This window comes from Kluyvera huaxiensis (assembly GCF_040149365.1).
In the GTDB taxonomy this organism is placed as follows: domain Bacteria; phylum Pseudomonadota; class Gammaproteobacteria; order Enterobacterales; family Enterobacteriaceae; genus Kluyvera; species Kluyvera intermedia_A.
Genome location: NZ_JBEFLV010000024.1, coordinates 1 through 57,671, shown reverse-complemented (window position 1 = coordinate 57,671; position 57,671 = coordinate 1). Strand labels below are relative to the sequence as shown.

Annotated in this window: 47 protein-coding genes and 1 pseudogene (1 of these 48 running past the window's edge); 39 read left to right on the top strand and 9 right to left on the bottom strand. The window is 55.2% G+C overall.

What is annotated here, in order from left to right; all coding sequences use genetic code 11:
• A protein-coding gene (locus ABOC97_RS20355; RefSeq protein ID WP_349601271.1) for an ankyrin repeat domain-containing protein crosses the window boundary here: on the bottom strand, positions 1 to 159 show its start. 447 nt of this gene lie to the left of the window's left edge; the window shows 159 of its 606 coding nt (coding positions 1-159); the start codon lies at positions 157 to 159; its stop codon lies off the left edge, out of view.
• Positions 160 to 400: 241 nt separating this feature from the next.
• On the opposite strand from ABOC97_RS20355, the gene ABOC97_RS20350 reads away from it, so the two are divergent.
• Together ABOC97_RS20350 and ABOC97_RS20345 are read left to right on the top strand one after the other, a co-directional pair.
• A complete protein-coding gene (locus ABOC97_RS20350; protein ID WP_349601269.1) occupies positions 401 to 895 on the top strand; it encodes a DUF1097 domain-containing protein in 495 nt (164 codons plus the stop codon).
• A 90-nt stretch (positions 896 to 985) separates the two neighbouring features.
• Positions 986 to 1,918: a LysR substrate-binding domain-containing protein gene (locus tag ABOC97_RS20345; RefSeq protein WP_349601267.1), complete on the top strand. Its 933-nt coding sequence runs from the start codon at positions 986 to 988 to the stop codon at positions 1,916 to 1,918.
• A gap of 75 nt (positions 1,919 to 1,993) precedes the next feature.
• Here ABOC97_RS20345 and ABOC97_RS20340 read toward each other — a convergent pair whose 3' ends face one another.
• Positions 1,994 to 3,430, bottom strand: coding sequence for a UDP-N-acetylmuramoyl-tripeptide--D-alanyl-D-alanine ligase (locus ABOC97_RS20340; protein WP_349601265.1), 1,437 nt, complete (start codon positions 3,428 to 3,430; stop codon positions 1,994 to 1,996).
• Between the two features lie 344 nt (positions 3,431 to 3,774).
• On the opposite strand from ABOC97_RS20340, the pseudogene ABOC97_RS20335 reads away from it, so the two are divergent.
• From ABOC97_RS20335 to ABOC97_RS20300, 8 genes and pseudogenes are all read left to right on the top strand, one after another.
• A pseudogene (locus tag ABOC97_RS20335) lies at positions 3,775 to 5,409 on the top strand (Mur ligase); the annotation flags it as partial.
• Between the two features lie 55 nt (positions 5,410 to 5,464).
• Complete coding sequence (lapG, locus tag ABOC97_RS20330) at positions 5,465 to 6,160, top strand: cysteine protease LapG (protein ID WP_234506561.1); 696 nt, start codon at positions 5,465 to 5,467, stop codon at positions 6,158 to 6,160.
• Positions 6,161 to 6,169: 9 nt separating this feature from the next.
• On the top strand, positions 6,170 to 8,110 hold the full coding sequence (gene lapD / locus ABOC97_RS20325) for a cyclic di-GMP receptor LapD (RefSeq protein ID WP_349601263.1): 1,941 nt from the start codon (positions 6,170 to 6,172) through the stop codon (positions 8,108 to 8,110).
• 17 nt (positions 8,111 to 8,127) lie between these two features.
• Positions 8,128 to 8,469 carry a tryptophan synthase subunit beta gene (locus tag ABOC97_RS20320; RefSeq protein ID WP_349601261.1) on the top strand — a complete coding sequence of 114 codons (342 nt, stop codon included), beginning with the start codon at positions 8,128 to 8,130 and terminating at the stop codon, positions 8,467 to 8,469.
• A 336-nt stretch (positions 8,470 to 8,805) separates the two neighbouring features.
• Positions 8,806 to 12,999 carry a retention module-containing protein gene (locus ABOC97_RS20315; RefSeq protein WP_349601259.1) on the top strand — a complete coding sequence of 1,398 codons (4,194 nt, stop codon included), beginning with the start codon at positions 8,806 to 8,808 and terminating at the stop codon, positions 12,997 to 12,999.
• Between the two features lie 355 nt (positions 13,000 to 13,354).
• Entirely contained in the window at positions 13,355 to 14,707 is a 1,353-nt protein-coding gene (locus ABOC97_RS20310) for a TolC family outer membrane protein (RefSeq protein ID WP_349601299.1), read from the top strand.
• 97 nt (positions 14,708 to 14,804) lie between these two features.
• On the top strand, positions 14,805 to 16,991 hold the full coding sequence (locus ABOC97_RS20305) for a type I secretion system permease/ATPase (RefSeq protein WP_349601257.1): 2,187 nt from the start codon (positions 14,805 to 14,807) through the stop codon (positions 16,989 to 16,991).
• Positions 16,978 to 18,339 (top strand): HlyD family type I secretion periplasmic adaptor subunit, encoded by a 1,362-nt coding sequence (locus tag ABOC97_RS20300; RefSeq protein ID WP_234505077.1) that lies wholly within the window; start codon positions 16,978 to 16,980, stop codon positions 18,337 to 18,339. Before ABOC97_RS20305 ends, ABOC97_RS20300 begins: the two co-directional genes overlap by 14 nt.
• A gap of 37 nt (positions 18,340 to 18,376) precedes the next feature.
• On the opposite strand, the gene proP is transcribed toward ABOC97_RS20300, so the two are convergent.
• Positions 18,377 to 19,879, bottom strand: coding sequence for a glycine betaine/L-proline transporter ProP (gene proP, locus ABOC97_RS20295; protein ID WP_349601254.1), 1,503 nt, complete (start codon positions 19,877 to 19,879; stop codon positions 18,377 to 18,379).
• 686 nt (positions 19,880 to 20,565) lie between these two features.
• On the opposite strand from proP, the gene kdgT reads away from it, so the two are divergent.
• From kdgT to phnP, 17 genes are all read left to right on the top strand, one after another.
• Entirely contained in the window at positions 20,566 to 21,564 is a 999-nt protein-coding gene (kdgT, locus tag ABOC97_RS20290; RefSeq protein WP_349601252.1) for a 2-keto-3-deoxygluconate transporter, read from the top strand.
• A gap of 175 nt (positions 21,565 to 21,739) precedes the next feature.
• Entirely contained in the window at positions 21,740 to 22,075 is a 336-nt protein-coding gene (locus ABOC97_RS20285; protein WP_035891906.1) for a zinc ribbon domain-containing protein YjdM, read from the top strand.
• Positions 22,076 to 22,252: 177 nt separating this feature from the next.
• Positions 22,253 to 22,699, top strand: a complete 447-nt coding sequence (gene yjdN, locus ABOC97_RS20280; RefSeq protein WP_349601250.1) for a VOC family metalloprotein YjdN — start codon at positions 22,253 to 22,255, stop codon at positions 22,697 to 22,699.
• 132 nt (positions 22,700 to 22,831) lie between these two features.
• The gene (gene phnC / locus ABOC97_RS20275) at positions 22,832 to 23,620 is read left to right on the top strand and encodes a phosphonate ABC transporter ATP-binding protein (RefSeq protein ID WP_349601248.1); all 789 of its coding nucleotides are present in this window, start codon (positions 22,832 to 22,834) and stop codon (positions 23,618 to 23,620) included.
• A 23-nt stretch (positions 23,621 to 23,643) separates the two neighbouring features.
• Positions 23,644 to 24,660, top strand: coding sequence for a phosphonate ABC transporter substrate-binding protein (gene phnD, locus ABOC97_RS20270; protein ID WP_349601246.1), 1,017 nt, complete (start codon positions 23,644 to 23,646; stop codon positions 24,658 to 24,660).
• Positions 24,661 to 24,710: 50 nt separating this feature from the next.
• Complete coding sequence (gene phnE, locus ABOC97_RS20265) at positions 24,711 to 25,493, top strand: phosphonate ABC transporter, permease protein PhnE (RefSeq protein WP_349601244.1); 783 nt, start codon at positions 24,711 to 24,713, stop codon at positions 25,491 to 25,493.
• Between the two features lie 20 nt (positions 25,494 to 25,513).
• Positions 25,514 to 26,239 (top strand): phosphonate metabolism transcriptional regulator PhnF, encoded by a 726-nt coding sequence (phnF, locus tag ABOC97_RS20260; protein ID WP_349601297.1) that lies wholly within the window; start codon positions 25,514 to 25,516, stop codon positions 26,237 to 26,239.
• Entirely contained in the window at positions 26,240 to 26,692 is a 453-nt protein-coding gene (gene phnG, locus ABOC97_RS20255; RefSeq protein WP_349601242.1) for a phosphonate C-P lyase system protein PhnG, read from the top strand.
• Complete coding sequence (phnH, locus tag ABOC97_RS20250; protein ID WP_349601240.1) at positions 26,689 to 27,273, top strand: phosphonate C-P lyase system protein PhnH; 585 nt, start codon at positions 26,689 to 26,691, stop codon at positions 27,271 to 27,273. The genes phnG and phnH overlap by 4 nt, the downstream gene beginning before the upstream one ends.
• Entirely contained in the window at positions 27,273 to 28,337 is a 1,065-nt protein-coding gene (locus ABOC97_RS20245) for a carbon-phosphorus lyase complex subunit (RefSeq protein WP_349601238.1), read from the top strand. Before phnH ends, ABOC97_RS20245 begins: the two co-directional genes overlap by 1 nt.
• Positions 28,330 to 29,175 (top strand): alpha-D-ribose 1-methylphosphonate 5-phosphate C-P-lyase PhnJ, encoded by an 846-nt coding sequence (gene phnJ, locus ABOC97_RS20240; RefSeq protein ID WP_349601236.1) that lies wholly within the window; start codon positions 28,330 to 28,332, stop codon positions 29,173 to 29,175. Before ABOC97_RS20245 ends, phnJ begins: the two co-directional genes overlap by 8 nt.
• Positions 29,172 to 29,930, top strand: a complete 759-nt coding sequence (gene phnK / locus ABOC97_RS20235) for a phosphonate C-P lyase system protein PhnK (protein WP_349601234.1) — start codon at positions 29,172 to 29,174, stop codon at positions 29,928 to 29,930. Before phnJ ends, phnK begins: the two co-directional genes overlap by 4 nt.
• A 161-nt stretch (positions 29,931 to 30,091) precedes the next feature.
• The gene (phnL, locus tag ABOC97_RS20230; protein ID WP_349601232.1) at positions 30,092 to 30,778 is read left to right on the top strand and encodes a phosphonate C-P lyase system protein PhnL; all 687 of its coding nucleotides are present in this window, start codon (positions 30,092 to 30,094) and stop codon (positions 30,776 to 30,778) included.
• On the top strand, positions 30,775 to 31,911 hold the full coding sequence (gene phnM / locus ABOC97_RS20225) for an alpha-D-ribose 1-methylphosphonate 5-triphosphate diphosphatase (protein ID WP_349601230.1): 1,137 nt from the start codon (positions 30,775 to 30,777) through the stop codon (positions 31,909 to 31,911). The genes phnL and phnM overlap by 4 nt, the downstream gene beginning before the upstream one ends.
• Positions 31,911 to 32,462 carry a ribose 1,5-bisphosphokinase gene (gene phnN / locus ABOC97_RS20220; protein WP_349601228.1) on the top strand — a complete coding sequence of 184 codons (552 nt, stop codon included), beginning with the start codon at positions 31,911 to 31,913 and terminating at the stop codon, positions 32,460 to 32,462. The genes phnM and phnN overlap by 1 nt, the downstream gene beginning before the upstream one ends.
• Positions 32,455 to 32,889, top strand: a complete 435-nt coding sequence (gene phnO, locus ABOC97_RS20215; RefSeq protein ID WP_349601226.1) for an aminoalkylphosphonate N-acetyltransferase — start codon at positions 32,455 to 32,457, stop codon at positions 32,887 to 32,889. The genes phnN and phnO overlap by 8 nt, the downstream gene beginning before the upstream one ends.
• Positions 32,886 to 33,644: a phosphonate metabolism protein PhnP gene (phnP, locus tag ABOC97_RS20210; protein ID WP_349601224.1), complete on the top strand. Its 759-nt coding sequence runs from the start codon at positions 32,886 to 32,888 to the stop codon at positions 33,642 to 33,644. The genes phnO and phnP overlap by 4 nt, the downstream gene beginning before the upstream one ends.
• Here phnP and yjdP read toward each other — a convergent pair.
• Positions 33,641 to 33,973, bottom strand: coding sequence for a DDRRRQL repeat protein YjdP (gene yjdP / locus ABOC97_RS20205; RefSeq protein WP_349601222.1), 333 nt, complete (start codon positions 33,971 to 33,973; stop codon positions 33,641 to 33,643). The genes phnP and yjdP overlap by 4 nt on opposite strands.
• 682 nt (positions 33,974 to 34,655) lie before the next feature.
• Here yjdP and ABOC97_RS20200 point away from each other — a divergent pair.
• The 6 genes from ABOC97_RS20200 (at position 34,656) to ABOC97_RS20175 (ending at position 42,664) form a co-directional block, all read left to right on the top strand.
• Entirely contained in the window at positions 34,656 to 34,931 is a 276-nt protein-coding gene (locus tag ABOC97_RS20200) for a YtcA family lipoprotein (protein WP_349601220.1), read from the top strand.
• Between the two features lie 19 nt (positions 34,932 to 34,950).
• Positions 34,951 to 35,982, top strand: a complete 1,032-nt coding sequence (gene mdtN, locus ABOC97_RS20195; protein WP_349601218.1) for a multidrug transporter subunit MdtN — start codon at positions 34,951 to 34,953, stop codon at positions 35,980 to 35,982.
• Positions 35,982 to 37,964 (top strand): multidrug efflux transporter permease subunit MdtO, encoded by a 1,983-nt coding sequence (mdtO, locus tag ABOC97_RS20190; RefSeq protein ID WP_349601216.1) that lies wholly within the window; start codon positions 35,982 to 35,984, stop codon positions 37,962 to 37,964. Before mdtN ends, mdtO begins: the two co-directional genes overlap by 1 nt.
• The gene (locus tag ABOC97_RS20185; RefSeq protein ID WP_349601214.1) at positions 37,961 to 39,418 is read left to right on the top strand and encodes an MdtP family multidrug efflux transporter outer membrane subunit; all 1,458 of its coding nucleotides are present in this window, start codon (positions 37,961 to 37,963) and stop codon (positions 39,416 to 39,418) included. Before mdtO ends, ABOC97_RS20185 begins: the two co-directional genes overlap by 4 nt.
• Positions 39,419 to 39,615: 197 nt before the next feature.
• Complete coding sequence (fdhF, locus tag ABOC97_RS20180; RefSeq protein ID WP_349601212.1) at positions 39,616 to 41,763, top strand: formate dehydrogenase subunit alpha; 2,148 nt, start codon at positions 39,616 to 39,618, stop codon at positions 41,761 to 41,763.
• A 217-nt stretch (positions 41,764 to 41,980) separates the two neighbouring features.
• Positions 41,981 to 42,664 carry a tetratricopeptide repeat protein gene (locus tag ABOC97_RS20175; protein WP_349601210.1) on the top strand — a complete coding sequence of 228 codons (684 nt, stop codon included), beginning with the start codon at positions 41,981 to 41,983 and terminating at the stop codon, positions 42,662 to 42,664.
• A gap of 474 nt (positions 42,665 to 43,138) precedes the next feature.
• Here ABOC97_RS20175 and gltP read toward each other — a convergent pair whose 3' ends face one another.
• The gene (gltP, locus tag ABOC97_RS20170; protein ID WP_234502101.1) at positions 43,139 to 44,452 is read right to left on the bottom strand and encodes a glutamate/aspartate:proton symporter GltP; all 1,314 of its coding nucleotides are present in this window, start codon (positions 44,450 to 44,452) and stop codon (positions 43,139 to 43,141) included.
• Positions 44,453 to 44,866: 414 nt separating this feature from the next.
• Between gltP and acs the strand changes: the two genes are divergently transcribed.
• The 3 genes from acs (at position 44,867) to actP (ending at position 48,950) form a co-directional block, all read left to right on the top strand.
• Positions 44,867 to 46,825, top strand: coding sequence for an acetate--CoA ligase (gene acs, locus ABOC97_RS20165; RefSeq protein ID WP_349601208.1), 1,959 nt, complete (start codon positions 44,867 to 44,869; stop codon positions 46,823 to 46,825).
• A 164-nt stretch (positions 46,826 to 46,989) separates the two neighbouring features.
• A complete protein-coding gene (locus ABOC97_RS20160; RefSeq protein ID WP_349601206.1) occupies positions 46,990 to 47,304 on the top strand; it encodes a DUF485 domain-containing protein in 315 nt (104 codons plus the stop codon).
• On the top strand, positions 47,301 to 48,950 hold the full coding sequence (gene actP / locus ABOC97_RS20155; protein WP_349601204.1) for a cation/acetate symporter ActP: 1,650 nt from the start codon (positions 47,301 to 47,303) through the stop codon (positions 48,948 to 48,950). The genes ABOC97_RS20160 and actP overlap by 4 nt, the downstream gene beginning before the upstream one ends.
• Before the next feature lie 210 nt (positions 48,951 to 49,160).
• On the opposite strand, the gene ABOC97_RS20150 is transcribed toward actP, so the two are convergent.
• Positions 49,161 to 50,738 carry a hypothetical protein gene (locus ABOC97_RS20150; RefSeq protein WP_349601202.1) on the bottom strand — a complete coding sequence of 526 codons (1,578 nt, stop codon included), beginning with the start codon at positions 50,736 to 50,738 and terminating at the stop codon, positions 49,161 to 49,163.
• 47 nt (positions 50,739 to 50,785) lie between these two features.
• Between ABOC97_RS20150 and ABOC97_RS20145 the strand changes: the two genes are divergently transcribed.
• Together ABOC97_RS20145 and ABOC97_RS20140 are read left to right on the top strand one after the other, a co-directional pair.
• Positions 50,786 to 52,081 (top strand): Gfo/Idh/MocA family protein, encoded by a 1,296-nt coding sequence (locus tag ABOC97_RS20145; RefSeq protein ID WP_349601200.1) that lies wholly within the window; start codon positions 50,786 to 50,788, stop codon positions 52,079 to 52,081.
• Positions 52,082 to 52,189: 108 nt separating this feature from the next.
• A complete protein-coding gene (locus tag ABOC97_RS20140) occupies positions 52,190 to 53,467 on the top strand; it encodes an ABC transporter substrate-binding protein (protein WP_349601198.1) in 1,278 nt (425 codons plus the stop codon).
• An 85-nt stretch (positions 53,468 to 53,552) separates the two neighbouring features.
• Here ABOC97_RS20140 and ABOC97_RS20135 read toward each other — a convergent pair whose 3' ends face one another.
• The gene (locus ABOC97_RS20135; RefSeq protein ID WP_349601196.1) at positions 53,553 to 54,242 is read right to left on the bottom strand and encodes an LrgB family protein; all 690 of its coding nucleotides are present in this window, start codon (positions 54,240 to 54,242) and stop codon (positions 53,553 to 53,555) included.
• The gene (locus ABOC97_RS20130; protein ID WP_349601194.1) at positions 54,235 to 54,645 is read right to left on the bottom strand and encodes a CidA/LrgA family protein; all 411 of its coding nucleotides are present in this window, start codon (positions 54,643 to 54,645) and stop codon (positions 54,235 to 54,237) included. The genes ABOC97_RS20135 and ABOC97_RS20130 overlap by 8 nt, the downstream gene beginning before the upstream one ends.
• Positions 54,646 to 54,746: 101 nt before the next feature.
• Between ABOC97_RS20130 and ABOC97_RS20125 the strand changes: the two genes are divergently transcribed.
• Positions 54,747 to 55,628 (top strand): LysR family transcriptional regulator, encoded by an 882-nt coding sequence (locus tag ABOC97_RS20125; RefSeq protein ID WP_349601192.1) that lies wholly within the window; start codon positions 54,747 to 54,749, stop codon positions 55,626 to 55,628.
• Positions 55,629 to 55,773: 145 nt separating this feature from the next.
• Here the strand turns inward: ABOC97_RS20125 and ABOC97_RS20120 are convergent, their stop codons facing one another.
• Complete coding sequence (locus ABOC97_RS20120; RefSeq protein ID WP_234502110.1) at positions 55,774 to 57,420, bottom strand: Na+/H+ antiporter; 1,647 nt, start codon at positions 57,418 to 57,420, stop codon at positions 55,774 to 55,776.
• Positions 57,421 to 57,671 lie beyond the last annotated feature (251 nt).

Below are 57,671 nucleotides of genomic sequence, written 5' to 3'. Positions count from 1 at the left end.
ATCATATTTTTTATTCAGGCTAGCCAACGTAATCGCCGTTTGCCCCTGGCGGTTGCACGCATTAATATCCACGACCTGGCGCAGGCAGGATTTTAATTTTGCCAGTTCGCCTTGTTGTGCAGCCAATAGATAATCAGCAATCAGATTATTGTTAGTCATGTTAATCCCCCTGATTTTTGTGGCTGTTTTGATGAATTGAGAATAGCAACGAAAATCGGAGAAAAGAACCCGCTTAAATTTTATTCGCCATAACCCGGTTAATTATTGAAAATAATTTAACAATCAGCACAGACTGTGCGGTAGTGCACCGTTTATTTCTTTTGCGCTATGCCCCTTCACTCAATCGGGTTTTCTTTCTATATAGTTTCAACACGAAACCACTACACGAGAGGAAATCATCATGAACGGACTCACCGCAACGGGCATTACTGTCGGGATTTGTGCAGGTCTCTGGCAGATGGTGTCTTCGCAGGTTGGGCTAGCGGCAGGCTGGGAATTACTGGGTACGATAGGCTTTGTCGCCTTCTGTAGCTTCTACGCGGCAGGCGGCGGTAACGCGGGTTTTGTAAAGAGCCTGGCGGTGAATTACTCCGGTGCCGTTTGGGCATTTCTCGCCGCTACGGCCTCCGGGTGGCTGGCGTCGTTCAGCGGGCTTTCCGCCTTTTGGGCCGGAGTGGTCATGACGGTACCCTTCTCCGCCGTCATCGTCTGGCAGGGCCGGTTTTGGCTCACGTCGTTTATCCCCGGCGGCTTTCTCGGCATGACGCTATTTTTCGCAACCGGCCTCAACTGGTGGGCTACGCTGCTGGGTTTCCTGGCCGGAAACAGCATCGGGTATATCTCGGAATACACCGGGCGGAAATTGAGCGAGGCGACCTCAAAAGACGCGGCGTGAGCCGTTTTTAAAAGTTATTCAAAAATCATTGCTCAATGATACGTTCTGCCAATACATTCATCTGTGGATCCATGCGGCAGGAGCAGGCAGATGAACTCAATTTTTACCGAAGAAAACCTGCTGGCGTTCACCACCGCCGCACGGTTCAGCAGTTTTAGCAAAGCGGCGGAGGAGCTGGGTTTGACCACCTCCGCCATCAGCTACACCATCAAGCGCATGGAAACCGGGCTGGATGTGGTGCTGTTCACCCGCAGTACGCGCAGCATCGAGTTGACCGAATCTGGCCGCTATTTCTTCCGCAAAGCCAGCGACCTGCTGAATGATTTCCACGCCATCAAGCGCAGCATCGATACCATCGCTCAGGGAATTGAGACCCGCGTGCGCATCTGTATTAATCAGCTGCTGTACACGCCCAAACATACGGCCCGGTTGCTGCAGGTGCTGAAAAAGCAGTTTCCGACCTGCCAGATAACCGTCACCACCGAAGTCTATAACGGCGTGTGGGATTCGATTATTAATAACCAGGCGAATATCGCTATCGGCGCACCGGATACGTTGCTTGATGGCGGCGGTATCGACTATACCGAAATCGGCGCCATTCGCTGGGCCTTCGCCATCGCGCCAACCCATCCGCTGGCGTTTATGCCGGAGCCGATTTCCGAAAGCCAGCTTCGGCTATATCCCAATATCATGGTTGAGGATACCGCCCACACCATCAATAAAAAGGTCGGCTGGCTGCTGCACGGCCAGGAGTCCATTCTGGTGCCGGATTTTAATACCAAATGCCAGTGCCAAATCCTTGGCGAAGGAATCGGTTTTTTGCCGGACTATATGGTGCGCGAGGCGCTGGAAGATTCCCTGCTCGTGACCCGGCAGATCCACAATCCACGCCAGGATTCACGCATGCTGTTGGCAACCCAGCACTCCGCCACCGGGCAGGTGACGCAGTGGATTAAGCGAGAGTTTGGGCCGCAGGGCGTATTAACCGGTATTTATGCCGATTTGCTACATCGAGATGAATAACCGGATTTGATCGTCCTTGCCATGAGTTCACATATCACGACGAAGAACGATCCAGCCTCAGCATATGCCGATCGTTCAGTTAGAAGAGTGGGCGCGACGAGCCGCTAACAGCTTCAACCAATTCACGAGCTTCCAGACCTGAGCGGTATGCGATCCTTTAAATAAAACGACGTCACTATCCTGAATTGTCTTCAGGTAAACCGCTTTAAACGCCTCAATATCATCCAACACGATGCACTGCTTGCTAGACGAGATCGCACTGCCATACTCTTTGTAGGTCTGGCCAATCAGGTAGATATTATCGACCGTGCTACGATTTATCTCGTCCATCAAGGCAAGATAATACTGTTCATACTCATCACCAAGTTCAGCCATCTCACCCAATACAATCACTTTTCTCCCGGGTAGATTCGACTCACTTAATTGAGCAACTGCCGCCCTCATTGAGCCTGGATTCGCGTTGTAAGCATCATCAATCACCGTTAGCGGGTGGGCTGCCACAATGAGTGAATTGACTTCACCCCGGCCAGGTAAGGCCTCAAAACGCGAAAGTCTCGCCAGCGCTTGCTCGGGAGGATAGCCGAGTGAGGACACTACGCTGAGCACAGCCACGCTATTGAGTGCCATATGCTGGCCTTCTGCCTGTAGTGTATAGCTGAGGTGGCGGCCAAAAATCTCCGCCGTAACACGACGAGTCGCCGGGTCATATGACACCAGCCGACAGTCACATTCTCCCCGTTGACCATAGGTCACCACACGCAGTCCCTGTTTTATTGCCGCCGTATATATACAGTCCCATTCCTGCATATCACGGTTGAGCACGGCAACATCACCTGGCTTCATCCCTAAAAAAATCATCACCTTAGTGCGTGCGATATCATTTAAAGACTGACTCCCCTTGAGATGTACCGCCTGAATATTGGTGACGACAGCCACGGTAGGACGCACCATGCGCGAGCTCAGATCCATACGGCCAATCGCCATCTCCAGGACGATCTGCGGTGTATTCCATGGCATCGAAGCAATATTCCACGCCACGCCGCGCGGTAAGTTTGCATTCGCCACACTCCCGCAGGCAGGCCCCCACTCAGCAAGTGCAGCGGTCAGCATTGCCACACACGTCGTTTTCCCAGCGCTTCCGGTGACGCCGATAACGTTGCCACTCATTTTGCCGCGGGCATATCGCCCCATACAAAATAGAGCCTCGTTCCAGTCATTGACGAGATAAACAGGCACATTACGTCCTGTCACCAGGCCCTCATCACTGACGATTAAAGCCGCTGGTGGAAATGGAAGCCTATCAAGGCTGTCTGAGAGTATGCCGCCGCTTTCATTTTCACCACGCACACACACCATATTGCCGGGCTGCATTGCGGGGGCGAAAATAGACACGCCTGTCGCTCGCCAACCATCATGTGGTGGAGTCAACCAACGCCCCGGAACCGCCTCGACGAGCAATTCGGCTGTCCAGCATGCATCCTGTGAATATCCTTTTTCAATTTTCTGTGTCACCTTAACTCCTGGCAAATTCAATGGTGATGCTGCTGGTTGGCAATGGCATACATCCATTATCCATCAAACCGGATCGACGATTGCTGTGCATACTTCCCGAAATCACTTACATTAGTCAGCTTATTGGGAACCCTATCTTGCCACCTTCCTGTCATTCGAATTCTTTAGCTTAGAGGCCGGATTATCCAACGATATCTCTGCCAATTTGTTTGATCCTGGAAGGGTTATTTCTTATTCTCTGAGCAAGATAGTAGAAATGTAGAATACATAAATCGCAATATGTAATGCTATTTTGAATGCGATTATTCTCAGACAAGGGTGTCACGGCATGACAAGGAGCTTAAATGTCACTGAGTCGTTTACTTACACATACGCGCCCTGAACTTGAATCGCTTAATGTTCCCGCACAGCCTTCCCCCTTTCCGGGCTATATCCTTTTTCTGAGCGCCAGCAATGCTCAGGAACGCGCTTATACCGCCTACGCCTGCGGTGACACTCTGGATGAAGCATGGCAACGCGCGCAGGATGACCTCCAGCGCTGGGCAAGCCAACAGAGCCGTCAGCCGGTCTGGTTACGCGTCGATCTGGTCGATAAAATTCAGACCCTGCGTTGGGATGCTCTCCAGGAGAAACTGGGCAAAACTAAACGTAACTATTTCCGCTTTGGTTTGAGTTTTACCCCCGACTTCAAGCAGCCCATCCTTGAGCAGGAAATTAACGCCAATGCGCTGATGTATCACGGTACCGAGGGTGTCGCGACGCCCAATGCCGCGAACCTGGCGCACTATGGCCGCTGGCGCTTTGGCAACGCGTTACGTTGGCCGGATGAACCACAGCAACTCATCTGGCGCTTCAACACCCGCAGCCTATTCAGCGACGGGGAACAGGTTTATCCCATCGAGTTCAACGGCCGTAATGCGGGCTATCGCCAGCTCACGAACTGGCAGGAAGAAGCCCTCGACCCGATGATTTTCTCCGCCACCGACTATCTGGCTCGCCAGGTGAAAAAATCGGGCCGCTACCACTACGGCTGGTTCCCTTGCTTCGATCGCCCTATTCCAACCTATAACGCTTTGCGCCATGCCAGCTCCACCTATGCGCTGCTGGAAGGTTGGGAAGTGACACAACAACCGACGCAGCTTGCCGCCATTGAACGCGCGTTGCACGACCTCTCAACTGAGCTAATTGCCACCCGGAAACTGCCCGACGGCAGCGAGGCCGATTTTCTGATAGACACCGGCGGCGAAATTAAACTCGGTGGCAACGCGGTGTGTATTCTGGCGATGACCAAATACACCGAGCTGACCGGCGATGAACGCTACCTGGCGCAAATGCAGCGGCTCGCTAACGGCATTGGCTTTATGCAAAAGCCGGAAACCGGCGGTTTCAACCACGTCCTGCATGCAGCCGATCTGTCGTTGAAGGCAGAACACCGCATCATTTACTACGATGGTGAAGCGGCTTTCTCACTGATGCGTCTGTACGGCCTGACGAAAGATCCGCGCTGGCTGGCCATCGTTGAACGCGCCATGGATCACTTTATTGCGCAGAAGCACTGGCAGGCTCACGACCACTGGCTAAGCTACTGTGTTAACGAGCTAACGCTGTACCGTCCGCTTGAACGCTACTACCAGTTTGGCCTGGACAACGTTCGCGACCACCTGGATTTTGTTCTCCACCGGGTCACTACCTACCCGACGCTGCTGGAGCTCATGATGGCAGCATCGCGTATGCTGGAACGCCTTGCCGATTCTGAACATCGGCATCTGCTGGACGGATTCGATATGGCGCAATTCAATCTGGCGCTGGAGACCCGAGCACGCTATCTCGCAAACGGATTTTTCTGGCCGGAGCTGGCAATGTTCTTCAAAAATCCACCGCGCATCACGGGCAGCTTTTTTATCCGTCACCACAGCTTCCGGGTACGCATTGATGACGTCGAGCATTACCTTTCCGGCTATGTCGCTTACCGAAAACACTGGCGTCATCAGCATGGCTACATGGCATAATCCCTTGATAATGAGCGTTTCATAAATGAAGCGCCTGCGGGATTGCGCGCGCGCGTTAGCCTGGAAACGATGGCTACCGTTGTTTTTGGCACTGCTACTGATTCCGCCGGATTTGGGCGCGGGCTGGGACTTTAATACCATCAATACGCGCACCCAGCGTCTTTATGGCCCAGCCTCAACCACCGCGCAGCGTAATATTGACGACTGGGAGTTATTGCTTAAAAAACCTGCAACAGGCAATATTCAGGCCACCCTGAATCGTGTAAACCAATTCTTCAATTCACGAATTCGCTTTGTGGATGATATGACGGTATGGGGACAAGAGGATTATTGGGCCACGCCGGTTGAAGCATTGCGTAAAGGTGCAGGCGATTGCGAAGATTACGCGCTGGCGAAATATTTTACCCTACGTGAATTAGGTGTTCCGGCCAGCCAACTGCGAATTACCTACGTTAAAGCATTACAATTAAATCAGGCACATATGGTGGTGACATGGTATTCGACCCCGGACGCAATTCCGCTGGTTCTCGATAATCTCAAACCCGCCATATTACCCGCCACCGCACGCAGCGATCTGCTCCCCGTTTATTCTTTTAACGGTGAAGGTTTGTGGATCCCACAAGCCAGCGGCAGCAAACGCGTTGGCGACAGTAAAAGACTCTCTCGTTGGCAGGATCTTCTCACCAGGATGCGTGCAGAAGGGTTTGTAATTAATGAATAGGAAGCGGTCATGTCCCTTTATAAACAGCTACTGATTGGCATCTGTCTGTTTACGCTGACGATCTTCTGCGGCAATTTTTTCGCGACGCTGGAAAGCTCGCGCGAACAATATCATAACCAACTGGGCGCACATGCTCAGGACGCCGCCACGGCTCTCGGTCTCTCGCTGACCGCGCATATTGACGATCCGGTGATGACGGAACTGATGGTGAATTCCATCTTCGATAGCGGCTACTTCTATCGAATTAAGGTTATTGATATTAAAACCGGAAAACCCATTATCGAGCGGCAAAATATTCCGCCAAGCGCCAACGTGCCGGACTGGTTTGTACGTATGGTGCACCTGAATCCAGGCCAGGGAGAAGCCGTCGTCATGCGCGGCTGGACCCAGGCAGCCCGAGTCGAAGTGATTAGCCATCCTATGTTCGCTCTGGCGCGCCTGTGGGGTAGCCTGGTCGCCAGCTTCCTCTGGCTCACCGGCTGTAGCGCACTGTGTATTCTTGGCGCGATGGTTATGCTGCGCCATCGTCTGCGCCCGCTGAACTATATCGTCGAACAGGCAATGGCCATCAGCCGCCGTGAATTCCTGAGCCTACCCGCGTTGCCTAAAACCCCGGAATTACGCCGGGTCGTTGAAGCCACCAACATGATGGTCACTCAGCTTAAAGCGCTGTTTAGCGAGCAGGCGAAACGTACCGAAAGCCTGCGTCAGGAAGCCTACAATGACAGCCTGACCGGCCTGAATAACCGCCGGGCATTCGATATTAAATTCCAGACCCGACTGAGCGATGAAGACCATGCGGACGGCAACCTGATTTTATTGCGCGTGCAGGATCTCATGGGTCTCAACCAGCGTCTTGGCGGCGCGAGCACCGATAAACTCTTAACTGCCGTCGCCGAAATTCTTAACGAGCTGCAGCAACGCTTCTTCCCGACGGAAGGATTCGTCGCCCGCGTCCGCGGCGGCGAATTTGCCATTATCACCACCCCCGTGCTGCCCAAAGAGATGGAGAACTTCGCCAGCTCTCTCAGCACCCAATTGAAGGCGCTTTATGAAACGGGTCTGAGCGATGTTAGCCCGGTCGCCCATTTTGCCGAAGTAGCGTTCCACTACGGCGACACTCCGCAAAACCTGCTGCGTCAGGCAGATCAGATTCTGGTTGCGGCGGAAGCGGATATGCGGACCTTCGTCGATCCTGCAGCGGCACAACAGCAAGCGCCGGATGAAGATCACCACCACTGGCACCAACGGCTGACCGCTATTCTGGATAAAGAAGCGTTCGAGCTTTACTTCCAGCCAGTGTACGAATGCAACACAAAACATGTTGTTTTACATAGAAAAATACTGGCCCGTATTAAAACCGATGAAGGTGAAATCATCCCTGCGGGCCGCTTCATTCCCTGGGTTCGCCGCCTGGCGCTGGGGCTTCGCATGGACGTCGTGATGCTTAAACAGACGCTCCGCGCCATGGAAAACACCACCCACGCCTTTGCCCTCAGCATCAGCGGTGAGAGCGTGGCCGACGACGAAAGTCTGAATGCCCTGCTTCAGCCGTTAAAAGCCGCGCGACACCTGACCTCGCGGTTGACGCTCGAACTGGACGAGAACGAACTCCCCGATCCGGAACGCGTTAGCGTACTGGTGAAAAAATTGCAGGAGCTCGGCTGCGGTCTCGGGATCCAGCATTTCGGCGGTCGCTTCCACCTGATTGGCAACCTGCCGCAATGGGGGCTTGCCTGGATTAAAGTTGACGGTGGATATATTCACCACATCAATGAAGAAGAAGACAAAAAACTCTTTATCGAAGCCATCTACTGGGCTACACGGCAAATCAATTTGCCACTCATCGCCGAGCGCGTTGAGACGGAAGGTGAACTGGCAGTACTGGAGAAAATAGGCCTGTATGGCGCGATGGGGCGTTATTTTAGCGACGCCAGCACACTACAATAAATCTCAGGAGAGCAGCCATGCACTTTATCGAACGTGATGCAGAAGGACGAATTGTCCGGATTGAAATTGTAGAATTCAACGGTATGACTGAGCGGAGTGAAGAGCCTACTGCGGAAATCACCGAGTGGCTAAAAGTAAATAGTCTTCGCACCGCAACAATACAACAGTTGCAACAAAGCGATCTCAATATGGTCCGTGTTCTGGAAGACCTTATTGAGGTTTTGATGAGTAAGGGAATTATCAGCATCACCGATCTCCCTCCTGCCGCACAAAACAAACTGCTCAACCGTGCTCAGGCCCGCCAGACCTTGAGCGGGCTGGAAGGACTCATCGGCGATGAAGATGAGAGACTGATATAAAATGCTATCGCTTACAATATTTCAGGTGCATGACTTATTGCCTGGAATATTGTTAGCCAACTAATAATTGATTAAAATTTGTCCTTGCCCTACCAACTTTTTACAAGACAACTCCATTAAACCAACATTAAAATCAAAGATTATTTTTCCCATACCTAATAGTCTCGAATTAGATTCGGACTTATTGTTTATTACATATGCATGATAGCGGTGTAAATATAAGTAAAATCAATATTTTTACCTGAAAAATAGAGTGTTAATCCAAAATATGCGCAGTATTTAATTGTTTTTTTTTCAGCGGCAAGGATAAGCCCGCAAAATGAAGGGGAGTGCCATATGAACGGTGTAGCCGGAACAATAAAAGCAATCATTGGCCAGGTCTTCGCTATCTCACCCGACGGAAGCAAACGCCTATTGGTTGAAGGCGATAGAATTCTGTCCGGAGAGCAAGTTGAAACAGCTGCCAACGGCGCCGTCACCATTACCCTTCCCGATGGAAAAACGCTCGATCTTGGGCGTGATAGCCATTGGGAAGGTGGACATAGCCTCTCCTCCACTCAGACGCAAACCGATCAAACGGATATTGCGGCCATCCAGCAAGCCATTGCTGATGGTCAGGATCCAACCCAAATTCTCGAAGCCACCGCAGCAGGCCCACAAACCACAACAGGCAGTGGCGAACCTGGCGCCGGTGGTGCCCACTCGCACGTAATGCTTGATTTGACCGGCGAAATTATCGATCCCACCGCCGGATACCCAACCGAAGGCCTCGACTTCCCGGACACACCGATAATAGAAGAACTCACCATTCTCGACAGAACCAACGGCGTGAATACAGGTGATGATTCTGATGCGGACGCGGATTCTGATGCAGACGCCGATGCAGATGCCGACGCTGATGCGGACGCCGATTCCGACGCTGATGCCGACGCTGATGCCGACGCAGATGCAGATGCGGATGCCGATGCAGATGCCGATTCCGATGCGGACGCAGATTCTGATGCAGACGCCGATGCAGATGCAGATGCGGACGCAGATTCTGATGCGGATGCAGACGCTGATGCGGATGCAGATGCCGATTCCGATGCAGACGCTGATGCGGATGCAGACGCTGATTCTGATGCAGACGCCGATGCAGATGCGGACGCCGATTCTGATGCAGATGCCGATGCTGATGCAGACGCTGATGCGGATGCCGACTCAGATGCCGATGCGGACGCTGATGCGGACGCCGATGCTGATTCCGATGCTGATGCGGACGCAGATGCAGATGCAGATGCAGATTCCGACGCCGACGCCGACTCAGATGCAGACGCGGATGCAGACGCCGATGCAGACGCCGATGCGGACGCCGATGCCGATTCTGATGCGGATGCCGACGCAGATGCCGACTCAGATGCCGATGCGGACGCAGATGCAGACGCGGACGCCGACTCAGATGCCGACTCAGATGCTGATGCAGACGCTGATGCAGATGCAGACGCTGATGCCGATGCAGATGCCGACGCGGACGCTGATGCAGATGCCGACTCAGATGCTGATGCAGATGCAGATGCAGACGCTGATGCAGACGCCGATGCAGACGCTGATGCGGATGCTGATGCCGATTCCGATTCCGATGCGGACGCCGACGCCGATTCCGACGCAGACGCCGATGCAGATTCCGATGCAGATTCCGATGCAGATTCCGATGCAGATTCCGATGCGGATGCCGATGCGGACGCTGATGCAGACGCCGACTCAGATGCAGACGCCGATGCGGACGCAGATTCTGATGCAGACGCTGATGCCGATGCTGATGCCGATGCAGATGCCGATGCCGATGCGGATTCTGATGCCGATGCAGATGCGGATGCAGATTCCGATGCAGACGCGGATGCAGATGCAGATGCAGATGCAGATGCAGATGCGGACGCCGATTCCGACGCTGATGCAGATGCAGACGCAGACGCTGATGCCGATGCAGATGCCGATGCGGACGCTGATGCGGACGCTGATGCAGATGCCGACTCAGATGCTGATGCAGACGCTGATGCCGATGCAGATGCCGACGCGGATGCCGACTCAGATGCCGATGCGGACGCTGATGCAGACTCGGACGCTGATGCGGATGCCGATGCGGACGCAGACGCGGATGCCGACGCGGATGCGGATGCAGACTCGGACGCTGATGCGGATGCCGATGCCGATGCCGACGCGGATGCAGATTCCGATGCGGACGCCGATGCCGATGCGGATGCCGATGCCGACGCGGATGCGGATGCCGACTCAGATGCCGACGCGGATGCAGATTCCGATGCGGACGCCGATGCCGATGCGGATGCCGATGCCGATGCCGATGCCGATGCCGATGCCGATGCCGACGCGGATGCAGATTCCGATGCGGACGCCGATGCGGATGCAGATTCCGATGCGGATGCCGACGCCGATGCGGATGCCGACTCAGATGCCGACGCGGATGCGGATGCTGATGCAGATTCCGACGCTGACGCCGATGCGGATGCCGATGCAGATGCGGATGCCGATGCAGATGCGGATGCCGATTCCGACGCTGATGCGGACTCCGACGCGGATGCCGATGCAGACGCCGATGCGGATGCAGACGCTGATGCCGATGCAGATGCGGACGCCGACGCGGATGCCGACGCTGACGCTGACGCGGATGCCGATGCCGATGCGGATGCCGATGCGGATGCAGATTCCGATGCGGACGCCGACTCAGATGCAGATGCCGATGCAGATGCGGACGCCGATGCAGACGCGGATGCCGATGCAGATGCGGATGCCGATGCAGATGCCGACGCGGATGCAGATGCCGATGCAGATGCAGACGCTGATGCGGATGCCGACTCAGATGCCGATGCGGATGCGGACGCTGATGCCGACTCCGATTCCGACTCCGATTCCGACGTCTCTCTCGACGCCAAATTTGATATTTCGGGTGGTTCGAAGATTACCCACGTCAATGGCGGGAGTTCAGATCCTAACGGCTTTGATGTCGATGGTAGCGGCAAGATTATTTCGGTGGGCGAGAACGTCGTGCTCTGGGTTTCTAAGGGCGATGTTGGAAAATACGTTTCCAGTGATATTCCAGAAAAAAATATCCATGTTTATGATCAAGGCAATGCCAACGGTACCCCAGGTAAATCTGATGTCTTCGTACTGCACGACAGCAGTACCTATACACAGGGCGACAACACGCAGCATGGGATGAATGCGGTCAACGGGAACCGGGAATCCAGTACCAGCAATGCGCACGATTATATCTTTGTCGCGGGCTCCTCAAGCTGGAATTCGAGTTATGGCTCAGCCAACGTCAATAACAGCATCAACTATTTCGAGAGTATTAACGTCACCATCGGGGGCAAAACCTATCAAGGTAACAACCGACTGACGGATGTTATCTCGGGAGATGGTAAAGAAGGGCTGGATCCAGGTCATTCAGATACCAAAACGACATGGCAGTACGACCTGAATATCGATGCCGACCTCAATGGTGGCGCTGATGGCGACCATATTAAGTCAATCACGCTGAACGGATTGCCGGTAGGATCTACCGTGAGCTATCTGGACGCCAACGGTCATCCTGTCGTGGGTTCGGTTGACGGCGCTGGCAGCATCACTATCGATGTGGGCAACAATACCAATCTCGATATGGGTCTGACCATCACCTCTCCGACTGAAATCACCAACAAGGGATCGGTCAACGTCGATATCACGGTCGAAGTGGACGGGACTGAACATCCGTCCGGAGAAATCGTTGACGACGACCAAACGCACCACATCCCAATCACCGGGGGTGAAGACGTGCATACCGACAGCGAGATGATTAATACGCTGGAATTCGTGCACGATGCGCAGCACGTTTCCGAAGATCATACGGATACGGCAAACTCCGTCGATCATCAGGAAGATAGCAGCTCAACGGACCTGACGGACAAGAGTGCTCACGACAGCAATGCCGCGGATGCGAATGTGACCGACCAGACCGAGGACCACGGTTTAACCGATCAGGCAGATCAGGCAGATCAGGCAGATCAGGCAGAAGATACCGGTTCTACCGCTCTTGTCGACGATGATGCATCGACAAATAGCGATAGCGCCAGCATGCTGGTTGATCACGATAACCTCGACCTGAGCGCAGTGGGGAGCGATACCGCCCAGCTATCCACTGTGGAAACAGGGCCGGAAAGTTCGCTAAATCTCCTGCTCGATGACATTGACACTCACCTCACCGAGGCCGATAGCGCCCAGAGCGTGGAACCGCAAGAAGAGACATCGGTGGCGACAGCAACCGCAGAACCTGAGCAGGAGAACACTCTCGATCTGAGCGACATCATCCATGATGACGACGCCAAGGATCTCAGTTCGCTGATTCAGGTGCCTGATGCGACAGAGGATAACGGGACGGCAGGACATGTTCAGGATGTACCTGCGGAAGGCTCAGATGCGCAAGGTAGTGAAACCTGGGCCGCACCGGATACCGCAGAGCTGGATCATTTAATTGCACAACCGGATACGGACTCTTAAAACCCATGGGGCCGGTGAAAACCGCCCCCTTTTTCTCCGGGATGATTATCAACTCGTAAGTTATTATGCATTGATAATACGGTGGTAGCGCTTATGCGCAGCACCAATAAAAACCAAATACGGGCACAACACGGGATACAGAACGGCTGCATCACAACCATCATACGGTGATCAAAAAACCACCATTATTAGTCATGATGGAGCAATAGTTCTAAGTGATATTATGAGCCATATCCTGGGTACGGTTGTTGTCCCCGTGAAAAACAGCGCTATTTTTTCTTTTTTGTCTGAAGACATTGCCTCTGGCGGATTGGGCCACTAGTCAGGGAAATGAACGTAAGGAAAGGACGACATGATGAATAAACATATTCGGGTATTAACGGGGATCTCTTTGCCGCTGCTGTTCGCTAATACCGTTAGCGCAGCCTCACTGGAACAGGCAGTCAAAGACAGTTTGCTGTGGCACCCGCAGGTCAGCGCCTCGGTGAACAGCCGGTATTCCGCCGACCAGGATCTACGCGCGGCAAAAGGCGGATATCTGCCATCATTAGATCTGTCCGCCGGTACCGGCTGGGAACAGACCGATAACGCCAGCACGCGCGCTGCCGACGACCACCGACGTAACCTGCACCGCAGCGAGTCCAGCATCAATCTGCGTCAGAACGTGTTTAACGGTTTTGCCACCACCAGTGAAGTCGCCCGCCAAACGGCGACCGTCAACTCTCGCGCCTACTCGGTGATGAACACCAGCGAAGTCACGGCGCTAACGGCAATCCAGAGCTATCTTGACGTACTGATGCGCCAGCGCATGGTGAAACTGGCCCAGGATAACCTGAAGAACCACGAACGTATTTTTGATCAGATCCGTCTGCGCACCGAACAGGGTGTAGGGCGTACGGCCGACGATGAACAAGCGCAGGCGCGTCTGGCGCAGGCGAAAAACAACCTGCTGACCGAGCAAACCAATCTCGAAGACGCCCAGGCTAACTACTACAGCGTGGTGGGCAAAGAGGCCGATGGGCTCTCCATGCCAATGACCACCAAAATTCCGGCAACTCAAGCGGAAGCGCGTAAGCAAATGCTGGACAACAGCCCGCTGCTGAAACAAGCAGACTCGGATGTCGACGCGACACGCCAACAGTATGAAGCAGCAAAATCTCGTTTCTACCCAAGCGTGGACGTCGATGTTGGCCGTCGTATGGATAATAATACGGACGGAACCCGCGGCCACGACCAGGAGTGGCAGGCGATGGTCAGAATGAACTACAACCTATTCAACGGCGGTAGCGATCAGGCGCAACTGTCATCTTACGCGTATAAAATGCAGGAAGCCCAGGACGTCAAACGCAACGCGCTGCGTCAGCTGGATGAAGAGCTACGTCTGTCCTGGAACGCCTGGCAGAACGCAAAACAGCAGGTGCCGATTGCTAAAGACTATGCCGACCGCAGCGCCGTGGTGCGTACCGCCTATCAGGAGCAGTTCAGCATCGGTGAACGTAGTCTTCTGGATATGCTGGACAGCGAAAATGAAGTGTTCGACGCCCAGCGTCGTTACGTGCAGATGCAGTTTACGGAGATGTTTACCACCTACCGTATCAACGCACGAATTGGCGATCTGTTAAAGCAGCTTAATATTCAGGCACCGTCGGCAGCACAACCGGTAGAGGTGCAACAAACCGCGCACTCTAACTTACCTGAACTGAAGTAACAGATTTTGGGCCTGTGGGTTATCTCAGCGTAAGGTGAGATAACCCTTTATATTCTTTAGCCTATGCGATTTTTTCGCTGGTATATAAGGTCTGACTATGGCGTCTTATACTGACCCACTTGAGCAAACCACCTCCGCAGCTGATGAGACCATCAGGCACGATCCACGTCAAAACCATGACGACCCCCTGCTCGACTCGCTGTTGATCGTCTGCAAACTGCATAACATTATCACCAGCCGTAATGTCTTAACCGCTGGTCTGCCTTTGCAGGAAAACCAGTTAACGCTCAGCGCATTTCCGCGCGCAGCGCAGCGCGCTGGCCTGAAAGCACGAGTGCTTCTGCGGCCGCTGGAAAAAATATCCCCACTGTCGCTGCCCGCAATAGTGCTGCTGAAAAACGATCAGGCGGCGGTGTTGATTGGCTGGGATGACCAGCAGCGTGCCCGTCTGCTGCCTACCGAAACGGAAGGCGGGGAAATTCTGCTGGAACGTGAAGCGCTGGCGGAAAACTACAGCGGCAAAACTATTTTCATTCAGCCGGGACACGAATTCGACAACCAGCCCACGGCCACCATTCCACAAACCAAATCCTGGTTTAAAGACACTTTAAAGCTGTCGAAGTATCTCTACCTCGATTCCATCGTCGCCAGCTTTATCATTAACATTATCGCTATCGCCACGCCGCTGTTCGTCATGAACGTCTACGACCGCGTGGTACCAAACCAGGCCACCGCCACCCTGTGGGTGCTGGCCATCGGTATTTCTATCGCCTTTGTTTTCGACCTTATTTTGAAAATATTGCGCGGAATCTGCCTCGATATAGCGGGTAAGAAAACCGATCTGATTGTTTCCGCTGCACTATTTGAACGCGTGCTTGGCATGAAAATGAAGCTACGGCCAAACCGTGTCGGTGGCTTCACGCAGCAATTTCAGGAATACCAGTCAATCAGGGACTTTCTCTCCTCGTTGACGCTGACCATGTTGATCGACTTTCCGTTCACTTTGCTGGTGCTATTAGTTATTGCCATTGTGGGTGGGCCGCTCGCATTCATTCCAGTGCTATGTTACCCCATTGCACTCCTTGCTAACTGGCTCATCCAGAAACCTTTGCAAGCTCAAATACAGAAAACCTATAGCCTATCTACAGAGAAGCAGGCGATGCTGGTTGAAACGCTCACGGGCCTTGATGCAATTAAGGTTAATAATGCACAAAGCGAACGCCAGTATCAGTGGGAACAGATAATCAGCCAGCTCAGCAAACTGGAATTACGGGTAAAGTCTCTTTCTTATATGGCTGTCAACTTTACCGCGTGGATCCAGAAAATTGCGGGCGTAGCGATGATTATCGTAGGTGTTTACAGCATCATTGGCGGCAATCTCAGCATGGGTGGGCTTATCGCCTGCTACCTGCTGAACCGGCGTGCGATGATGCCAATTGGCCAACTTTGCGGCCTTATCACCCGTTACCAGCGCGCGAAAATGACCAAAGCTACCATCGACCGGATGATGGATCTGGAACAGGAAGTGCAGGATGGTGAGGTTCCGCTAAAACGCGAGACGCTCTCCGGGGCCATTGAATTCCGCGATGTCTCCTTCCGCTATCCGCAAAACCAGTATCTGTCGCTGAACGGTATTTCACTCAAAATTGAGCCGGGTGAAAAAGTGGGGATCATTGGCCGTAGCGGCTCCGGAAAAAGTTCTCTGGCGAAATTGCTGGTCGGTTTTTACCAGCCTGAGGGTGGGACAATCCTGATAGATGGCATTGATGCTCGCCAGCTCGACGTCAACGACGTGCGCCATAATATTGGCTATGCGCCGCAGGACATTCACCTATTCAGCGGCACGCTGCGCGAGAACCTGCTCAGCGGCGCCAGCTACGTCGATGATGAAACGATGATCCGCGCAGCAACGGTGGCCGGCGTACATGAGTTCGCCCGGCGTCATCCTTCCGGCTACAACATGCAGGTTGGCGAGCGCGGGATGAGCCTTTCCGGCGGTCAACGACAGGCCGTGGCTCTTGCCCGCGCGCTGCTGCTTGACCCACCGGTACTGCTGATGGACGAGCCAACCAGTTCCATGGATAACACCAGCGAAGACTTGATTAAGAAGGCGCTAACGCCAATGGTGAGCAATAAAACGCTGCTGCTGGTGACGCACCGCGCCTCCCTGTTGTCGCTGGTTGACCGTCTGATAATCCTCGATAACGGTAAAATCATTGCTGATGGTCCGAAAGAAAGCGTCATGACGGCACTGAAAAAAGGACAAATTCATGCGCAACGCTAAACTCAACGGCCTGCTGAAGTGGCTCTTTGGCGACAAAAATGGCGCAACGATAACCACCAACGAAGTCAACAAAGCCCTGCTGGACGATTCGCCACGCGTGGTGCGCATCACCCTGTGGGCGATTCTTGGCTTCTTTATCATCATGATTACCTGGGCTTCTTTAGCAGAAATCGACGAAGTGACGCGCGGCGAAGGTAAAGCCATACCTTCCTCGCGGCTGCAAAAAATCCAGAACCTCGAGGGCGGTATCGTCGCCGAGGTGTTTGTGCATGAAGGGGAAGTGGTGAAAGCAGGCGCTCCGCTGTTGCGTCTGGATGATACCCGCTTTCGTTCCAACGCCGGGGAATCCGAAGCGGACCGCTATGCATTGGAAGCTCGTGTTCAGCGGCTGACCGCACAGCTGGCCGATAAAGAAACCCTGACGCTGTCGCCGGATATCGTCGAGAAAGCGCCGGATATTGCCAACGGCGAAATGGAGCTGTTTACCAGCGTTAACAAGCGTATTCAGAGCGAACTGTCAGGGCTTGACGAACAACTGGTGCAGAAGAAACAGGAGCTGCTGGACTATCAGGCGAAGGCCGAACAGTACCGCCGTAGTCTGGGGCTGCTGCAGCAAGAAATCGGCATGTCTGAGCCGCTGGTCGCCAAGGGCGCCATCTCGCGCGTTGAGGTGCTGCGTCTGCGCCGCTCTGAGGTGGAAACGCGTGGGCAACTGGAATCGGTCACCCTGGCGGTACCAAGAGCACAGGCGGCGATTAAGGAGATTGAGAGCAAGGTGGGTGAGACGCGCGGGCGCTACCGCAGCGAGGCGTTATCCCAGTTGAACGAAGCGCGTACCGATCTCAGTAAAATCGAAGCCACCGGGAAAGCCATCGATGACCGGGTGAATCGTACGCTGGTCACTTCGCCAGTGCGCGGCATCGTCCAGCAGCTGATGGTGAACACCATCGGCGGCGTGATTCAGCCAGGTAACGATCTGGTGGAAATCGTGCCGCTGGACGACACGCTGTTGATTGAAGCAAAAATTCGGCCACAGGATATCGCCTTCCTGCGCCCAGGCCAGGAAGCTATCGTTAAGTTCACCGCTTACGATTACACCATCTACGGCGGGATGAAAGGCAAGCTGGAGCAGATAAGCCCGGATACGGTGACGGATAAAGATGGCAAAAGTTTCTACGTTATCCGTCTGCGCACCGATAAAAACCATCTTGGCAGCGATGAAAAACCGCTGATTATTATTCCGGGGATGGTGGCATCAGTGGACATTATTACCGGCAAGAAAACCATTCTGGCCTATTTGCTCAAGCCGATTCTACGAGCAAAAGCGGAAGCCTTCCGCGAACGCTAAATACAAAAAACCCGGCTTCGCGCCGGGTTTTTCTTCACTACTCGTTAATCTTTGGATGCTGCATCACCAGCTGCGTGCGTTTCTCCTGCAGCGCGGCAATCTCCGCATCGATATCTTCAATCTTGTGTTCGATGTGGTCGTGATGCTCCTGCAGGATCTCTTTCGCTTCCGCGATATCCGATGCCGCAGGCGTGGCGCCTTTCAGCGGACGGTTGGCGGTCTCTTTCATCATTACGCCGGTAATCAAACCAATCACCGCCACCACCATCAGATAATAAGCGGGCATCATCAGGTCCTGAGTCGACTCCACCAGCCAGGCAGCCAGCGTCGGCGTCAGACCGGCAATCAGCACCGAGATGTTAAAGGCGCTCGCCAGCGCGCTGTAGCGGATATGCGTCGGGAACATCGCCGGTAACGATGATGCCATCACCCCGGTGAAGCAGTTGAGGATCACCGCCAGCAGCAGCAGGCCGGAGAAAATCAGGCCAATCGAGTTACTGTTAATCAGCACGAAGGCCGGAATAGAGAACACCAGCAGCGCGATACTTCCCACCACCACAAACGGACGACGACCAAAACGGTCGCTCAGCAGCCCCATCACCGGCTGAACAAACAGCATACCAATCATAATGGCGATGATAATCAGCACGCCGTGATCTTCCGAGTAGTGCAGGTTATGCGACAGGTAGCTCGGCATGTAGGTCAACAGCATGTAATAGGTGACGTTGGTAGAAATAACCAGACCAATACAGGCCAGCAGGCTGCGCCAGTGCTTGGTCGCAATCTCTTTAAACGATACTTTTGGCCCTTCCTGCAGACCCTGACGATCGCCCTGTTCGAGCTTTTCAACGTGTTGCTGGAACGCCGGCGTCTCTTCCAGCGCGTGGCGCAGGTAAAGACCGATAATCCCTAGTGGCAGCGCGACGAAGAACGGAATACGCCAGCCCCACTCTAGGAAGTTTGCCTCACCTACGGCGGTGGACAGCAGAACCACCAGCCCGGCGCCCATCACGAATCCAGCAATCGAGCCAAAGTCCAGCCAGCTGCCCATAAAGCCACGCTTACGGTCTGGCGAGTATTCGGCAACAAAGATAGATGCCCCGGTATATTCCCCACCGACCGAGAAGCCCTGCGCCATTTTACACAGCAGCAGCAGGATCGGTGCCCAGATACCAATCGACTCGTACGATGGGATAAGACCAATACAGAAGGTACTGAGCGACATAATGATGATGGTCATAGAAAGAATCTTCTGTCGACCGTATTTATCCCCGAGCATCCCGAAGAACAGACCGCCAAGCGGACGAATCAGGAAGGGAACGGAGAATGTCCCTAGAGCGGCAATCATCTGTACGCTGGGATCGGCATCCGGGAAGAACACTTTACCTAACGCATAAGCAACGAAGCCGTAGACACCAAAATCAAACCACTCCATTGCGTTGCCCAAAGATGCTGCGGTAATCGCCTTGCGCAATTTACCATCGTCGATGATGGTGACGTCACGTAACGTGATCGGTTTTACTTTTTTCCTTCTAAGCATGGTTTTCCTCGTTCAATTTCGCCTTGAACGCACACCCAGTGGCGGCAAACAGCATTGTGTTTGCGAGGGTGCGTAAAGGGAACCGTGGAGATTCTGGTTCCGTTTATCCAAGCGTAGCAGGTTTGCATGTCTTCGCTGGAGGATGTTTCTCCAGACAATCAAACCTGTTGAGCCTGATGGCGAGTTAGTTAAAAAGGTACCCCTCGAAAAGTGATCGGCTGAGGGCTAATCCTTTTTACCCTAACAGCGATTAATATTGTGATCAACTTAACAAAACATCTCATCCTGTTCCTACCGTGTAATATTTCCCTGACATTTGCAGGCCAATTTCGCATTTTCCCCCGCCCCACCTCATCGCCTAACACCTCCATTTCCCCTCCATTTAAAACAAGATTTATTTCAAAATAATTCACAATATCTTCACAGCTTTTTTATTTCTCATCAGATTCCTGATTTCACTTATGAAATATGTGATCCATATAACTAAAACGCTGTTTTATTTTCATTGAATCAATATTCCAGTAAATGCATTATAGCGTCCGAAAACGCGTTATAGATGCCAGAAAACGCCGCCCACTCGGGTGATGACTGACATAAAGACACCAGATGATATCAGCCTAACAATCTGAAATTATTATACTTAACCTCTTCTGTCACCGTGCGGTGATACGAAGCGAGGATGCCACATGAAAATTAAAGCAACAATGGAACGAATCCCTGGCGGGATGATGCTTATCCCGTTACTGTTAGGCGCAGTGTTAAATACATTTGCTCCTACCACTGGCGAGTATTTTGGTTCTTTCACCAAAGGGATGATTGGCGGAACAGTACCTATTCTGGCGGTCTGGTTCTTCTGTATTGGGGCATCGATTGATTTACGCGCCACCGGCACGGTATTACGTAAGTCCGGCACGCTGGTGTTGACGAAAATCGCCGTCGCCTGGGTCGTGGCAATGATTGCCGCAACATTTATTCCTGATACCGGAATTCAGACCGGATTCTTCGCCGGTCTGTCGGTTCTGGCTATCGTGTCCGCGATGGATATGACCAACGGCGGTCTGTACGCCAGCCTGATGAATCAGTACGGTACCAAAGAAGAATCTGGCGCATTCGTGCTGATGTCCCTGGAATCCGGCCCGCTGATGACTATGGTTATCCTCGGTTCCGCAGGTCTGGCTTCCTTTGAGCCGCACCACTTTATCGGCGCCGTCCTGCCATTCCTGATTGGTTTTGCGCTCGGTAACCTTGACCACGATCTGCGTTCGTTCTTCAGTAAAGCAACGCCGGTTCTGATTCCGTTCTTCGGCTTTGCGCTGGGTAACACTATCAACCTGAACGTCATCCTCGACACCGGTCTGCTGGGTATCGTTCTGGGCGTTGCGGTTATCGTCATCACCGGTATTCCGCTGATTATTGCCGACCGCGTGATTGGTGGTGGTAACGGAACCGCAGGTGTCGCTGCCTCTTCCGCCGCCGGTGCCGCCGTCGCCAACCCGGTTATCATTGCGCAGATTAACCCGTCGTTTGCTCCGGTTGCCGCTTCTGCCACCGCGTTGGTTGCCGCAAGCGTCATCGTTACCGCGATTCTGGTACCGATAATTACCGCGCTGTATGCCAAACGTTACGGGGCACCAAAGCCCGCTGAAACCGAAGCGCAAGCTGTCTCACAGGCCACTCACCACTAATCCTTTCCCCCCCTCGCCCGAGGGGGGTTTACGTTTTGCCTCCCCCCTTTCTTCCTCCCTCGTCTGGGATAACACCGACAAATGCAGGGTTTTGTTGTATCATTAAGGCCATTTTCGGCGTTTTGCCGTTTTACAGGCCCTTGCCTTTCGCACTGCACTTTTGAGGATATCTCCCATGTCATTACCCCATTGCCCACAATGCAATTCCGAATACACCTATGAAGACAACGGCATGTTCATCTGCCCGGAATGCGCGCACGAGTGGAACGATGCTGAACCTGCGCACGACAGCGACGAACTGATCGTCAAAGATGCCAACGGCAACCTGCTGGTCGACGGTGACAGCGTTACCGTAGTTAAAGATCTGAAGGTGAAAGGCAGTTCTTCGATGCTGAAAATTGGCACCAAAGTGAAGAACATCCGCCTGGTGGAAGGCGACCATAACATCGATTGTAAAATCGACGGCTTTGGCCAGATGAAGCTGAAATCCGAGTTCGTGAAAAAGAACTGATTTTAGCCGTAAGCATTACCGGATGGCGCTTAGCTTATCGGCCTACATGATACGCAATCACCTGTAGGCTGGATAAGATGCGAAGCATCGCCATCCGGCAATCCCCCCCGCCACGCTTCGCTCCCTGAACCGACACGCACTACACTTACTGGGCTATCCTTACCTGAGGTAACGATCATGCCATTAAGTCCCTATCTCGCTTTTTCCGGCAACTGCGCCGATGCTATCGCCTATTACCAACAGGCACTGGGTGCGGAGCTACGCTACAAAATCAGCTTCGGCGAAATGCCGCCCTCTTCCATGGATGACGAAGGTGGTTGCCCGTCCGGCCTCCAGTTTCCCGACAGCGCTATCGCCCACGCCAACGTCCACATTGCGGGCAGCGATATCATGATGAGCGATTCCGTGCCGGCAGATAACCTTCATTACGGCGGCTTTACTCTGGTGCTCGACACCCAGGATGTGAAAGAAGGTAAACGCTGGTTCGACAATCTCGCCGCCAACGGCAAGGTTGAGATGCGCTGGCAGGAGACCTTCTGGGCACACGGATTCGGTCGCGTCATCGACCGATATGGCGTGCCGTGGATGATTAACGTCGTCAAACAGCAGGAGCCAACGCTCTGATCCCACGGGAGGCGCGGCCTCCCGTCCTGTCATCAAATACCCGCCAAGAATTCATCCGACAGCAACCTTTCATTAACTAAAACGTCACATTAATTCGCCACGATGGGGCCACTTTTTTGAAGGGGTTCCAGCATGCAAACGATTATTCGCGTTGAAAAGCTCAACAAGACGTTCAATCAGCATCAGGTGCTTCACGCCATTGACCTGAACGTGCACGCCGGTGAGATGGTCGCTCTGCTTGGGCCATCCGGTTCTGGCAAATCCACCCTCTTACGTCACTTAAGCGGCCTGATTGTCGGCGATAAAACGCCAGACTGTCGCATCGAACTGCTCGGTAAAACCGTCCAGCAGGCGGGCCGTCTGGCGCGTGATATCCGTAAAAGCCGCGCCCATACCGGCTACATCTTCCAGCAATTCAACCTGGTAAATCGCCTGAGCGTGATGGAGAACGTGCTGATTGGCGCGCTCGGCAGCACCCCGTTCTGGCGCACCTGCTTTAGCTGGTTTACCCGCGAGCAAAAGCAGCGCGCATTACAGGCTCTGACCCGCGTCGGTATGGCGCATATGGCCCACCAGCGCGTCTCTACCCTTTCCGGCGGCCAGCAGCAGCGCGTGGCGATTGCCCGGGCGCTGATGCAGCAGGCCAAAGTGATCCTCGCCGATGAACCTATCGCCTCGCTGGATCCTGAATCCGCGCGCATCGTGATGGATACCCTGCGCGACATCAACCAGACCGATGGCATCACCGTGGTGGTGACGCTGCACCAGGTCGACTATGCGCTGCGCTACTGCGAACGCATCGTCGCGCTGCGTCAGGGACACGTGTTCTACGACGGCAGCAGCCAACAGTTTGATAACGAACGTTTTGACCATCTCTACCGCAGCATTAACCGCGTCGAAGAGAACGCGCAGGCTGCCTGACATCCCCACAATGAGGAATGGAAATGAGCTATAAGACGGTTGCCGCGCTGGCCTTTACCAGCATGTTCAGTCTCAGCACCCTGCTCACCCCGGCGCACGCCGAAGAGCAGGAAAAAGCGCTGAACTTCGGCATTATTTCGACGGAATCACAGCAGAACTTAAAGCCACAATGGGAACCGTTCCTGAAGGACATGGAAAAGTCGCTGGGCGTGAAGGTTAACGCCTTCTTTGCACCGGACTATGCCGGAATTATCCAGGGTATGCGCTTTAATAAAGTGGATATCGCCTGGTACGGCAACCTCTCCGCCATGGAAGCGGTGGATCGCGCTAACGGTCAGGTATTCGCCCAGACCGTCGCCGCCGACGGCTCCCCAGGTTACTGGAGCGTGCTGATCGTCAACAAAGACAGCCCAATCAATAACCTCAATGATCTGCTTGCCAAGCGTAAAGAGCTGACCTTCGGCAACGGCGACCCGAACTCCACCTCCGGCTTCCTCGTCCCGGGCTACTACGTCTTCGCCAAGAACAACGCCTCCGCCAGCGACTTCAAGCGCACGGTTAACGCCAGCCATGAAACCAACGCGCTGGCCGTCGCCAACAAACAGGTTGATGTCGCCACCAACAACACCGAAAACCTCGACAAGCTGAAGACCTCCGCGCCGGACAAGCTCAAAGAGCTGAAGGTTATCTGGAAGTCACCGCTGATCCCTGGCGACCCGATTGTGTGGCGTAAGAATCTGTCCGAAACCACCAAGGACAAGGTCTACAGCTTCTTTATGAACTACGGCAAAACGCCAGAAGAAAAGGCCGTGCTGGAACGTCTGGGCTGGGCGCCATTCCGCGCCTCCAGCGACCTGCAGCTGCTGCCAATTCGCCAGCTGACGCTGTTTAAAGAGATGCAGACCGTGAAGGGCAACGGCACGTTGAACGCCGATGAGAAGGCAAGCAAGACGGCTGAGATTCAGTCCCGCCTGAACGACCTTGACCGAACCACCGCCGCGATTGGCGCGATGACCTCGGTGACCAAAGCGGTGCAGTAACCCTTTCCCCCTCTCCCACAGGGAGAGGGGGAATTCAAACGGAGCAAATTATGCAGCAAACCATCACCGTTCCTCCGCCGAAGCGCAGCTGGTTCTCGCTGATTAGCTGGGCCATTTTGCTGGCGGTGCTTGTTGTCTCCTGGAAAGGCGCGGAAATGAACCCGGTGACGCTGTTCACCGACGCCGGTAACATGGCGACCTTCGCTGCCGACTTCTTCCCACCAGACTTCAGCCTATGGCAGGACTATCTCAAAGAGATGGCCGTAACCCTGCAAATCGCCGTCTGGGGCACCGCGCTGGCGGTCGTTCTCTCCATCCCCTTTGGCCTGATGTGCGCTGAAAACCTGGTGCCGTGGTGGATTTACCAACCAATGCGCCGCCTGATGGACGCCTGTCGCGCCATTAACGAAATGGTCTTTGCCATGCTGTTCGTCGTCTCCGTGGGTTTAGGCCCGTTCGCCGGGGTGCTGGCGCTGTTTATTCACACCACCGGGGTGCTTTCTAAACTGCTGTCCGAAGCGGTGGAAGCGATTGAACCCGGCCCGGTAGAAGGCATCCGAGCCACCGGTGCCAACAAAATTGAAGAAATTATCTACGGCGTTCTGCCGCAGGTGATGCCGCTCTTAATCTCCTATTCGCTATACCGTTTTGAGTCTAACGTCCGCTCCGCCACCGTCGTCGGCATGGTTGGCGCAGGCGGTATCGGCGTGACCTTATGGGAAGCGATTCGCGGCTTTCAGTTCCAGCAAACCTGCGCATTGATGGTGTTCATCATCATCACCGTCAGCCTGCTGGATTTCCTCTCTCAGCGTTTGCGTAAGCACTTTATCTGATTAGCGAGGTCTTGATGACTATGCACTTGTCTACACGTCCGACCAGTTATCCTACGCGTTATCAAGAGATTGCCGCTCGCCTGGAACAAGAGCTGCGACAGAACTACCGCTGCGGCGATTACCTTCCCGCGGAGCATCAGCTGGCGGCACGTTTTGAAGTCAACCGCCACACCCTGCGTCGGGCCATCGATCAGTTGGTCGAAAAAGGCTGGGTGCAGCGCCGCCAGGGGATTGGCGTGCTGGTGCTGATGCGCCCGTTCGACTACCCGCTGAACGCCCAGGCGCGCTTTAGCCAGAACCTGCTCGATCAGGGCAGCCATCCCACCAGCGAAAAACTGCTGTCGGTACTGCGCCCGGCTTCCGGGCATATTGCCGACGCGCTGGGTATTGATGAAGGCGACAACGTGATTCACCTGCGCACGCTGCGCCGGGTCAACGGCGTAGCCCTGTGCCTGATTGACCACTATTTTGCCGACCTCAATCTATGGCCAACGCTACAGAGCTTTAGCAGCGGATCGCTGCACGACTTTCTGCGCGAGCAGTCCGGTATCGCGCTCAAGCGGAGCCAGACCCGCATCAGCGCGCGACGGGCGCAGGCCAAAGAGAGCCAGCGGCTGGAAATTCCCAATATGGCGCCCCTGTTGTGCGTGCGCACCCTGAACCACCGTGAAGGCGATGACCAGGTGATGGAGTACTCCGTCAGCCTGACCCGCGCCGACATGATTGAATTTATTATGGAGCACTGAATGGACGCCAATAACGCGACTCGTCAGCACTGGATGTCGGTGCTGTCCCACTGCGACCCCGCCAGCCTCGCGACAAAAATGAGCGCCTTGAATATTACTGCGCAATACGAAGTTATCCGCGCAGCCGAAACTGGACTGGTTCAGCTACAGGGACGCATGGGCGGCACCGGCGAACGCTTTTTTGCCGGGGATGCTACTCTCACCCGCGCCGCCGTGCGCTTGAGCAACGGCACATTAGGCTACAGCTGGATCCTCGGGCGCGACAAACCGCACGCCGAACGCTGCGCGCTGCTTGATGCCCTGCTCCAGCAGCCCGCCCATTATCAAACATTATTAGAAACCCTCATTACCCCGCTGGAAGCCGACCGCACGGCGCGCATTGCCGCACGTCAGGCCGAGATCAACGCCAGCCGGGTCGACTTCTTTACGCTGGTTCGCGGAGATAACGCATGACCCTGGAAACCGCTTTTACCCTTCCCGTGCAGGATGCCCAACACAGTTTTCGTCGCCTGTTAAAAGCGATGAGCGAGCCGGGCGTGATTGTCGCGCTGCATCAGCTCAAGCACGGCTGGCAGCCGCTGAATATTGCTACCACCAGCGCCCTGCTGACGCTGGCCGACAACGATACGCCGGTATGGCTGGCAGGCGCGCTGCATAACGATATCGTCAGCCAGAGCCTGCGTTTTCACACCAACGCACCGTTGGTTGAGCAACCGCAGCAGGCGACTTTTGCGGTGTCGAACGACACCATCAGCCGCGAACAGCTGGATGCGCTGTGTACCGGCAGCGCCATCGCGCCAGAAACCAGCGCCACGCTGATTGTGCAGGTTGCCAGCCTGAGCGGCGGCCGCATGCTACGCCTGACCGGTGCCGGTATTCAGGATGAGCGCATGATCGCCCCGCAGCTGCCGGAGTGCATTCTGCATGAACTGACCGAACGCCCGCACCCGTTCCCGCTCGGCGTGGATCTGATCCTCACCTGCGGCGAGCGCTTGTTAGCGATCCCGCGCACCACCCACGTGGAGGTTTGCTGATGTATGTAGCCGTCAAAGGGGGCGAAAAGGCGATTGAAGCCGCCCACCAGCTCCAGGAAAGCCGACGCCGGGGCGACACCTCGCTACCCGAGCTGAGCGTCGCCCAGATAGAACAACAGCTGAATCTGGCCGTTGACCGGGTGATGACCGAGGGCGGCATTGCCGACCGCGAACTGGCGGCGCTGGCGCTAAAGCAGGCCAGCGGCGATAACATCGAAGCCATTTTTCTGCTGCGTGCCTACCGCACTACGCTGGCGAAGCTGGCGGTCAGCGAGCCGATTGATACCACTAAAATGCGCCTTGAGCGCCGCATCTCCGCCGTCTACAAAGACGTACCCGGCGGGCAGCTTCTCGGCCCCACCTACGACTACACCCACCGCCTGCTGGATTTTACCTTGCTGGCCAACGGCGAAGCCCCGGCGCTGAAAACCGAGGGCATTGAGCCGTCATCAGCGCCGCATGTGTTCAGCCTGCTTGCGAGTCAGGGTCTGGCGAAAGCGGAGCAGGATAACGGCGCAACGCCGGACGATATCACCCGCACGCCGCCGGTTTACCCGTGTTCACGCTCGTCCCGCCTACAGCAGCTAATGCGCGGCGATGAAGGCTATCTGCTGGCGCTGGCCTACTCCACCCAGCGCGGCTACGGGCGTAACCACCCGTTCGCGGGCGAAATCCGCAGCGGCTATGTCGAGATAGAAATTGTGCCCGAAGAGCTGGGTTTTGCGGTGAACGTCGGCGAACTGCTGATGACCGAGTGCGAAATGGTCAACGGTTTCGTCGACCCGGCGGACGAACCGCCGCACTTTACCCGCGGCTACGGTCTGGTATTCGGCATGAGCGAACGTAAAGCCATGGCCATGGCGCTGGTCGACCGCGCCTTGCAGGCACCGGAATATGGCGAACATGCGGTTGGCCCGGCGCAGGATGAAGAGTTCGTCCTCGCCCACGCCGATAACGTCGAGGCTGCCGGTTTCGTCTCACACCTCAAACTCCCTCATTACGTCGATTTCCAGGCCGAACTGGAACTGTTGAAACGCCTGCAACGGGAGCAGAAAAATGGCTAATCTCAGCGGCTATAACTTTGCCTATCTCGATGAACAGACCAAACGCATGATCCGCCGCGCGATCATGAAAGCGGTGGCGATCCCCGGCTATCAGGTGCCGTTCGGCGGCCGTGAAATGCCGATGCCCTACGGCTGGGGGACCGGCGGCATTCAGCTCACCGCCAGCGTGATTGGCGAAGCGGATGTGCTGAAGGTTATCGATCAAGGGGCGGATGACACCACCAACGCCGTGTCGATCCGCCACTTCTTCCAGCGGGTCACCGGAGTGCATACCACCGAGCGCACCGAAGACGCAACGCTCATCCAGACCCGTCACCGGATCCCGGAAACGCCGCTGGTCGAGGATCAGATCCTGATCTTCCAGGTACCGATCCCAGAACCGCTGCGCTTTATCGAGCCGCGCGAAACCGAAACCCGCACCATGCACGCGCTGGAAGAGTACGGCGTGATGCAGGTGAAACTGTATGAAGATATCGCCCGTTTCGGCCATATCGCCACCACCTATGCCTATCCGGTCAAGGTAAACGACCGCTACGTGATGGACCCCTCGCCGATTCCAAAATTCGATAACCCGAAAATGGACATGATGCCCGCGCTGCAGCTGTTTGGCGCCGGGCGTGAAAAACGAATCTACGCCGTGCCGCCGTACACCCGCGTGGAGAGCCTCGATTTCGACGACCATCCGTTCACCGTTCAGCGCTGGGACGAGCCGTGCGCTATCTGCGGTTCAACCCACAGCTATCTCGACGAAGTGGTGCTGGATGATAGCGGCAAACGGATGTTTGTCTGCTCCGATACCGACTACTGCCGCCAACAGAGCGAGGCCAAAAATTCATGAGCCAACCCTTACTTTCCGTTGACCGCCTGACCCATCTGTACGCGCCGGGTAAAGGTTTTAGCAACGTCTCGTTTGATTTATGGCCGGGCGAAGTGCTGGGCATCGTCGGCGAATCCGGCTCCGGAAAAACCACGCTGCTGAAGTCGATTTCCGCACGTCTGACGCCGCAAGAAGGGGGGATTCGCTACCAGGACAGTTCGCTGTACGCCATGAGCGAGGCCGAGCGCCGTCGCCTGCTGCGCACCGAGTGGGGCGTGGTGCATCAGCATCCAATGGACGGCCTGCGCCGTCAGGTGTCGGCGGGCGGCAATATTGGCGAACGGTTGATGGCCACCGGCGCACGGCACTACGGCGAGATCCGCGCCACCGCCCAGCGCTGGCTGGAAGAGGTGGAGATCCCAGCGTCGCGTATCGATGACCTGCCTACCACCTTCTCCGGCGGCATGCAGCAGCGTTTACAGATAGCCCGCAATCTGGTCACTCACCCGAAGCTGGTATTTATGGATGAACCCACCGGCGGTCTGGACGTGTCGGTGCAGGCCCGCCTGCTCGACCTGCTGCGCGGCCTGGTGGTGGAACTGAACCTGGCGGTGGTGATTGTGACCCATGATTTGGGCGTCGCGCGCCTGCTGGCCGACCGTCTACTGGTGATGAAACAGGGCCAGGTGGTGGAAAGTGGGTTAACCGACCGGGTGCTCGACGATCCTCATCATCCCTATACCCAGCTGCTGGTGTCATCGGTGTTGCAGAACTGACTCTTGTCGGGTGGCGGCTTCGCCTTACCCGATCTACAACGCCGTGGCTTTGTAGGCCTGATAAGCGCAGCGCCATCAGGCGCACAACGGCGTGATTTTGTCGGCCAGGTAAGCGTAGCGCCCCCCGGTTACTGGGCGAAAAAATGTTAAAGAGGCACAAAATGAACGCGATTCGCGTCGAAAATGTGAGTAAAACCTTTGTTCTTCACCAGCAAAATGGCGTCCAGCTTCCCGTTTTGCATAATGCCTCACTCTCGGTCAACAACGGGGAATGCGTCGTACTTCACGGCCATTCCGGCAGCGGTAAATCAACGCTGCTGCGCTCGCTTTACGCCAACTATCTGCCGGACGAAGGGCATATCCATATCAAACACGGCGACGAATGGGTGGACCTGGTCAGCGCCCCGGCGCGCAAGGTGGTGGAGATCCGCAAAACCACCGTCGGCTGGGTGAGCCAGTTTCTGCGCGTGATCCCGCGAATCTCGACGCTGGAAGTGGTGATGCAGCCGCTACTCAATACCGGCGTACCGCGTGAAGCCTGCGCCGCCAAAGCCGCCCAGCTGTTGACTCGTCTGAACGTGCCGGAGCGCTTATGGCACCTCGCACCGTCAACCTTCTCCGGCGGCGAACAACAGCGCGTCAACATCGCCCGCGGTTTTATCGTCGACTACCCCATTTTATTGCTCGACGAACCCACCGCCTCGCTGGATGCCAAAAACAGCGCGGCGGTCGTCAGCCTGATTCATGAAGCCAAAACCCGCGGTGCGGCCATTGTCGGTATTTTTCACGACGAAGTCGTCCGCAACCAGGTCGCTGACCGCCTCCACCCAATGGGTACACCTGCATGATTATCAATAATATAAAGCTGGTTCTTGATAACGATGTTGTTCACGGTTCGCTGGAAGTGCAGGACGGCGAGATTCGCGCCTTTGCCGATAGCCAGAGCCGTCTGCCGGAAGCGATGGACGGCGAAGGCGGCTGGCTGCTGCCGGGACTGATTGAGCTGCACACCGATAATCTGGATAAATTCTTCACCCCGCGGCCCAAAGTCGATTGGCCGGCCCACTCGGCGATGAGCAGCCACGATGCGCTGATGGTCGCCAGCGGCATCACCACCGTACTGGATGCGGTAGCGATTGGCGACGTGCGCGACGGCGGCGATCGGCTGGAGAATCTGGAAAAGATGATTAACGCCGTTGAGGAGACGCAAAAGCGCGGCCTCAACCGCGCCGAGCATCGCCTGCACCTGCGCTGCGAACTGCCGCACCACACCACGCTGCCGCTGTTTGAAAAGCTGGTCAACCGCGAACCGGTGTCGCTGGTATCACTGATGGACCACTCGCCGGGCCAGCGTCAGTTCGCCAATCGCGAGAAGTACCGGGAATACTATCAAGGTAAATATTCGCTGACCGATGCGCAGATGCGCGAGTATGAAGAAGAACAGCTGGCCCTGGCTGCACGCTGGTCGCAGCCCAATCGTACCGCCATCGCCGGAATGTGTCGCGAACGCCAAATCGCGTTAGCCAGCCACGATGATGCCACCCACGATCACGTGGTCGAATCACATCTATTGGGCAGCGTGATTGCCGAGTTCCCGACCACCTTTGAAGCCGCTGAATCATCGCGTCGTCACGGCATGAACGTGCTGATGGGCGCACCAAACATCGTGCGCGGCGGCTCGCACTCCGGCAACGTCGCGGCGCATCAGCTCGCCTCGCTGGGACTGCTGGATATTCTCTCCTCTGACTATTATCCAGCGAGCCTGCTGGACGCCGCCTTCCGCGTGGCGGACGACGAGAACAACGCCTTTACGCTTGCGCAGGCCATTAATCTGGTAACGCAAAACCCTGCGCGGGCACTCAACCTTCACGACCGCGGCGTCATCGCCGAAGGTAAGCGTGCCGACCTGGTGCTAGCCCACCGCAAAGGCGAGCACATTCATATCGACCACGTCTGGCGTCAGGGAAAAAGGGTGTTCTGATGATGGGAAAACTGATCTGGTTAATGGGTCCCTCCGGCTCCGGCAAAGATAGCCTGCTGGAGGTGTTGCGTCAGCAGGAGCACAGCGACCTGCTGGTTGCACATCGCTATATCACCCGTCCGGCAAGCGCGGGCTGCGAAAATCACATCGCACTGAGCGAGCAGGAATTTTTCACCCGCGCCGGGAGAAATTTGCTCGCTCTGAGCTGGCACGCTAATGGCCTGTACTACGGTGTGGGCGTGGAGATTGACCTGTGGCTGCACGGTGGATTTGACGTGGTGGTCAACGGTTCGCGAGCGCATCTGGCGCAGGCAAAAGCGCGCTACGCCAGCGCGCTGCTGCCGGTCTGTTTACAGGTGTCGCCTGAAATTCTGCGCGAACGATTACAGGCTCGCGGGCGGGAAAACGGCGTCGAAATTGCCGCGCGACTGGAGCGTGCCGCACGCTATACGCCCTCGGAGTGCCACACGCTCAATAACGATGGAAGTCTGCTACAGTCGGTGGATAAACTACTCACCCTGATGGGACGAAAGGAGAGAAGCCATGCCTGAGTGTGAACTGCGCCATGCGACGTTCGAGGACGTCGACGACGTCTACGCGTTAATGTGCGAATTGAAACAAGCCGAATACGACCGCGACGCCTTTTATACCGGCTTCGCCGCGAACCTTGCGGATCGTAATCTGCATTATCAGTTGGCTCTGCAAGGCGACAACGTCGTTGGCATGATTAGCCTGCATTTACAGTTTCATCTACATCACGCCAACTGGATTGGTGAGATTCAGGAACTGGTGGTGATGCCAAAAGTGCGCAGTTCAGGGATCGGCAGCCAGCTGCTGGCGTGGGCGGAAAAGACCGCCCGTGAGATGGGTGCGGAGATGACGGAATTATCGACCAGCACTAAACGAATTCATGCCCACCGCTTCTATCAGCGAGAAGGCTACGCGCCCAGCCACATCCGTTTCACCAAAGCGCTATGAGCCTGACGCTCACCCTTAGCGGGACCGGCGGCGCACAGGGTGTGCCCGCCTGGGGCTGCCATTGCCCGGCCTGTATCCGCGCCAGACGCGCGCCGCAGTATCGACGTAAAGCCTGCAGCGGCGTGGTGAGATTTAACGATGCTGTCACCCTGATCGATGCCGGGTTGCACGATCTCACCGACCGCTGGCCGGCCGGATCTTTCCAGCAATTTCTGCTGACCCACTACCATATGGATCACGTTCAGGGGCTGTTTCCACTGCGCTGGGGGGTCGGCGATAGCGTGCCGGTTTACGGCCCGCCCGACGAACAGGGCTGTGACGATCTGTTTAAACATCCCGGCCTGCTGGATTTCAGCCATACCGTCGAGCCGTTTGTGGTCTTCAGCCTGCAGGGATTGCAGATTACGCCCGTGCCGCTGACGCATTCGAAACTCACCTTCGGCTACCTGCTGGAAACCCCGCACAGCCGCATCGCCTGGCTCTCCGATACCGCCGGGCTGCCGGACAAAACGCTCACCTTTTTAAGCAACAATCGCCCGCAGCTGATGGTGATTGACTGCAGCCACGCCCCGCGCGAGCAGACTCCGCGTAATCACAGTGATTTGGCAACAATTCAGGCGTTAAACGCACGCATTCGCTGCCCGCGGGTAATTCTGACGCACATCAGCCACCAGTTTGATGAATGGATGATGAGCCACCTTCTGCCTACGGGTATTGAAGCAGGCTATGACGGACAGGAGATCAGGATCGATTAGCGGTCGTAGTCATCGTCAAGACGCCGTTCATCATCGGATAATTGGCGACGCTCCTGATCCAGCTGATGCTGGCGGTCATCCAGTTGACGGCGACGATCCTCTAGCTGGCGTCGCCTATCGTTATACTGCTGATTGCTTTGAGGTCTGTTGCGTCGATCGTCCCAACTGCGATCATCGTCGTCGCGATCGGACCGATCGCTGCTCGGGTGATAGGCGTCGTTGATAGCTTGCTGAATATTGCCGATGGCATCGTCAATGATGTCAGCATGCGCCAGCTGACTGCTCAGCGACAGCGCGCAAAAGATCGCAGCAGTGAAGTAACGTTTCATAGGGCCAGCCTCGTCGGGGTGCTGGCCCTAGATTATGCAAGTCGCCTATGGCGGTGTAGCGGAGGAATCTCAATTTCTGGCGGCCTCATGACCACTTGTAAATAAAACTTAAAGATTAAATTAGTGGAATTATATTTTTATTCCATTCATCACGTTATTTTTCAAAAATAGGTTCTAAGAAAAACCTTAAAACTCACCGGGATGTTTTTATTATGAATCCCTAACCATTTTGCATAGAGAGCCTTACTTCACATCTTTATTACTAGCAAAAACAATTCACAACATCAATATCGAATATGAATTCATATACATAATTCTCACTCACTCCATTTAATCCGGGCATTTATTGCAGCAACTTTTTCTTCCCAAGTCGAAAGAAATGAGAGCCTCATGACAATAAATGCCATATAAAACAGCACTATAAAACAAACCAAAGAATAAATGGAACATATTGCCACCAAAAAAAATATTACTGACGAACAGAGATGCCATTCACTGCTGTATGTTTCTCATTCATACTAAAAATAATTAACAATGAAAAATATAACAAATAAATAAGTTATGAATGCTGTGGCATAATAAAGTTATATTTCTCAAATTAAAAAATCGCCATACTGGACTTTCTGTTTTTATTTTACATTCACTCCGGATATTGTTAGCAATACACAGGATGTTCTTCTTTATGCCAATAGTTAAATCCAGAATAGTGAGGCGGCTGAAAAAATGCGGCTGGCTCACGCTCGCGACGCTCTTGTCAGGATGCTCGTTTCCCCCGGCCATTCCCGTTATAGGCGCTTATTACCCCGGCTGGCTTTTTTGCATGATTGCCGGCGTCATTCTTGTGCTCATCACCCGGCGGCTCATGCTGCAAAAATATAAAGTGATTTCATTCGCGGGCGTTATTTATACCGCCCTCTTTGCACTCTACTCCATGCTGTTCTGGCTGGTGTTTTTTTAACTCACATTGAGATGCGCCCATGGAAAGCTCGCAGAAGAAAGTTTCTCGTAATAAAGTACCGGCCCTGTTTCTGGTCATACTCGCCCTCGTGGTGATGGTATTTGTCATCTGGCGTTTGGATAGCTCACCGTCTACCAACGATGCCTACGCCTCTGCCGACACGATAGATGTGGTCCCGGAAGTCAGCGGACGTATCATCGAGCTGGCAGTTAAGAATAATCAGCTGGTTAAGCAGGGCGACCTGCTATTTCGCATCGACCCTCGGACGTATGAAGCCAATCTAGCGAAAGCACAGGCTACGTTGCATGCCCTCGATGAGCAGATCATGTTGACACAGCGCAGCGTAGACGCGCAGAAGCTGGCCGCCAACTCTGTTCAAGCGATGGTCGCCAAAGCGCGGGCGGCGGAAAAACAGGCTAGCAGCACGCTTAACCGCACGGCACCGCTGCTGTCGCAGGGATTTGTCTCGGCGGAAGATGTTGATCGCGCGCGCACCGCACAGCGCGCCAGCGCAGCAGATCTCAATGCCGCGCTGTTACAGGCTCAGCAGGCCGCTACCGCCGTGAGCGGCGTAGATGCGCTGGTCGCTCAACGCGTTGCGGTTCAGGCAGACATCGCCCTCACCCAACTGCATCTGGAAATGGCCACCGTCCGTGCGCCGTTTGATGGCCGCGTGGTGTCACTAAAAACCTCGATCGGTCAGTTCGCTTCGGCAATGCGCCCTATCTTTACCCTGATCGATACGCGCCACTGGTACGTCATCGCCAACTTCCGCGAAACCGAGCTGAAAAATATCCACGCAGGCTCGCCAACCACCCTGTATCTGATGAGCGACAGCGGTAAAACCTTTAGCGGCAAAGTGGACTCCATTGGCTACGGCGTGATGCCTGAAGACGGCGGCCTGGTACTGGGCGGCCTGCCACATGTCGCCCGTTCAATTAACTGGGTGCACGTCGCCCAGCGCTTCCCGGTCAAAATTATGGTCGATAAACCGGACGCGGAGATGTTCCGTATCGGTGCCTCGGCGGTTGCCACCCTTGAGTCACAATAATGAACGCACTCAATTATCTGCCGCTGCCGGTGGTTCGACTGCTGGCATTTTTCCATAGAGAACTAAGCGAAAAGCGTCCCGGACGACAGTCGCAAATGCTTCAGCTGTGGGTGGGTTGCCTGCTGGTGACGCTCATTTCCATGACCTTCGAGGTCCCTTTTTTGGCTATCTCGCTGACGGTGCTGTTTTACGGCGTACAGTCGAATGCGTTTTACACCAAATTTGTGGCAATCCTGTTTGTCGCCGCGACGATAATGGAAATTGGCTTTCTATTCATGATCTACAAGTGGTCATACAGCTATCCATTGCTCCGTATGATAATCGCCAGCCTGATTGTCTTTGGCAGCATGTTTTTGATGCGCACCTATAAGCTGGGGCTGATATTTTTTGCCCTCGCGATTGTTGGCATATACGGCCAGACCTTTCCCGGCATGATTGATTATCCCGAGGTGGTCGCTCGCCTTACCCTGTGGTGTATCGTCGTTGGGCTTTACCCTACGCTGTTGATGGTGCTGCTGGGCGTACTCTGGTTCCCTAGCCGAGCCGGGCAGCAAATACAGGAGTCATTGTGCGCGAGGCTCGATGATGCACTGAGCCATCTGGCGGTGCCGACGCCAGCGCTTACGGAAAAGTACGTTGAGCGCGAAGTGCTGGCGCTGCAAAAACTCAGCGCCTTCTGCATGCTCGACGATGCCGACTGGAAAGCGCATAGCGCCTGGTGGAAAAATTGTGTCGCCACCGTCAGCTATCTGTATACCACTCTCAACCGTTACAGCGACGAAGCCGCCAGACATCAGGCCCTGGCGTATAAGCTACAGTATGAAATCACGGCGCTACAAAGTGCTATCGCACAAGGGGAGCCCTGGCAAACTCAATGGCAGCTGAGCGCCGAAGACCGCATTATTGCCCGGGAATGTGGACTGGAAGGTCTCTGTGAACGTCTGCTCCAGCTTGGTCATATGGACCCCAAAACGCCGCCAGCCCCCGCGGTGAAAGAGTCGTCGATGGTACCGGACGCCTTCAGCAACCCGGCCTACGTCCGCTACGCGCTGAAAACACTGCTGGCCTGCATGATCTGTTACATCTTCTACTCCGGCGCCGATTGGGAAGGTATCCATACCAGCATGCTGACCTGCATCATCGTCGCCAATCCCAGCATCGGATCAACCGGCCAGAAAATGGCGCTCCGTTTTGGTGGCGCGTTGATTGGTGCAGCGCTGGCGCTGTTGATGACCATTTGTATCATGCCGTGGCTGGATAATATCGTTGAGCTACTGTGCGTGCTGTCGCCTGTTTTCCTGCTCGGCGCATGGATAGCCACCGGATCGGAGCGATCCTCCTATATAGGAACGCAGATCATCGTGACCTTCTCACTGGCGACCCTCGAAAACGTTTTTGGCCCGGTTTACGATTTAGTCGAGATCCGCGATCGTGCGGTCGGCATCCTGATCGGCACGGCCGTCTCGGCGGTGATCTTCACCTTTATCTGGCCGGAAAGTGAAGCCAGCACCCTGCCGCGTAAGCTGGCGAGTGCGCTGAATATGCTGGGCAAGCTGCTGCGCCTCCCGCAGCAGGATCCTGCCGATCGGCAAGCCTATCTCCAGCTGCGTGTCGGCTGCCACGCCGCCTTTAATGCTTGCGAAGAGATGTGTGAACGCGTGGCGCTGGAACGGCAGCTTGATGATGATAAACGCGAGCATCTTCTCGCACTCAGCCGCGATACGCTTCAACACGGCCGGGAGATCCTCTACGGCTGTGACAGCGCCACGGCGCCACTTCCTGCCTTCGCACAAGCGCTGGAACAATACGCCGCAGGGCTGGAAAACGGCGAGGCTACGCCCGTATCGCTATCCAGTGAAATAACCCCCACCTTACCCGCACAGACGCAGCGCGTTATACAGCAGATAGTCAGTTTACCCGACTGGACCCGTCCAGCGACCACCGTCGCTGAGGCCCAGGCGCAAGGAGCCACATTACAATGACCCGTAACTTTTTCCGCATTCTCCTGTGCGGCCTTATCGGCAGCGCCACGACGCTTTCCGGCTGCGCGTTGATCCGCAACGACTCTGCTGCCCATTCCCAGCTACAGCCCACGCAAATCAAGCTGGCGGACGATATTCATCTGGCGAGCCAGGGGTGGCCCCAGGCGCAGTGGTGGCGGCAGCTTAACGACCCTCAACTCAGTTCACTTATCGACAAAGCGCTGTCCGGCTCTCATACCCTTGCCGAAGCAAAACAGCGTGAAGAGAAAGCCCAGTCACAGGCCGACCTGCTGGAAGCGGGATCGCAGCTCCAGATGGCGGCGCTCGGAATGATTAACCGGCAGCGTGCATCCGCCAACGGTTTCCTCGGCCCTTACGCGCTGGACGCTCCCAGACTCGGGATGGACGGCCCTTACTACACCGAAGCGACCGTCGGTCTGGTTGCTGGGTTGGATCTCGATCTGTGGGGCGCTCATCGCTCCGCCGTTGCGGCAGCGATCGGCGCACAAAACGCGGCACTCGCTGAAACTGCGGCGGTGGAACTGGCTCTCTCAACCGGCGTGGCGCAGCTCTATTACAGCATGCAGGCAAACTATCAGATGCTCGACCTGCTTGAGCAAACCCGTAGCGTGATTGATTACGCGGTTCAGGCGCACCTGAGCAAAGAGTCTCATGGATTAGAAGCGAAGGTCCCTTACCACGGCACGCGGGCGCAGTTGCTGGCGGTAGATAAACAAATTGCCGCAGCAAAAGGGCAAATTAAAGAGACGCGCGAATCGCTGCGCGCGCTCATCGGTGCCAACGGCAACGAACTGGCAGAGATCAAACCGGTCGCGCTGCCGCAGGTGCAGACGGGCATTCCTTCAACGCTTTCCTACGATCTGCTCGCCCGCCGCCCGGATCTGCAGGCGATGCGCTGGTATGTACAGGCTTCGCTCGATCAGGTTGATGCCGCGAAAGCGCTGTTTTATCCGAGCTTCGATATCAAAGCATTCTTCGGCCTGGATGCCATTCACATTGACGATTTGTTCAAAGCCCCCAGCAAGCAGATTAACTTTATCCCCGGCCTGCGCCTGCCGCTGTTCGACGGCGGTCGTCTGAACGCCAACCTGAAAAATACCCGCGCCACCAGCAACATGCTGATTGAACACTATAACCAGTCGGTGCTGAACGCCGTACGCGATGTGGCGATAAACGGTACGCGTTTGCAAACCCTGAACGAAGAACGCGAACTGCAGCTTGAGCGCGTCGATGCGAGCCGCTTTAGCCAAAGCGCCGCCGAAGCCGCATTTAATCGCGGGCTCGGTAGTCGGTTGCAGGCCACAGAATCCAGCCTGCCGGTGCTTTCCGAGCAAATGTCTCTGCTGGTGCTGGACACTCAGCGCGTCATTCAAAGTATTCAACTCATCAAAACGCTCGGCGGCGGTTATCAGGCGCCGGTGTCCTCTCACTAATCCTCCCGCCGCGTGATAAATGTCACGCGGCTTATCATTTCGACACGTCAAATATGACGATGGCCTGTTTTTCGTCAGGGTTTTGACCAAATTTTGCCCGTAACATCAGGGAATGCCCACAATAAAAAAGTGGCATAAAAGATGCATACTGAGGGCGACAGCGCGTATGCGCGATTTGATTAACTGGAGCGAGACCGATGAAAAAAGTCGTCACGGTTTGCCCGTATTGCGCATCAGGTTGCAAAATCAACCTGGTGGTCGATAACGGTAAAATCGTCCGGGCTGAGGCGGCGCAGGGGAAAACCAACCAGGGTACTCTGTGTCTGAAGGGCTATTATGGCTGGGACTTCATTAACGATACCCAGATCCTGACCCCACGCCTGAAGACCCCAATGATCCGTCGCCAGCGCGGCGGCAAACTGGAATCCGTTTCCTGGGATGAAGCGCTAAATTACGTTGCTGACCGCCTGAGCGCGATCAAAGCGAAATACGGCCCGGATGCTATTCAGACTACCGGTTCCTCACGCGGGACGGGTAATGAAACCAACTATGTAATGCAGAAATTTGCGCGCGCCGTTATTGGTACCAATAACGTTGACTGCTGCGCTCGCGTCTGACACGGCCCTTCGGTTGCAGGTCTGCACCAATCGGTCGGTAACGGCGCAATGAGTAATGCGATTAACGAAATTGATAATACCGATTTAGTGTTTATCTTCGGGTACAACCCGGCGGATTCCCACCCTATCGTGGCGAATCACGTGATTAACGCTAAACGTAACGGGGCGAAAATCATCGTCTGCGATCCGCGCAAAATTGAAACCGCGCGCATTGCTGACATGCACATCGCGTTGAAAAACGGCTCGAATATCGCGCTGCTCAACGCCATGGGGCACGTCATTATTGAAGAAAACCTGTACGACAAAGCGTTCGTCGCTGCCCGTACCGAAGGTTATGAAGAGTACCGTAAGATTGTCGAAGGCTATACGCCGGAGTCCGTCGAAGCGATTACCGGCGTTAGCGCGCAGGAAATTCGCCAGGCCGCCCGTATGTATGCCTCGGCAAATAACGCCGCCATCCTGTGGGGCATGGGTGTTACCCAGTTCTATCAGGGCGTGGAAACCGTGCGTTCACTGACCAGCCTCGCGATGCTCACCGGCAACCTCGGTAAGCCAAGCGTTGGCGTTAACCCAGTCCGCGGCCAGAACAACGTTCAGGGCGCCTGCGATATGGGCGCGCTGCCGGATACCTATCCGGGCTATCAGTACGTGAAGTTCCCGGAAAACCGTGAGAAATTCGCCAAAGCCTGGGGCGTGGAAAGCCTGCCGGCGCACACCGGCTATCGTATCAGCGAGCTGCCGCACCGCGCGGCGCACGGCGAAGTGCGCGCGGCGTATATCATGGGTGAAGATCCGTTACAGACCGATGCCGAACTCTCTGCGGTTCGTAAAGGCTTCGAAGATCTGGAACTGGTTATCGTCCAGGATATCTTCATGACCAAAACCGCTGCGGCCGCAGACGTTATTTTACCGTCTACGTCCTGGGGCGAACATGAAGGCGTCTTTACCGCCGCCGACCGTGGCTTCCAGCGCTTCTTTAAAGCCGTTGAGCCGAAGTGGGACCTGAAAACGGACTGGCAGATCATCAGTGAAATCGCCACCCGTATGGGCTACAAAATGCACTACAACAACACCCAGGAAATCTGGGATGAGTTGCGCAGCCTGTGCCCTGATTTCTACGGTGCCACTTACGACAAAATGGGCGAGCTGGGCTATGTGATGTGGCCATGCCGCGATGAGTCTGACGCGGACCAGGGGACGTCTTACCTCTTTAAAGAGAAGTTCGACACCCCGAACGGTCTAGCGCAGTTCTTCACCTGCGACTGGGTTGCGCCTATCGACAAACTCACCGAAGAGTACCCAATGGTACTGTCGACGGTGCGTGAAGTTGGCCACTACTCTTGCCGTTCCATGACCGGTAACTGTGCGGCGCTGGCCGCGCTGGCGGACGAACCGGGCTATGCCCAGATCAACACCGCCGATGCCGCCCGTTTAGGCATTGAAGATGAAGCGCTGGTGTGGGTGAACTCCCGTAAAGGTAAAGTCATCACCCGCGCTGCCGTCAGCGATCGCCCGAACAAAGGTGCAATTTACATGACCTATCAATGGTGGATTGGGGCATGTAATGAGCTGGTAACGGAGAACCTGAGCCCGATTACCAAAACGCCTGAGTACAAGTACTGCGCCGTGAACGTTGAGCCGATTGCCGACCAGCGTGCCGCCGAGCAGTATGTGATTGATGAGTATACGAAGCTGAAGGCCAGTCTGCGCGAAAGCGCGATGGGCTAAGCGGACTCGTTTCAACGCCCCCATTCGGGGGCGTTTTTTTATCCTCGCTTTATCTTTATACTCAAAATAATTCGAGTTGTAGGAAGGCGGCAAGTGAGAGAATCCCGATGAGCTTACTCGAGTAAGTGATTCGGGTGAACGAACGCAGCCAACGCACATGCAACTTGAAGTATGACGAGTATATACTGCCCACTTCCTCGGTTACCTACACAATAAGATGAAACACATTTTTGCATTGCTATGGCTGGTTGCGCTGTTCGCTCACGCGGATGAGCCGGGTAGCCAATATTTGAAAGCCGCAGAAGCCGGAGATGCCCGCGCGCAGTACTATCTGGCAGATACCTGGTTTAGCTCACGCGATTTGAGCAAAGCCGAGTTCTGGGCGCAGAAATCCGCCGACGGCGGTGATGCAGATGCCTATGCCCTTCTGGCGCAGATTAAAATTACCAACCCGGTGGATCTGGATTATCCGGCCGCCAAAGAGCTGGCTGAAAAAGCCGTGAAGGCGGGAAGCCGGGCGGGTGAAGTGATCCTCGCGCGCGTGCTTATCAACAGCCAGTCGGGGCAAACCGACTACCCGCGCGCGGTGACGCTGCTTGAGCAGGCATCTGCCAACGCGGAAAGCGATTTTGCCGTCGATGCGCAAATGCTGCTGGGGCTGATTTACGCCAACGGCACCGGTGTGAAAGAAGACGATGATAAAGCCACGGACTACTTTAAAAACAGTTCAGCGCTGTCGCGTACCGGCTATGCCGAACACTGGGCCGGCATGATGTTTCTGAACGGTGAGAAAGGCTTTATTACGCCGAATAAACAGAAGGCGCTGCAGTGGCTGAACCTGAGTTGTACCGAAGGATTTGATACCGGCTGTGAAGAGTTTGATAAGGTGAGCGCGGAGTAACCGCTCGCTGCTCCACCCTCACCCCAACCCTCTCCCTCAAAGGGAGAGGGAGTTGACCAAAGCTGTACCGAAGGGTTTGATACCGGCTGCGAAGAGTTTGATAAGGCGAGCGCGGAGTAACTGCTCGCTGCTCCACCCTCACCCCAACCCTCTCCCTCAAAGGGAGAGGGAGTTGACCTGAGCTATACCGAAAGGTTTGATACCGGCTGCGAAGAGTTTGATAAGGTGAGCGCGGAGTAACCGCTCGCTGCTCCACCCTCACCCCAACCCTCTCCCTCAAAGGGAGAGGGAGTTGACCTTAGCTGTGCGAATGGCTGGGTGCCAAAGTAGTTAGCCAGGTCAGCGATAAATCGCCGCGAATCGCACCGTTCGGTCCCCTCGCCCCTCTGGGGAGAGGGCTAGGGTGAGGGGAAAATCAGTTCAGTGCCCCAAAAACAACAACGCCGGGAAATCCCGGCGTTGTTTTTCTTTCTATTATTGGTCGGCCGTTTTATCAAACTTGCCGAGCATCTCACGTTCATACGCTCGCGCTTTTTTAACGTCGAACTTGTGTTCCCACTTCGCGATGACCAGCACCGCCAGCGCGTTACCCACCACGTTCAGCGCGGTACGCGCCATATCGAGGATACGATCGACACCGGCAATAAACGCCAGACCTTCCAGCGGAATCCCCACGCTACCTAATGTCGCCAGCAGAACCACGAAGGAGACGCCAGGTACGCCCGCGATACCTTTCGAGGTCACCATCAGCGTCAGCACCAGTACGATTTCCTGCCAAAGAGACAGGTCGATACCATACAGCTGGGCGATAAAGATGGCAGCAATACTCTGATATAGCGTCGAACCATCGAGGTTAAAGGAGTACCCGGTCGGCACCACAAAGCTGGTGATCGACGCCGGTGCGCCGTAGGCTTCCATCTTCTCGATAATACGCGGCAGCACGCTCTCGGAGCTGGCGGTGGAGTACGCCAGAATCAGTTCGTCTTTAAGGATGCGAATCAGGATCCAGATGCTCAACCCGCAGATGCGCGCCACAATCCCCAGCACCACCAGCGCGAAGAACAGAATCGCGAAGTGTACCAGCAGCACCAGCTTCGCCAGCGGCCATAGGGAGGCAAAACCAAAGTTCGCCACCGTCACCGCAATCAGCGCAAACACCCCAACCGGCGCGTAGCGCATGACCATATGGGTCACTTTAAACATGGTTTCTGAGATAGAACGGAACACAGTCACCAGCGGTTCACGATGCGTAGCGGGTAGCGAGGAGAGGCCGAGGCCGAACAACACCGAGAAGAAGATAATCGGCAGCATTTCGCCTTTTGCCATCGACGCCACGATATTGGTCGGCACCAGGGATAGGATTGTCCCCATCAGCCCATGAGCGTGACTTTGCACTTCCGCAGTGGTGCTTTGGTATTTCGAAATGTCCGCCGTCGCCAGCTGCGACATGTCGATCCCAGCCCCTGGCTGGAAGACATTCGCCATGGTGATACCGATAATTATCGCTATCGTGGTGATCACTTCGAAATAAAGAATGGTTTTAGCGCCAATTCGCCCAAGCTGTTTTGCGTCACCGACGCCGGCTATTCCCACGACCAGCGTTGAAATAACAATCGGCACGACGATCATTTTAATCAGATGGATGAAAATATCGCCAGCAGGAGACAGGAGATTCATAACCAGCCATTCGCGGCTATCGCTATGATAATGAAGATAACTACCCAGAATAATACCTAGCACCAGGGCAATGAGAATTTGCCACGCCAGGCTGATTCGCGTTTTTTTCATAACTGCAGACTTCCTCAATGAAAAATACCATACCGAACGGGAATGATATCCACTTGAAAGGGGGTGATTTGTGTTGCGTTTACTTTTAGAGGTTTTTAACGCGCAATATCAGTATCATCTGTACGGTGTCCCGCGCAACCCTTTCAGTTCAGGGCTTTTCACCACAGAAATCGATATTACTACTAATTTCTACCAGTAATTATTTATAAGTTTTTGTTATAAAAACAAAAAATTTCCGCCATTTTCTATAAATCCCCTTCCGCAATTATTTCTGTTCAAAGAATCAAATGAACGTTATTTGAACAATTCCACTAATGCGTGATCTGCCGCGCAAATAGTAAACAAAGCGTCTCCTCCCTCTGTTATTAACTTTTGTGCGACATATTATTAACATCCTACATGGAGAAAAAAAGCATGAGCCAAATTCACAAACACTCTATTCCTGCAAATATTGCAGAACGCTGCCTGATTAATCCGGAACAATACAAGACTAAATACCAGCAGTCCGTCACCAACCCTGATACGTTTTGGACGGAAGAGGGTAAAATCCTCGACTGGATGCGGCCTTACACCAAAGTCAAAAACACCTCCTTTGCCCCTGGCAACGTCTCAATTAAGTGGTACGAAGACGGCACACTGAACCTGGCTGCCAACTGTCTTGACCGTCATCTTCAGGAGCGCGGCGATCAAACCGCTATCATCTGGGAAGGCGACGACGCCACTCAAAGCAAGCACATTACCTATCGCGAACTGCATCGCGACGTCTGCCGTTTCGCAAACACCCTGCTCTCTTTAGGCGTGAAGAAAGGCGACGTGGTGGCTATCTATATGCCGATGGTGCCAGAAGCGGCCGTGGCTATGCTGGCCTGCGCCCGCATTGGCGCTATCCATTCCGTCATCTTCGGCGGTTTCTCGCCGGAAGCCGTTGCTGGCCGTATCATCGACTCCAGCGCGCGTCTGGTTATCACATCCGATGAAGGCGTTCGCGCCGGACGTAACGTGCCGCTGAAGAAAAACGTCGACGACGCGCTGAAAAATCCGAACGTCAAAACCATCGAAAACGTCGTTGTGCTCAAGCGTACCGGCGGAAAAATTGACTGGCAGGAAGGCCGCGACCTGTGGTGGCATGACCTGCAAGAAAACGCCAGCGACCAGCATCAGCCGGAAGAGATGAGTGCGGAAGACCCGCTGTTTATCCTCTATACCTCCGGTTCCACCGGCAAACCAAAGGGTGTATTGCACACCACCGGTGGCTATCTGGTGTACGCCGCAACCACCTTTAAATATGTCTTCGACTACCATCCGGGCGACATCTACTGGTGCACCGCCGATGTCGGCTGGGTTACTGGTCACAGCTATTTGCTGTACGGCCCGCTGGCCTGCGGCGCGACCACGCTGATGTTTGAAGGCGTGCCAAACTGGCCGACACCTGCCCGTATGTGTCAGGTAGTTGATAAACATAAAGTTAACATTCTGTATACCGCACCGACGGCGATTCGCGCATTGATGGCTGAAGGCGACAAGGCCACCGCCGGAACCGATCGTTCCTCCCTGCGCATTCTTGGCTCGGTGGGCGAACCTATCAACCCGGAAGCCTGGGAGTGGTACTGGCAGAAAATCGGCAACGAGAAGTGCCCGGTGATGGATACCTGGTGGCAGACCGAAACCGGTGGTTTCATGATCACCCCGCTGCCGGGTGCCATTGAGCTGAAGGCAGGTTCCGCCAGCCGTCCGTTCTTCGGCGTGCAGCCAGCGCTGGTCGATAACGAAGGCCATCCGCAGGAAGGCGCCACCGAGGGCAACCTGGTGATCACCGACTCCTGGCCGGGGCAGGCGCGTACGCTGTTTGGCGATCACGAACGCTTTGAGCAGACCTACTTCTCGACCTTCAAAAACATGTATTTCAGCGGTGATGGCGCGCGTCGTGACGAAGACGGTTACTACTGGATAACCGGCCGCGTTGATGACGTGCTGAACGTCTCCGGCCACCGTTTAGGCACCGCGGAGATTGAATCGGCGCTGGTTTCCCATCCGAAGATTGCCGAAGCCGCGGTTGTCGGCATTCCGCACAGCATTAAAGGCCAGGCAATTTACGCCTACGTCACGCTGAACCACGGTGAAGAGCCAACGCCTGCGCTCTATACCGAGGTGCGTAACTGGGTGCGTAAAGAGATTGGCCCGCTGGCGACGCCGGACGTGCTGCACTGGACCGATTCACTGCCGAAAACCCGTTCAGGCAAAATCATGCGCCGCATTCTGCGCAAGATCGCCGCGGGCGACACCAGCAACCTGGGCGATACCTCGACCCTCGCCGATCCGGGCGTGGTGGAGAAACTGCTGGAAGAGAAGCAGTCCATCGCGATGCCGTCATAAGCGAAGACTTCCCCCTCTCCTGTTACCGGGAGAGGGCCGGGGTGAGGGTGTCATTACCGTACACCGCCCCTCGCCCTATCCTTCTTCCCTCGGAAGAAGGAAGCGTACGGTGTTCTGATTTGCACAAAAAACACTACCAATAAAAAACCTCTGGAGACTCTGTGATGAATGATCAAATTTGTCAGCAGATAGAAGATAGTGCGCATTTCAGGGAGCTGGTTGAAAAACGGCAACGGCTTGCCACCTTCTTATCGCTGATCATGTTAGTGGTTTACGTCGGTTTTATTTTACTCATCGCTTTTGCCCCGGGCTGGCTTGGCACGCCGCTGCATCCGGGCACCAGCGTCACGCGCGGTATCCCAATCGGGATCGGCATTATCGTTATTTCCTTCGTCCTGACTGGCATTTATGTCTGGCGGGCTAACAGTGAATTTGATCGCCTGAACAGGGCCGTACTGCGCGAGGTAAAAGCATCATGAAGAAAGTCCTGACGGCGCTCGCCGCCACACTTCCTTTAGCGGCCAACGCGGCAGACGCTATCAGCGGCCACGTAGAGCGCCAGCCAACCAACTGGCAGGCGATTATCATGTTCCTGATTTTCGTCCTCCTGACGCTGTACATCACCTACTGGGCCTCAAAGCGGGTACGCTCGCGCAACGACTACTACACCGCAGGCGGCAACATTACCGGTTTCCAGAACGGGCTGGCGATTGCCGGTGACTTTATGTCGGCGGCGTCGTTCCTCGGCATCTCTGCGCTGGTCTACACATCGGGCTACGACGGGCTGATTTACTCGCTCGGCTTCCTCGTCGGCTGGCCGATTATTCTGTTCCTGATTGCCGAACGCCTGCGTAACCTCGGCCGCTATACCTTTGCCGACGTGGCGTCCTATCGCCTCAAGCAGGGGCCAATTCGTCTGCTCTCCGCCTGCGGTTCGCTGGTGGTGGTTGCACTCTATCTGATTGCGCAGATGGTCGGCGCCGGTAAGCTCATCGAGCTGCTGTTCGGCCTCAACTACCACGTCGCCGTGGTGCTGGTTGGCGTGCTGATGGTGATGTACGTGCTGTTTGGCGGCATGCTCGCCACCACGTGGGTACAGATTATCAAAGCGGTTCTGCTGCTGTTCGGCGCCAGCTTTATGGCCTTTATGGTGATGAAGCACGTCGGCTTTAGCTTCAACAACCTGTTCACCGAAGCAATGGCGGTACACCCGAAAGGGGCGGCCATTATGAGCCCTGGCGGGCTGGTGAAAGACCCAATATCGGCGCTGTCGCTCGGTCTTGGCTTGATGTTTGGTACCGCCGGTCTGCCGCACATTCTGATGCGTTTCTTCACCGTGAGTGACGCCAAAGAAGCACGTAAGAGCGTGTTCTATGCCACCGGGTTTATGGGTTACTTCTACATCCTGACCTTCATCATCGGCTTTGGCGCCATCATGCTGGTCGGGGCAAATCCGCAGTTTAAAGATGCGGCAGGCGCGCTTATCGGCGGCAACAACATGGCAGCGGTACATCTGGCTGATGCGGTCGGCGGCAACCTGTTCCTCGGCTTCATCTCTGCGGTCGCATTCGCCACCATTCTGGCGGTGGTTGCGGGTCTGACGCTGGCAGGGGCTTCGGCGGTGTCTCATGATCTGTACGCTAACGTGTTTAAGAAAGGCGCGACCGAACGTCAGGAGCTGAAGGTTTCCAAAATCACCGTACTGGTGCTGGGCGTGGTGGCCATTCTGCTGGGCATCCTGTTTGAGAATCAGAACATCGCCTTTATGGTGGGTCTGGCGTTCTCGATCGCGGCCAGCTGTAACTTCCCGATCATTCTGCTCTCCATGTACTGGTCGAAATTGACCACCCGTGGCGCAATGGTCGGCGGCTGGCTGGGCCTGCTGACGGCGGTAGTGCTGATGATCCTTGGCCCAACCATTTGGGTCACGATCCTCGGCCACGAGAAAGCGCTGTTCCCGTATGAATACCCGGCGCTGTTCTCTATCGCCGTTGCCTTTATCGGTATCTGGTTGTTCTCGGCAACCGATAACTCTGCTGAGGGTAATCTCGAGCGCGAGCAGTTCCGCGCGCAGTTTATCCGTTCACAAACCGGTCTGGGCATCGACCAGGGTCGTGCGCACTAAAATCCCCTCCCCGGCCAGTGGTCGGGGATCACATTTTTTTCCGCTTCAAGTGATGTTTATCACGCCATCAAAATGAAAAAAGCCAACGCGCGTCACAGGTTTTATCTGCGATTCGCGAAGGCTATCACGCTTTCCCGGTTTTCACGCCAATCCCCAGCTTTACCTCTACGACGATTGCAGACAATACCCGCCACTGTTTTTATTCTTTACTCACGGCGACTTGCTCAGGCTGCTGGCAAAACGGGTCAAACGTTCCGGACTTAGTAACAGCGGCAGAAACAGCGGGCCGCTGGCCGGTGGATTGATAAGCCAGCGCTCCAGCGTATCGGTATAGCGAAGCAGCTGCTGCTGATGCTTTTGCAGCACATCGGCCGGCAGACTTTGCGGGCCGTAGTGATCGAGCCACAGAATATCGGTCATCGCGGCGGCGACGCGGGAAAACATCTGACTGTAGATTTCCGCGCTGCGCCAGGCGGCCAACAAAACCTCCAGCGAATCGTTGGGGCAGGAGATACGCGGCATCAGCTGACGCAGGTTTTGTATCGTGCGCGATGCTAAAAAGCAGGCGGCCTCTTTTTCCAGCGCCACCAGCTCGCGCTGCTCTTTACCAAGCGCCGGAGAGTCGGCGGGCATCAGCGGTTGCCAGGCATGCATCCAGTTAGCGCTCCGGGTGTCCATGTGCAGAAGCTGCTGCGCCTGAGCCACGCTTTCCGGGATCTGGCTTTGATAGTGCAGCCGTCGGCCCAGAAAATTCGGCGTTTTACACAGCCAGTCGTAGCTGGCGTGAACGATAGCCGACAGCTGGTGTTTGTCCTGCATTGAGCGAAAGCCGAGCTGCTGATGCTCAATCCAGCGTTCAAAGGCGGAAGGCTGCGCCTCATCGGCGGTCTGGTTGGCCGCGGAGAGGCCAAAAAGGTTAATTGCGTTGGCGGAGTCCATCACCCGGCTGTCGGGCAGCCACTGCCAGCTGACGCGCGACGTGATGGCTTCAATTTCGTTTTCGGCGGCGCTCAACGCCCAGCTTAACCGGCCGCTGATCTCGTCGGCCAGATAGCACGGCAGCGCGGTCCAACCGTAGCCGGTGCCAAAGAGATCGTACTCGATCCACTTTTTATGCCCCGGCAACGTGGCAATGTGCGGGTGATTGGCAAACCCGGGGTGATAGTCCAGCTCGGTGGCTTTTATCGAGGCGCGCACATCGTCGGGAAGCGTCGCCAGCAGATTGGAAAGCTGCTGCCGAGGCCAGCTGTCATCAATGTAGTCGCGCAGCACCAGCTTTTTGCCCTGGGCGCGCAGCAGACTCCAGACATCGTGCAGGCTTTGCTGCCAGCGGGCGGTCTGAAAGTCCGGGGTGGTCAGGCTGAGAATAAGCCCGCTGAGGTGCGGCAGCGCATGAAGTAGTGGATGCAATATTGCGGCATAAAAGTGCTGCCAGAAATCCGGTGAACTTTTTTCATCGAACGTCAGTTCGGGAAATTTACGCTTAATTATATCGTCGCTCGGCGCGGCTTCGCCCTGCAGCCAAAACGATAAATTATTTTCCGCCAGATATTGGTCGACGCGTTTTAAATATTGCAGCGCGTAATTTTGTTGATGAATCAGGTTCTCGACGTTGAGCTTTTGGCTTAACGGCGAGGGCGTAGCAAGAAAAGAAAGCAGTTCCTGTTGGTGCAGGATGATGCCGGTGAAACCGTGCTGTTTCGCGCTTTTAACGCCCTGAATAAACCAGGGCCAGTGCCAAATAAAAGTGCTATTCAGCTCCATCAATTGATGCGGAATACGTTTCATTGCGTCGCCTTGCTGATATTTGAATTTATATCTTAATCGAGGATGCCATGAAAAAATATGCTCTGGTCGGTACCGGGGGTCGTGCGGGTTTATATATTTCCGCCATTGGTGGAACCTGGCGTGATAATGCCAAAATGGTCGCGTTTTGCGATACCAATCAGACCCGAATGAACTACGCCAATAAACTGTTGCAAAAAGAAGGCGCAGAGCCGGTATCCACCTGGAAAGCGGCGCAGTTCGAAGAGATGATCCGCGAAACTCGCCCGGATATCATCATCGTTACCACCATGGACCGCACCCACGATGATTACATCGTCCGCGCGCTGCATGCGGGCTGCGACGTGATCACCGAAAAACCGATGACTATCGACGAAAAACGCGCGCTGCGTATTCTCGATGCCATCGAAGAGACCGGACATACCGTGCGCGTAGCCTTTAACTATCGCTACGCGCCGCACCACAGCAAAGTACGCGAACTGTTGATGCAGGGCGTGATTGGCAACGTCACCTCCGTTCACTTTGAGTGGCTGCTCAACACCGAGCACGGCGCGGATTACTTCCGCCGCTGGCACCGTGAGAAACGCAACAGCGGCGGCCTGCTGGTGCACAAATCCACTCACCACTTCGACCTGATGAACTTCTGGTTAGCCAGCTACCCAGAGCGCGTTTACGCCGAAGGCAGCCTGCAATTCTACGGCAAAGAAAATGCCGAAAAACGTGGCGTCTCGCAGTTCTACCCGCGCACCCACGGTTTTGCCGAAGCCAAAGACGATCCGTTCGCGCTGAATATGGCAGACAACGAACAGCTCAAAGCGCTGTACCTCGACGCCGAGCATGAGGACAACTATTTCCGCGACCAGAGCGTGTTTAGCGATGGCATCACCATCGAAGACACCATGTCTGTACTGGTGAAGTACCAAAACCAGGTCCAGCTCACCTACTCACTCAATGCCTATCTGCCGTGGGAAGGACTGAACGTGGTGTTTAACGGCACCGAAGGCCGTCTGGAGATGAAAATCGTCGAGAAATCCTACGTCAACGCCGGCGGTAAACGCGAAAACGAAGGTAGCCTGGAGCAGTGCGATATCACCGTCTTCCCGATGTTTGCCGAGCCGTGGAAAGCGGAGTTCAACCTCGGTGAAGGCGGACACGGCGGCGGCGATAACGCCATGCTGGCGGATCTGTTCGGCGAACCGGGCAACGACCCGTTGCAGCGTGCAGCCGACCACCGCGCTGGCGCGATGTCCATTCTCACCGGTATTGCGGGCAATATCTCCATGCAGCAACAGCGTCCGGTGAATTTTAAGGAGTTCGAGCTGGTTTCCCGACTGGCGAAACGCTAAGCCCCTCGTTCCGGCGCGGCAGGAGGCTGCGCCGGAAAAGACGGTCAGTATTATGCTGTTACTCACCTGTTTAATAACAATATTTCTGCCTCTTCCCGGAGACATGTAATGAATAAACTCGCGTCAGGTGTTATCGCATCACTGTTACTTTCCTGTACCTCTGCCTGGGCGCAACAGCCCGTTGAATTACGTATGTCATGGTGGGGAGGCAACAGCCGCCACCAGGCAACGCTCAAGGCGCTGGAAGCCTTTGAGAAAACGCATCCCGAGATTAAAGTGAAGGCGGAATATACCGGCTGGGATGGGCATCTTTCGCGCCTGACCACCCAAATGGCCAGCGGCACCGAGCCGGACGTAATGCAGACCAACTGGCCGTGGCTGATTATTTTTTCCAAAAATGGCGAGGGATATTACGACCTGAATAAGCTCAAGAATGAACTGGATTTGAACCAGTATCAGGCCAAAGATCTGCAATCCACCACCATCAAAGGCAAACTGAACGGCCTGCCGATTTCAGTCAACGCGCCGGTGTTCTACTACAACGACGTCACCTGGAATAAGGCTGGGCTGGCGTACCCGAAAACCTGGGATGAACTTTTTGCGGCCGGGAAAAGCTTCCAGCAAAAACTGGGCAAAAACTATTACCCCTACAGCATGGTCGATCAGGATGTCATTCTGCTGCTCAACGCCTACATGATGCAGAAATACCAGAAGCCAATGTTCGACAGCAGCGGTAAATTTACCTGGGACGATATGCAGTGGCAGGAAGCGTTTGGCTTTGTGAAACGTCTTAGCGATGACCACGTGGTGCCATCGCCAAAAACGCTCTCTTCTTACGGCAAGGGCAATCTGTATGAAATGAAGCCGTGGATTAACGGTGAATGGGGCGGGACTTTTACCTGGAATATTTCCATTCGCATGTACATCAACAACCTCACACCACCGGCCAAACTGGTGCTGGGTGATTACGTGATGCAGCCCGGCGTGACGGAGTCCGGGGTGTACTTCAAGACGGCGCAGATGTTCTCGGTGGCGAAGTCGACCAAACATCCGAAAGAAGCGGCGATGCTGGTCAACTTCCTGCTCAACGATCCGCAGGCTATCGAGTCGCTTGGCCTTGAACGCGGCATTCCTTTGAGCAAAACGGCAGAAACGCTGTTAACCGAAAAAGGGGTGATTGACCCTAACGATCCGGTCGTGGCCGGTTTAAGACAGGCGCAATCGCTGCCCACCACCGTGGTGGCGACGCCCTATATTGAAGATTTGCAGGTGGTCGATCAGTTTATGTCTGCCCGCGAAAAGCTCGACCAGGGAAAGCCTATTGCCCAGGTCGTCAGTGAGTTCCGCCAGCAGGTTGAACGTATTGTTCGCCGTTTGAATCGTTAATCCTGACAGCGCATTGTTTGATGGCGCTGCGCTTATCAGACCTACAGGGCTGTGTCTTACTGTAGGCCGGGTAAACGCAGGCTGCTCAGAACATGATCCAACCAACTACCGGCGCCACCAGCACCATCACAATGCCGGACAACATCATCACCAGGCTCGCCACCACACCTTCCTGCGGGCCTAATTCATACGAGCGCGCCGTCCCGGCACCGTGCGATGCGGCACCAAAGCCCGCGCCTTTAGCCATCCCTTCACGAATCGACAAACGCAGGAACAACACGTCGCCAATCGCCATGCCGAACACCCCGGTCACCACCACGAACAGCGCCACCAGCTCCGGTTGCCCACCGAGTGATTTTGCCGCCGCCAGCGCAAACGGCGTGGTGATGGAACGTACCGCCAGGCTGCGCTGAATTTCATCCGGCAGAGTAAACAACCGCGCTAGCCACACAGAGCTCGTTACCGCAACCACCGTGGCGGTGATCACGCCAGCAGAAAGGGACATCCAGTGGCGTTTAATAATCGCCAGGTTATCGTAAACCGGCACGGCAAACGCGATGGTCGCAGGGCCCAGCAGCCACAGCAGCCAGTGCGCCTCGCCCATATAGTTCTGATAGGAGATATGACCGAACACCAGCAGCAATACCAACAGCACCGGGGTCAGTACCAGAGGCATCAGCGGCAGTTTTCGAAAGCGGCGATACAGACGTTTATTGGCGAAATAGAGCACCAGCGTGATAACCAGACATGCCACGCTCAGCTGAAAGTTAGTCATGGTGCATCCGTTTCATCTCGTAGCGATACACCTTGTCGACGACCCAGGCGGTTGCCCCCAGTACCATCATCGTGCTTAGCGCGATGACCACGAAGATCCGCCAGCCATCAATCATCAACAGTTGTGCATAGTTCACCACCGCCACTACCGCTGGAACGAAAAACAGCAGCATTTCTGCCAGCAACCAGCGCGACCCGGCGCGTACCCATTTCAGCGGTACAACGTGGCAGACAATCAGCACCAACAGCAGGATCATCCCCACGAGGTTGGCAGGCAGCGGCAGATTCCACCAGCTCACCAGATATTCAGCAAACACAAACAGTCCGGCGTACAGCAATACCTGCACCGGAATCTGAAGACGGTTTAAAACGGAGGGCACTACGCGCCCTAAGGCCTCGGCCATGGAGGGATGTCCAAAAAAATCACAGGCGCACAGTATAGTGAGACAACGATGATGACAGAAATGAATTAAACTCATCGGTAGCATAGTTTAGAGGCATAATCATGGACATAAGAACGCTACGCTACTTTGTCGAAGTCGTTCGTCAGCAGAGCTTTACCCGCGCCGCGGAGAAGCTGTTTGTGACGCAACCGACCATCAGCAAGATGCTCAAAAATCTGGAAGATGAGCTGAACTGCACCCTGCTCATTCGCGACGGCCGTAAGCTTTTAATGACCGATACCGGGCAGGTGGTGTTCGAGCGCGGGCTGGCAATTCTGGGCGAATTCCGGCAACTGGAGGCCGAACTCAGCGATATCAATCACCTCAACAAAGGCGTGCTGCGGTTGGGTATTCCGCCGATGGTCGGCATGCTAATGGCGGGGCCTATTGGCCTGTTTCGCCAGCGCTACCCCGGCGTAGAGCTCAAGATTTCCGAATTTGGCGGCCTGACCGTGCAGCAGGCGGTGATCAACGGCGAGCTGGATTTAGCCATCACCGCGCTGCCAGTGGAAGAAGAGAGCGCCCTCACCACTCAGCCGTTGTTCAGCCATCCGCTGTGCGTGTTAGTACCGCGTTCCGGCGATTGGCTGGAACAAACGTCGGTGTCACCGCAGCAGTTAGCGGCCCATCCATTGCTGATTTATAACGAAGATTTCGCCCTCAGCCGCCAACTCATGCAGCTATTCGCACGGCACGACGTGAAGCCGCGCATTGCGGTACGCAGCGGGCAATGGGATTTTCTCGCCGCCATGGTGCAGGCTGGCGTCGGCGTCGCGATTCTGCCTGAGCCGATTTGCCGTCGTCTGGATGCCAAAACCCTGCGCTGGCTGCCGCTGGAAAGCGAGCTGCGCTGGCAGTTAGGGATGATTTGGCGGGAAGGGGTGTATATGTCGCACAGCGCCCAGGCGTGGCTGAAGTGCTGCGAAGGATTTACGCTGCCGTAGTCGGCCCGCGTCTGATGGCGGCTACGCCTTATCAGACCTACGTTGGGACATTATCGGGCCTACGGTGCTGCGCTTATCCGACCTACGGTCGATGACCTGTAGGTCGGATAAGGCCTGGCCGACAAACGCGCAGCACTAGCGCTTGCTACGCATCCTCAATCAACAGCGCTTCCAGCAGATCGAGGTCATGCAACAGCTTTTGCAAAGTCTCGTTGCTGATCTGTCGCGTGGCGCGCAGGTGGTACAGCTCACCGCGCTCAGAACGCAGCGCGGCGAGACGGAAGCGGCGCTCCAACTGTTCTTCCAGCATCGACGTTTCGACATCGTTACGCCCATCAACCCGACGACGCAAATTACCGATGACGCGCGAACTGACCTCGGTCAGCAGCTGGTTATCAATATTCTCATCGGTATCCGCCGCCAGACGCTCTTCCATTTTCTGGATAGCGACAATCGCCACGTCTGCCGTCGCCGCCCGCGCCAGCTGTTCTTCTTTGCGCTGCTGAACGTTGTCGGTCGACTCGATATGGCGCAGCAGAATCGGCAGCGCAATCACGCCAACGAACAGCGAGAACAGAATCACCCCGGCGGCAAGGAATACCAGCTCATAACGCGCCGGGAATACATCGCCGGACGGTAATAGCAGCGGGATAGAGAGCACACCGGCAAGGGTAATCGCCCCGCGCACCCCGGCCACAGAAGAAATCAGCAGCTCGCGAGTGGTCCAGGAACCAAACTCCATCGGTTTCTTTTTCAGGAAGCGCTGGCTTAATTTGCGCATCGTCCACAGCCAGCCAAAACGCACCAGCATCAGCGCCGCGTAAATCAGGATGATATCGGTAAACAGCATCCAGGTTTCCACGTTCGGGTCGGCTTCTGCCGCCACCAGCGAGCTCTGGAGAATATCCGGCAACTGCAGGCCCAACAGCAAGAACACCATGCCGTTAAACACAAATTCAAGCATCGCCCAGGTGCTGTTGGCGCGCAGACGCATAGCCAGCGGTGCGGTGCGCATCACGCCGGAGCGGGTAATCGTCATCCCTGCAGCCACGGCCGCCAGGATACCGGATACGCCGATATGTTCCGCAATCAGGTAAGAAGCAAACGGCAGCAGGAACAGCAGCACAATCTGCGTGGCCGGTTCATCACCGCCCCAGCGGCTGAGGAAACGCATTGAGCGCCCGTACAGCCAGCTGACCACGAAACCCGCCAGGATGCCGCCAATGGCGACTTTGAGGAACTCGACCGTGGCACCGCCAACGGTAAAGACCATGGTGCCCATCGCCACCGCGACGGCAAATTTCAGCGATACCAGGCCGGAGGCGTCGTTCATCAACGCTTCGCCCTGCAAAATACCCATGATTTTTTTCGGGATTCGCCCTTCACCGACAATACCGGAGAGCGCGACCGCATCGGTCGGTGACAGCACTGCCGCCAGCGCAAACGCCGGGATAAGCGGGATGCCCGGCACTATCCAGTAAATCAGGAAGCCAATCCCCACCACCGTCACCAGCACTAACGCCAGCGCCAGCCCGAGGATTTCCCTGCCGTGCTCGATAAATTCGCGCGTTGGCGTCTTCCAGCCGTCGGCAAACAGCAGCGGCGGGATGAACAGCACGAGGAACAGTTCAGGGTCAAATTCAACGTGCAAACCGAAGGTTGGCCACGCGAGCAGCGCACCGATAGCGATTTGCATTAACGGAAGTGGGACCTGGAATGGCAGTACGCGTGTAACCACCCCAGACAGCGAAACCACGAGGGTCATGATGAGTATGGTGAAGAATATTTCCATGCGTTCCCTGTTTACAGCGTTGTCTTATTATTCAAAACATGAAGCGTCGTGCTTCTTATTATACGGTTACCAGAGTAACGCAAAAGGAAACGAGGTGCGGCTGAAAATGGAAAAAAAGTACTACCCCGTAGCCCAAACAAAAAACCCGCCGGTTGGCGCAATGCCGTTCACTTAAGCGGAGCAGCATGACGGTTAACCGGATAGCGGGTTTTTGATATTTTAACCGCCCTCGGCCTTGATGGTCGGGGGCG

What these genes read in the sequence shown, in the direction of transcription:
- ABOC97_RS20350 (WP_349601269.1), top strand. Translation starts at nt 401, where the DNA reads ATGAACGGACTCACCGCAACGGGCATTACTGTCGGGATTTGTGCAGGT.
- ABOC97_RS20345 (WP_349601267.1), top strand. Translation starts at nt 986, where the DNA reads ATGAACTCAATTTTTACCGAAGAAAACCTGCTGGCGTTCACCACCGCC.
- lapG (WP_234506561.1), top strand. Translation starts at nt 5,465, where the DNA reads ATGAAGCGCCTGCGGGATTGCGCGCGCGCGTTAGCCTGGAAACGATGG.
- lapD (WP_349601263.1), top strand. Translation starts at nt 6,170, where the DNA reads ATGTCCCTTTATAAACAGCTACTGATTGGCATCTGTCTGTTTACGCTG.
- ABOC97_RS20320 (WP_349601261.1), top strand. Translation starts at nt 8,128, where the DNA reads ATGCACTTTATCGAACGTGATGCAGAAGGACGAATTGTCCGGATTGAA.
- ABOC97_RS20315 (WP_349601259.1), top strand. Translation starts at nt 8,806, where the DNA reads ATGAACGGTGTAGCCGGAACAATAAAAGCAATCATTGGCCAGGTCTTC.
- ABOC97_RS20310 (WP_349601299.1), top strand. Translation starts at nt 13,355, where the DNA reads ATGAATAAACATATTCGGGTATTAACGGGGATCTCTTTGCCGCTGCTG.
- ABOC97_RS20305 (WP_349601257.1), top strand. Translation starts at nt 14,805, where the DNA reads ATGGCGTCTTATACTGACCCACTTGAGCAAACCACCTCCGCAGCTGAT.
- ABOC97_RS20300 (WP_234505077.1), top strand. Translation starts at nt 16,978, where the DNA reads ATGCGCAACGCTAAACTCAACGGCCTGCTGAAGTGGCTCTTTGGCGAC.
- proP (WP_349601254.1), bottom strand. Translation starts at nt 19,879, where the DNA reads ATGCTTAGAAGGAAAAAAGTAAAACCGATCACGTTACGTGACGTCACC.
- kdgT (WP_349601252.1), top strand. Translation starts at nt 20,566, where the DNA reads ATGAAAATTAAAGCAACAATGGAACGAATCCCTGGCGGGATGATGCTT.
- ABOC97_RS20285 (WP_035891906.1), top strand. Translation starts at nt 21,740, where the DNA reads ATGTCATTACCCCATTGCCCACAATGCAATTCCGAATACACCTATGAA.
- yjdN (WP_349601250.1), top strand. Translation starts at nt 22,253, where the DNA reads ATGCCATTAAGTCCCTATCTCGCTTTTTCCGGCAACTGCGCCGATGCT.
- phnC (WP_349601248.1), top strand. Translation starts at nt 22,832, where the DNA reads ATGCAAACGATTATTCGCGTTGAAAAGCTCAACAAGACGTTCAATCAG.
- phnD (WP_349601246.1), top strand. Translation starts at nt 23,644, where the DNA reads ATGAGCTATAAGACGGTTGCCGCGCTGGCCTTTACCAGCATGTTCAGT.
- phnE (WP_349601244.1), top strand. Translation starts at nt 24,711, where the DNA reads ATGCAGCAAACCATCACCGTTCCTCCGCCGAAGCGCAGCTGGTTCTCG.
- phnF (WP_349601297.1), top strand. Translation starts at nt 25,514, where the DNA reads ATGCACTTGTCTACACGTCCGACCAGTTATCCTACGCGTTATCAAGAG.
- phnG (WP_349601242.1), top strand. Translation starts at nt 26,240, where the DNA reads ATGGACGCCAATAACGCGACTCGTCAGCACTGGATGTCGGTGCTGTCC.
- phnH (WP_349601240.1), top strand. Translation starts at nt 26,689, where the DNA reads ATGACCCTGGAAACCGCTTTTACCCTTCCCGTGCAGGATGCCCAACAC.
- ABOC97_RS20245 (WP_349601238.1), top strand. Translation starts at nt 27,273, where the DNA reads ATGTATGTAGCCGTCAAAGGGGGCGAAAAGGCGATTGAAGCCGCCCAC.
- phnJ (WP_349601236.1), top strand. Translation starts at nt 28,330, where the DNA reads ATGGCTAATCTCAGCGGCTATAACTTTGCCTATCTCGATGAACAGACC.
- phnK (WP_349601234.1), top strand. Translation starts at nt 29,172, where the DNA reads ATGAGCCAACCCTTACTTTCCGTTGACCGCCTGACCCATCTGTACGCG.
- phnL (WP_349601232.1), top strand. Translation starts at nt 30,092, where the DNA reads ATGAACGCGATTCGCGTCGAAAATGTGAGTAAAACCTTTGTTCTTCAC.
- phnM (WP_349601230.1), top strand. Translation starts at nt 30,775, where the DNA reads ATGATTATCAATAATATAAAGCTGGTTCTTGATAACGATGTTGTTCAC.
- phnN (WP_349601228.1), top strand. Translation starts at nt 31,911, where the DNA reads ATGATGGGAAAACTGATCTGGTTAATGGGTCCCTCCGGCTCCGGCAAA.
- phnO (WP_349601226.1), top strand. Translation starts at nt 32,455, where the DNA reads ATGCCTGAGTGTGAACTGCGCCATGCGACGTTCGAGGACGTCGACGAC.
- phnP (WP_349601224.1), top strand. Translation starts at nt 32,886, where the DNA reads ATGAGCCTGACGCTCACCCTTAGCGGGACCGGCGGCGCACAGGGTGTG.
- yjdP (WP_349601222.1), bottom strand. Translation starts at nt 33,973, where the DNA reads ATGAAACGTTACTTCACTGCTGCGATCTTTTGCGCGCTGTCGCTGAGC.
- ABOC97_RS20200 (WP_349601220.1), top strand. Translation starts at nt 34,656, where the DNA reads ATGCCAATAGTTAAATCCAGAATAGTGAGGCGGCTGAAAAAATGCGGC.
- mdtN (WP_349601218.1), top strand. Translation starts at nt 34,951, where the DNA reads ATGGAAAGCTCGCAGAAGAAAGTTTCTCGTAATAAAGTACCGGCCCTG.
- mdtO (WP_349601216.1), top strand. Translation starts at nt 35,982, where the DNA reads ATGAACGCACTCAATTATCTGCCGCTGCCGGTGGTTCGACTGCTGGCA.
- ABOC97_RS20185 (WP_349601214.1), top strand. Translation starts at nt 37,961, where the DNA reads ATGACCCGTAACTTTTTCCGCATTCTCCTGTGCGGCCTTATCGGCAGC.
- ABOC97_RS20175 (WP_349601210.1), top strand. Translation starts at nt 41,981, where the DNA reads ATGAAACACATTTTTGCATTGCTATGGCTGGTTGCGCTGTTCGCTCAC.
- gltP (WP_234502101.1), bottom strand. Translation starts at nt 44,452, where the DNA reads ATGAAAAAAACGCGAATCAGCCTGGCGTGGCAAATTCTCATTGCCCTG.
- acs (WP_349601208.1), top strand. Translation starts at nt 44,867, where the DNA reads ATGAGCCAAATTCACAAACACTCTATTCCTGCAAATATTGCAGAACGC.
- ABOC97_RS20160 (WP_349601206.1), top strand. Translation starts at nt 46,990, where the DNA reads ATGAATGATCAAATTTGTCAGCAGATAGAAGATAGTGCGCATTTCAGG.
- actP (WP_349601204.1), top strand. Translation starts at nt 47,301, where the DNA reads ATGAAGAAAGTCCTGACGGCGCTCGCCGCCACACTTCCTTTAGCGGCC.
- ABOC97_RS20150 (WP_349601202.1), bottom strand. Translation starts at nt 50,738, where the DNA reads ATGAAACGTATTCCGCATCAATTGATGGAGCTGAATAGCACTTTTATT.
- ABOC97_RS20145 (WP_349601200.1), top strand. Translation starts at nt 50,786, where the DNA reads ATGAAAAAATATGCTCTGGTCGGTACCGGGGGTCGTGCGGGTTTATAT.
- ABOC97_RS20140 (WP_349601198.1), top strand. Translation starts at nt 52,190, where the DNA reads ATGAATAAACTCGCGTCAGGTGTTATCGCATCACTGTTACTTTCCTGT.
- ABOC97_RS20135 (WP_349601196.1), bottom strand. Translation starts at nt 54,242, where the DNA reads ATGACTAACTTTCAGCTGAGCGTGGCATGTCTGGTTATCACGCTGGTG.
- ABOC97_RS20130 (WP_349601194.1), bottom strand. Translation starts at nt 54,645, where the DNA reads ATGGCCGAGGCCTTAGGGCGCGTAGTGCCCTCCGTTTTAAACCGTCTT.
- ABOC97_RS20125 (WP_349601192.1), top strand. Translation starts at nt 54,747, where the DNA reads ATGGACATAAGAACGCTACGCTACTTTGTCGAAGTCGTTCGTCAGCAG.
- ABOC97_RS20120 (WP_234502110.1), bottom strand. Translation starts at nt 57,420, where the DNA reads ATGGAAATATTCTTCACCATACTCATCATGACCCTCGTGGTTTCGCTG.